At 65.8% G+C, this 56,236-nt stretch carries 54 protein-coding genes (1 of these 54 cut by a window edge); 18 read left to right on the forward strand and 36 right to left on the reverse strand.

Annotated features, from left to right (window positions below):
- Positions 1–179: 179 nt before the first annotated feature.
- Positions 180–1,202 carry an acetylxylan esterase gene (locus FNL14_RS05615; protein WP_142058360.1) on the reverse strand — a complete coding sequence of 341 codons (1,023 nt, stop codon included), beginning with the start codon at positions 1,200–1,202 and terminating at the stop codon, positions 180–182.
- 162 nt (positions 1,203–1,364) lie between these two features.
- Here FNL14_RS05615 and FNL14_RS05620 point away from each other — a divergent pair, with 162 nt between their 5' ends.
- The gene (locus FNL14_RS05620) at positions 1,365–2,096 is read left to right on the forward strand and encodes a FadR/GntR family transcriptional regulator (protein WP_255470715.1); all 732 of its coding nucleotides are present in this window, start codon (positions 1,365–1,367) and stop codon (positions 2,094–2,096) included.
- 135 nt (positions 2,097–2,231) lie between these two features.
- Positions 2,232–2,993: a glucosamine-6-phosphate deaminase gene (locus FNL14_RS05625; protein ID WP_142058515.1), complete on the forward strand. Its 762-nt coding sequence runs from the start codon at positions 2,232–2,234 to the stop codon at positions 2,991–2,993.
- A gap of 44 nt (positions 2,994–3,037) precedes the next feature.
- Here the strand turns inward: FNL14_RS05625 and FNL14_RS05630 are convergent, their stop codons facing one another.
- The 8 genes from FNL14_RS05630 to FNL14_RS05665 are packed head-to-tail and all read right to left on the reverse strand — an operon-like array spanning position 3,038 to position 12,452.
- Positions 3,038–4,294: an N-acetylglucosamine-6-phosphate deacetylase gene (locus FNL14_RS05630; protein ID WP_255470717.1), complete on the reverse strand. Its 1,257-nt coding sequence runs from the start codon at positions 4,292–4,294 to the stop codon at positions 3,038–3,040.
- Positions 4,291–4,974, reverse strand: coding sequence for an N-acetylmannosamine-6-phosphate 2-epimerase (locus FNL14_RS05635; RefSeq protein ID WP_142058364.1), 684 nt, complete (start codon positions 4,972–4,974; stop codon positions 4,291–4,293). Before FNL14_RS05635 ends, FNL14_RS05630 begins: the two co-directional genes overlap by 4 nt.
- Before the next feature lie 2 nt (positions 4,975–4,976).
- Positions 4,977–5,936, reverse strand: coding sequence for an ROK family protein (locus FNL14_RS05640; protein ID WP_181762548.1), 960 nt, complete (start codon positions 5,934–5,936; stop codon positions 4,977–4,979).
- A gap of 17 nt (positions 5,937–5,953) precedes the next feature.
- The gene (locus FNL14_RS05645) at positions 5,954–6,871 is read right to left on the reverse strand and encodes a dihydrodipicolinate synthase family protein (protein ID WP_142058368.1); all 918 of its coding nucleotides are present in this window, start codon (positions 6,869–6,871) and stop codon (positions 5,954–5,956) included.
- A 44-nt stretch (positions 6,872–6,915) separates the two neighbouring features.
- Entirely contained in the window at positions 6,916–7,722 is an 807-nt protein-coding gene (locus FNL14_RS05650) for an ATP-binding cassette domain-containing protein (RefSeq protein ID WP_142058370.1), read from the reverse strand.
- Positions 7,719–9,830, reverse strand: a complete 2,112-nt coding sequence (locus FNL14_RS05655) for a dipeptide/oligopeptide/nickel ABC transporter permease/ATP-binding protein (RefSeq protein WP_142058372.1) — start codon at positions 9,828–9,830, stop codon at positions 7,719–7,721. Before FNL14_RS05655 ends, FNL14_RS05650 begins: the two co-directional genes overlap by 4 nt.
- Before the next feature lie 3 nt (positions 9,831–9,833).
- Complete coding sequence (locus FNL14_RS05660) at positions 9,834–10,790, reverse strand: ABC transporter permease (RefSeq protein WP_142058374.1); 957 nt, start codon at positions 10,788–10,790, stop codon at positions 9,834–9,836.
- A gap of 18 nt (positions 10,791–10,808) precedes the next feature.
- Positions 10,809–12,452 (reverse strand): ABC transporter substrate-binding protein, encoded by a 1,644-nt coding sequence (locus tag FNL14_RS05665; RefSeq protein WP_091418595.1) that lies wholly within the window; start codon positions 12,450–12,452, stop codon positions 10,809–10,811.
- A gap of 199 nt (positions 12,453–12,651) precedes the next feature.
- Here FNL14_RS05665 and FNL14_RS05670 point away from each other — a divergent pair, with 199 nt between their 5' ends.
- Positions 12,652–13,545 carry a DUF4862 family protein gene (locus tag FNL14_RS05670; protein WP_142058376.1) on the forward strand — a complete coding sequence of 298 codons (894 nt, stop codon included), beginning with the start codon at positions 12,652–12,654 and terminating at the stop codon, positions 13,543–13,545.
- 73 nt (positions 13,546–13,618) lie between these two features.
- Here FNL14_RS05670 and FNL14_RS05675 read toward each other — a convergent pair whose 3' ends face one another.
- The gene (locus FNL14_RS05675) at positions 13,619–15,331 is read right to left on the reverse strand and encodes an exo-alpha-sialidase (RefSeq protein WP_142058378.1); all 1,713 of its coding nucleotides are present in this window, start codon (positions 15,329–15,331) and stop codon (positions 13,619–13,621) included.
- Between the two features lie 161 nt (positions 15,332–15,492).
- Here FNL14_RS05675 and FNL14_RS05680 point away from each other — a divergent pair, with 161 nt between their 5' ends.
- Positions 15,493–18,441: a sialidase family protein gene (locus tag FNL14_RS05680; protein WP_142058380.1), complete on the forward strand. Its 2,949-nt coding sequence runs from the start codon at positions 15,493–15,495 to the stop codon at positions 18,439–18,441.
- Positions 18,442–18,547: 106 nt separating this feature from the next.
- Here the strand turns inward: FNL14_RS05680 and FNL14_RS05685 are convergent, their stop codons facing one another.
- Positions 18,548–19,300 (reverse strand): TetR/AcrR family transcriptional regulator, encoded by a 753-nt coding sequence (locus FNL14_RS05685; RefSeq protein WP_181762549.1) that lies wholly within the window; start codon positions 19,298–19,300, stop codon positions 18,548–18,550.
- Positions 19,301–19,439: 139 nt separating this feature from the next.
- Between FNL14_RS05685 and FNL14_RS05690 the strand changes: the two genes are divergently transcribed.
- Positions 19,440–20,825 carry an NAD(P)/FAD-dependent oxidoreductase gene (locus FNL14_RS05690; protein ID WP_142058382.1) on the forward strand — a complete coding sequence of 462 codons (1,386 nt, stop codon included), beginning with the start codon at positions 19,440–19,442 and terminating at the stop codon, positions 20,823–20,825.
- A gap of 106 nt (positions 20,826–20,931) precedes the next feature.
- Positions 20,932–21,411 carry a pyridoxamine 5'-phosphate oxidase family protein gene (locus FNL14_RS05695; RefSeq protein ID WP_142058384.1) on the forward strand — a complete coding sequence of 160 codons (480 nt, stop codon included), beginning with the start codon at positions 20,932–20,934 and terminating at the stop codon, positions 21,409–21,411.
- Positions 21,412–21,416: 5 nt separating this feature from the next.
- On the opposite strand, the gene FNL14_RS05700 is transcribed toward FNL14_RS05695, so the two are convergent.
- Positions 21,417–22,016, reverse strand: a complete 600-nt coding sequence (locus FNL14_RS05700) for a hypothetical protein (RefSeq protein ID WP_142058386.1) — start codon at positions 22,014–22,016, stop codon at positions 21,417–21,419.
- Positions 22,017–22,088: 72 nt separating this feature from the next.
- Positions 22,089–22,688 carry a hypothetical protein gene (locus FNL14_RS05705; RefSeq protein ID WP_142058388.1) on the reverse strand — a complete coding sequence of 200 codons (600 nt, stop codon included), beginning with the start codon at positions 22,686–22,688 and terminating at the stop codon, positions 22,089–22,091.
- 157 nt (positions 22,689–22,845) lie between these two features.
- Here FNL14_RS05705 and FNL14_RS05710 point away from each other — a divergent pair, with 157 nt between their 5' ends.
- Positions 22,846–23,226, forward strand: coding sequence for a VOC family protein (locus FNL14_RS05710; protein ID WP_142058522.1), 381 nt, complete (start codon positions 22,846–22,848; stop codon positions 23,224–23,226).
- An 83-nt stretch (positions 23,227–23,309) separates the two neighbouring features.
- On the opposite strand, the gene FNL14_RS05715 is transcribed toward FNL14_RS05710, so the two are convergent.
- Positions 23,310–23,705 (reverse strand): DUF5997 family protein, encoded by a 396-nt coding sequence (locus tag FNL14_RS05715; protein ID WP_091424743.1) that lies wholly within the window; start codon positions 23,703–23,705, stop codon positions 23,310–23,312.
- Between FNL14_RS05715 and FNL14_RS05720 the strand changes: the two genes are divergently transcribed.
- Positions 23,668–24,504, forward strand: coding sequence for a LysR family substrate-binding domain-containing protein (locus FNL14_RS05720; RefSeq protein WP_255470718.1), 837 nt, complete (start codon positions 23,668–23,670; stop codon positions 24,502–24,504). The genes FNL14_RS05715 and FNL14_RS05720 overlap by 38 nt on opposite strands.
- Before the next feature lie 94 nt (positions 24,505–24,598).
- Here the strand turns inward: FNL14_RS05720 and FNL14_RS05725 are convergent, their stop codons facing one another.
- From FNL14_RS05725 to FNL14_RS05735, 3 genes are read right to left on the reverse strand one after another with little or no spacing between them, the layout of a single operon-like run.
- On the reverse strand, positions 24,599–25,261 hold the full coding sequence (locus FNL14_RS05725; RefSeq protein WP_142058390.1) for a DUF3618 domain-containing protein: 663 nt from the start codon (positions 25,259–25,261) through the stop codon (positions 24,599–24,601).
- Positions 25,258–25,689 carry a phage holin family protein gene (locus tag FNL14_RS05730; protein WP_181762550.1) on the reverse strand — a complete coding sequence of 144 codons (432 nt, stop codon included), beginning with the start codon at positions 25,687–25,689 and terminating at the stop codon, positions 25,258–25,260. Before FNL14_RS05730 ends, FNL14_RS05725 begins: the two co-directional genes overlap by 4 nt.
- The gene (locus tag FNL14_RS05735) at positions 25,686–26,543 is read right to left on the reverse strand and encodes a hypothetical protein (protein ID WP_142058392.1); all 858 of its coding nucleotides are present in this window, start codon (positions 26,541–26,543) and stop codon (positions 25,686–25,688) included. The genes FNL14_RS05730 and FNL14_RS05735 overlap by 4 nt, the downstream gene beginning before the upstream one ends.
- A gap of 273 nt (positions 26,544–26,816) precedes the next feature.
- Between FNL14_RS05735 and FNL14_RS05740 the strand changes: the two genes are divergently transcribed.
- Positions 26,817–27,350 (forward strand): MarR family winged helix-turn-helix transcriptional regulator, encoded by a 534-nt coding sequence (locus FNL14_RS05740; protein WP_091418955.1) that lies wholly within the window; start codon positions 26,817–26,819, stop codon positions 27,348–27,350.
- A 79-nt stretch (positions 27,351–27,429) separates the two neighbouring features.
- On the opposite strand, the gene FNL14_RS05745 is transcribed toward FNL14_RS05740, so the two are convergent.
- The 5 genes from FNL14_RS05745 to FNL14_RS05765 all read right to left on the reverse strand — a co-directional run bounded on the left by FNL14_RS05745 (position 27,430) and on the right by FNL14_RS05765 (position 30,905).
- Entirely contained in the window at positions 27,430–27,738 is a 309-nt protein-coding gene (locus FNL14_RS05745; protein ID WP_142058394.1) for a hypothetical protein, read from the reverse strand.
- Positions 27,739–27,781: 43 nt separating this feature from the next.
- The gene (locus FNL14_RS05750) at positions 27,782–28,918 is read right to left on the reverse strand and encodes a Vms1/Ankzf1 family peptidyl-tRNA hydrolase (RefSeq protein WP_142058396.1); all 1,137 of its coding nucleotides are present in this window, start codon (positions 28,916–28,918) and stop codon (positions 27,782–27,784) included.
- Positions 28,915–29,130, reverse strand: coding sequence for a hypothetical protein (locus FNL14_RS05755; protein WP_091418960.1), 216 nt, complete (start codon positions 29,128–29,130; stop codon positions 28,915–28,917). The genes FNL14_RS05750 and FNL14_RS05755 overlap by 4 nt, the downstream gene beginning before the upstream one ends.
- A gap of 129 nt (positions 29,131–29,259) precedes the next feature.
- Positions 29,260–29,595: a hypothetical protein gene (locus FNL14_RS05760; protein ID WP_142058398.1), complete on the reverse strand. Its 336-nt coding sequence runs from the start codon at positions 29,593–29,595 to the stop codon at positions 29,260–29,262.
- A 53-nt stretch (positions 29,596–29,648) separates the two neighbouring features.
- Positions 29,649–30,905 carry a D-arabinono-1,4-lactone oxidase gene (locus FNL14_RS05765; protein WP_142058400.1) on the reverse strand — a complete coding sequence of 419 codons (1,257 nt, stop codon included), beginning with the start codon at positions 30,903–30,905 and terminating at the stop codon, positions 29,649–29,651.
- Between the two features lie 359 nt (positions 30,906–31,264).
- Here FNL14_RS05765 and treS point away from each other — a divergent pair, with 359 nt between their 5' ends.
- Entirely contained in the window at positions 31,265–33,493 is a 2,229-nt protein-coding gene (treS, locus tag FNL14_RS05770; protein ID WP_370455799.1) for a maltose alpha-D-glucosyltransferase, read from the forward strand.
- A gap of 17 nt (positions 33,494–33,510) precedes the next feature.
- On the opposite strand, the gene FNL14_RS05775 is transcribed toward treS, so the two are convergent.
- The 5 genes from FNL14_RS05775 to FNL14_RS05795 form a co-directional block, all read right to left on the reverse strand.
- Entirely contained in the window at positions 33,511–34,791 is a 1,281-nt protein-coding gene (locus FNL14_RS05775; protein ID WP_181762552.1) for a Y-family DNA polymerase, read from the reverse strand.
- 24 nt (positions 34,792–34,815) lie between these two features.
- Complete coding sequence (locus FNL14_RS05780) at positions 34,816–35,247, reverse strand: LexA family transcriptional regulator (RefSeq protein ID WP_142058402.1); 432 nt, start codon at positions 35,245–35,247, stop codon at positions 34,816–34,818.
- A 72-nt stretch (positions 35,248–35,319) separates the two neighbouring features.
- Entirely contained in the window at positions 35,320–36,024 is a 705-nt protein-coding gene (locus FNL14_RS05785) for an alpha/beta fold hydrolase (RefSeq protein ID WP_142058404.1), read from the reverse strand.
- A 42-nt stretch (positions 36,025–36,066) separates the two neighbouring features.
- Positions 36,067–37,179 (reverse strand): ribosome small subunit-dependent GTPase A, encoded by a 1,113-nt coding sequence (gene rsgA / locus FNL14_RS05790; protein WP_255470719.1) that lies wholly within the window; start codon positions 37,177–37,179, stop codon positions 36,067–36,069.
- A 238-nt stretch (positions 37,180–37,417) separates the two neighbouring features.
- Positions 37,418–37,654 carry a zinc-ribbon domain-containing protein gene (locus FNL14_RS05795; protein WP_091418971.1) on the reverse strand — a complete coding sequence of 79 codons (237 nt, stop codon included), beginning with the start codon at positions 37,652–37,654 and terminating at the stop codon, positions 37,418–37,420.
- Positions 37,655–37,798: 144 nt separating this feature from the next.
- On the opposite strand from FNL14_RS05795, the gene FNL14_RS05800 reads away from it, so the two are divergent.
- Positions 37,799–38,950: a GGDEF domain-containing protein gene (locus FNL14_RS05800; protein ID WP_142058408.1), complete on the forward strand. Its 1,152-nt coding sequence runs from the start codon at positions 37,799–37,801 to the stop codon at positions 38,948–38,950.
- A 37-nt stretch (positions 38,951–38,987) separates the two neighbouring features.
- On the opposite strand, the gene FNL14_RS05805 is transcribed toward FNL14_RS05800, so the two are convergent.
- Positions 38,988–40,097 (reverse strand): LacI family DNA-binding transcriptional regulator, encoded by a 1,110-nt coding sequence (locus tag FNL14_RS05805; protein ID WP_142058410.1) that lies wholly within the window; start codon positions 40,095–40,097, stop codon positions 38,988–38,990.
- A 181-nt stretch (positions 40,098–40,278) separates the two neighbouring features.
- Between FNL14_RS05805 and FNL14_RS05810 the strand changes: the two genes are divergently transcribed.
- The 5 genes from FNL14_RS05810 to FNL14_RS05830 all read left to right on the forward strand — a co-directional run bounded on the left by FNL14_RS05810 (position 40,279) and on the right by FNL14_RS05830 (position 45,036).
- Entirely contained in the window at positions 40,279–41,127 is an 849-nt protein-coding gene (locus FNL14_RS05810; RefSeq protein ID WP_370455800.1) for an ABC transporter substrate-binding protein, read from the forward strand.
- A 91-nt stretch (positions 41,128–41,218) separates the two neighbouring features.
- Positions 41,219–42,007 (forward strand): amino acid ABC transporter permease, encoded by a 789-nt coding sequence (locus tag FNL14_RS05815; protein WP_142058414.1) that lies wholly within the window; start codon positions 41,219–41,221, stop codon positions 42,005–42,007.
- The gene (locus FNL14_RS05820; RefSeq protein WP_142058416.1) at positions 42,004–42,786 is read left to right on the forward strand and encodes an amino acid ABC transporter ATP-binding protein; all 783 of its coding nucleotides are present in this window, start codon (positions 42,004–42,006) and stop codon (positions 42,784–42,786) included. Before FNL14_RS05815 ends, FNL14_RS05820 begins: the two co-directional genes overlap by 4 nt.
- Positions 42,786–43,829 (forward strand): Gfo/Idh/MocA family oxidoreductase, encoded by a 1,044-nt coding sequence (locus FNL14_RS05825; RefSeq protein WP_142058418.1) that lies wholly within the window; start codon positions 42,786–42,788, stop codon positions 43,827–43,829. The genes FNL14_RS05820 and FNL14_RS05825 overlap by 1 nt, the downstream gene beginning before the upstream one ends.
- Positions 43,830–43,899: 70 nt before the next feature.
- Positions 43,900–45,036: an FAD-binding oxidoreductase gene (locus FNL14_RS05830; protein ID WP_142058420.1), complete on the forward strand. Its 1,137-nt coding sequence runs from the start codon at positions 43,900–43,902 to the stop codon at positions 45,034–45,036.
- 67 nt (positions 45,037–45,103) lie between these two features.
- On the opposite strand, the gene FNL14_RS05835 is transcribed toward FNL14_RS05830, so the two are convergent.
- Positions 45,104–46,603 carry a SulP family inorganic anion transporter gene (locus FNL14_RS05835; protein WP_142058422.1) on the reverse strand — a complete coding sequence of 500 codons (1,500 nt, stop codon included), beginning with the start codon at positions 46,601–46,603 and terminating at the stop codon, positions 45,104–45,106.
- Positions 46,604–46,876: 273 nt separating this feature from the next.
- Between FNL14_RS05835 and mptB the strand changes: the two genes are divergently transcribed.
- Entirely contained in the window at positions 46,877–48,472 is a 1,596-nt protein-coding gene (gene mptB, locus FNL14_RS05840) for a polyprenol phosphomannose-dependent alpha 1,6 mannosyltransferase MptB (RefSeq protein ID WP_142058424.1), read from the forward strand.
- Here mptB and FNL14_RS05845 read toward each other — a convergent pair.
- Together FNL14_RS05845 and FNL14_RS05850 are read right to left on the reverse strand one after the other, a co-directional pair.
- The gene (locus FNL14_RS05845; protein ID WP_142058426.1) at positions 48,469–49,722 is read right to left on the reverse strand and encodes a glycosyltransferase 87 family protein; all 1,254 of its coding nucleotides are present in this window, start codon (positions 49,720–49,722) and stop codon (positions 48,469–48,471) included. The two genes, mptB and FNL14_RS05845, sit on opposite strands and share 4 nt — an antisense overlap.
- 28 nt (positions 49,723–49,750) lie before the next feature.
- Positions 49,751–51,085, reverse strand: coding sequence for a glycosyltransferase family 87 protein (locus FNL14_RS05850; RefSeq protein WP_142058428.1), 1,335 nt, complete (start codon positions 51,083–51,085; stop codon positions 49,751–49,753).
- Positions 51,086–51,394: 309 nt separating this feature from the next.
- On the opposite strand from FNL14_RS05850, the gene FNL14_RS05855 reads away from it, so the two are divergent.
- A complete protein-coding gene (locus FNL14_RS05855) occupies positions 51,395–51,598 on the forward strand; it encodes a hypothetical protein (protein ID WP_091418988.1) in 204 nt (67 codons plus the stop codon).
- Positions 51,599–51,629: 31 nt separating this feature from the next.
- Here the strand turns inward: FNL14_RS05855 and FNL14_RS05860 are convergent, their stop codons facing one another.
- The 5 genes from FNL14_RS05860 to FNL14_RS05880 all read right to left on the reverse strand — a co-directional run.
- Positions 51,630–51,881 (reverse strand): DUF3072 domain-containing protein, encoded by a 252-nt coding sequence (locus FNL14_RS05860; protein WP_091418990.1) that lies wholly within the window; start codon positions 51,879–51,881, stop codon positions 51,630–51,632.
- A gap of 10 nt (positions 51,882–51,891) precedes the next feature.
- The gene (locus FNL14_RS05865; RefSeq protein ID WP_142058430.1) at positions 51,892–53,082 is read right to left on the reverse strand and encodes a glycerate kinase; all 1,191 of its coding nucleotides are present in this window, start codon (positions 53,080–53,082) and stop codon (positions 51,892–51,894) included.
- Position 53,083: 1 nt separating this feature from the next.
- A complete protein-coding gene (dctA, locus tag FNL14_RS05870) occupies positions 53,084–54,535 on the reverse strand; it encodes a C4-dicarboxylate transporter DctA (protein WP_142058432.1) in 1,452 nt (483 codons plus the stop codon).
- Between the two features lie 107 nt (positions 54,536–54,642).
- Positions 54,643–55,740 carry a tartrate dehydrogenase gene (locus FNL14_RS05875; protein WP_142058434.1) on the reverse strand — a complete coding sequence of 366 codons (1,098 nt, stop codon included), beginning with the start codon at positions 55,738–55,740 and terminating at the stop codon, positions 54,643–54,645.
- Between the two features lie 132 nt (positions 55,741–55,872).
- Positions 55,873–56,236: the final stretch of a LysR family transcriptional regulator gene (locus FNL14_RS05880; protein ID WP_142058436.1), read on the reverse strand. It continues 536 nt past the right edge of the window; 364 of the gene's 900 nt are visible here — the last part of the coding sequence; its start codon lies off the right edge, out of view; the stop codon is at positions 55,873–55,875.

The following is a 56,236-nucleotide window of genomic DNA, read 5'->3' on the forward strand; positions in this document are numbered from 1 at the left end:
ACTGATAGCCGACGGTCTGTCAGGTTGGCCCCGGGTCTAATCGGTGTAGTCACAGTTGAGTTCTGTCCCATCACCTCGCGCTACGAGCCAGGGCAAACGCACCCACGTTTCTACCATTAAGCATTTCGCCACCTCCACCCCCACCCCCGCCGCAGCTGCCGTGGCTGAGGCTTGAAGCGCTAACGGGCGAGGTGTCCTTGCAGGTACTCAAGCTGACGGACCCAGTGGTGCTCCTCTCCTCCCTCGTGGCCATTGAAATGGTAGATCTCAATGGACTTGGTGGGCCCTTGTCCCGGCTGCCCGTGGGCTCCGGTTCCGTAGCTGTTGTAGGACGCGAAGACGGTGGACGGCGGGCAGACGTCGTCGAGCAGTGCGACGGAAAACAGAGCCGGAATGGTTGCCCTTCGAGCCAGGTGGACTCCGTCGAAGTAGTTCAGGACCTCCAACGTGTGCTCATAGCGGTCCCGGTGCCGGGAGAGGAACCCGACGATTTCGGGATAAGGGCCCCGTTGTGCCAGATTGATGGCCCGGGGAAAGTCTTGAAGGAAGGGTACGTCCGCCAGGACACCTCGAATTCCGTCCAGTCTCCCGGCAGCAAGCCCAGCGGCTGCGAGGGCCAGGCCTCCACCCTGGCTTATCCCGGCAAGGACCACGTTGTCTGCGTCCACCTGAGGGAAGCTTTGGACGGTCTCGATCGCCCGGAACGCGTCCAAATACAGCCTGCGGTAGTAGTAGTCCTCCTTCGAGGCCAGGCCGCGTGTCATGAGCCCCGGGTGTGCCACGCCTCCCGCTGAGGGGTGCGGATCTGGAGTGTCGCCGGTGATCCCGCCGTAGCCTTGGCCTCGGGTGTCCATGATGAAATGGGCGTAGCCCGCCTGGGCCCACTTGGTGTCCTCTTGGACCAGGCCGCGGCCGCCGGAATATCCGATGTACTGCACCACGGCGGGCAGGCGATGGCCGGGGGACCGGTGTGCTGGAAGGTGGAGCCAGCCCCGGATCCGGGCTCCGCCGTAACCCGCAAAGGAAACGTCGTAGCTGTCAATGAGTGGCAGAAGGTTTTCGACGGGAGTGTAGGCCGGTGCAAGCGGGATGGAAGTGACTTCGGCCAAAGTTGCTTCCCAAAACGCATCAAAATCGTGAGGCTCTTTTGTCACCGACGTGTAGTTGCGCAACTCTTGCAGTGGCATGTCAACGCTAGGCATTCTCGTTCTCCATCATCTGGTGCTCGCGTGATCCCCCCACCCAGCCCTGCGGGTTGTAGGATTCTCGAAATTAGTGAACAGAAAGAAGACGGAGGACGTCCCATCTCCTGTATCATGAGTTTAGACGAATTGCCGCTCCCGAGTGCGGCTGAAGGAGATGACGTGACAGTAGCACCCGCCTCGGTGTCGCCGGCAAGGTTCAGCGCCCAAATCCGTTCCCAGGCCCTGCAGACACGGATCATGGAACTCATCCTGGAGCGGGGCCTGGATGTTGGTGATGCCCTTCCCACTGAGAGTGAGCTCTCCGCGGAGCTTGGCGTGGGGCGGAACACTGTCCGGGAATCCCTGAAGGTGCTCCAGGCCCTTGGCGTCATTGAGATCCGGCACGGGTTCGGCATGTTTGTCGCTCCGAACAACTTCAGCGCACTGGTGTCCGGGCTGACGTTCCGGGGCAGGCTTTCGCTCCGGCACAAAGGCGAGGAAGCGATGGAGCTTATCGACGTCCGGCAGGCTTTGGAATCGGGCCTTATTGGCTCGGCCATAGACCTCCTCACGGAGGAGCATTTGGCTGATCTGCGTGCCACGATGGAAGCGATGCAGGACGCCGCCGGTAAGGGTGAACTCCTTGTTCAACACGATGCGGAATTTCACCGCCGTCTCTATGCGCCCCTGAACAACGAACTGCTCATTAACCTGATGGACGTGTTCTGGCAGGTCTACCGGCAGATCCATGAGGCGTTGGGCTCCGGGCCGGTCAACCTCGACGAACAGGTCCAGATGCATTGGGACATTTACGATGCAGTGGCAAACCGGGACAAAGCTTTGGCTTCTGAACGCCTGCAACGTCACTTTGACGGTATCCGCCGCAAATTGAAGGACGTCGCGTCAGCCTAACGCGCGCAGCCGAGGATCGGGACGAGGCACCGTGCCTCGGCCGGATCGTCACTTAAAGCCCCCGCCTCCGTGCGTCCAGATGACCACCGGAGCACGCGGTGAGGCACCCATCTTATGAGAGAGCGCCCTTTTGCCATGGAGATTTTTGTTGTGCCCGATGCCTCGGGTACCGGAGCTGTTGCCGCCGGGATTCTTGCCGCCGTCATCCGAAGCAAGCCGGACGCTGTCCTTGGGGTCGCTACGGGCAGCTCCCCACTGCCCGTCTACGCGGCGCTGGCCGAGCACCAGCTGGACATGTCCCGCGTGCAGGCGTTCGCCCTCGATGAGTACGTGGGCCTGGCTGCCGGGCACCCGCAAAGCTACGCCGAAGTGGTCCGCAGTGAAGTGACCGAACGCCTGGGATTGGACCCGGCCCTTGTTTCAGTTCCCGACGGCGTCGCCGAAGATCCTCACCACGCAGCAGCCCTGTATGACGCCGCCATCCGCGCCGCCGGGGGCGTGGACGTGCAGATCCTGGGGATAGGCCACAACGGACACATCGCCTTCAATGAACCCGGCTCCGGGCTCGATTCCCGGACCCGGGTTGAATTCTTGGCCGAGCGGACCCGCCAGGCCAATGCGCGCTACTTCCGGTCCATTGACGACGTGCCGACCCAGTGCATCACCCAGGGCCTCGGTACCATTCGCGAGGCCAGGCACCTGCTGATGGTGGTCAACGGGGCGGATAAGGCTGAAATTCTAGCGGCAGCGCTGCACGGCCCGGTGTCACCTGAGTGTCCTGCTTCGGTCCTCCAGTTGCACCCGCACGTGACAGTAGTGGCAGATGAAGCCGCAGCGGGCCTCCTTGGTGCCAAGCTCGGGCAAGTGGCCGTCCGGGTCGCAACGCCGAGCGCCTGAACCACCGCCTGAACCGAGAGCCTCAAATAGCGGGAGCCGTGGTCCTAGGACGCGGCCGTGATGGTCGCAGCCGTGATGGTCGCGGCCGGCCGGAGTAGTGGCAGGCCGCGACGGAACACCCTGATCGGGCGGAAATCGGGGTCCACCGCCAGGATGTCCGCCCTTAACCCTGAGCGAAGGCTTCCTACCTCTTGCTGGAGGCCAAGGATCCCTGCCGGAACCGCCGTGGCTGACAAGACCGCGCTTGCCGCGTCCACCCCGGCCTCGACCGTCCGCCGTACAACGTCCAGCAGCGTCGCCGTTCCGCCTGCGAGGGCACCATCGCTGCGCAGCCTGGCCTCGCCGTCGCTAACGCGCACCCCTTGCGGGCCAAGGTCGTAGTCGCCGTCCGGCAGTCCCGTCGCGGCCATCGAGTCGGTCACCAGAATGACGTTGTCCCCGCCAACGAGCGCGAAGACCATCCGGACGGTGTCCGGGTGCAGGTGGACGCCGTCGGCAACAAGCTCCACCGCAATCGTGCCCGCTGCTGCAAGTCGCAGACAGGCCGCTACGGGCCCGGGATCGCGGTGATGCAGCGGCGGCATGCCGTTAAACAGGTGGGTGACCGTGGGCCGGGCAGTGCTGCCCTGCGCGGAGGCGAGCAGGGTCGCCGCTTGGGTGAGGGAGGCCGCCGTCGTTGGGGCATCGGCGTTGGTGTGTCCCAGGGATGGGGTCACGCCGAGATCAACCAACGCCTGCACCAAAGCTGCGGCTCCGGGCAGTTCGGGAGCATAGGTCATGGTGCGCAGGTGCCCGCCCGAGCTCTCCACGAGGTCTCTGAGCAGGTGCAGGTCAGGTTCCAGGAGAAACCGCGGATCCTGGGCTCCGCAGCGCGCGTGGGAAAGGAACGGTCCTTCGGCATGGATTCCCGCGATCAGCCCCTCCTCCGAAAGGGGGCCCAGGGCCTCGGCGCCGCGCAGCAGGTCCTTGCGGGAAGCCGTCACCAGGCTCGCCAGGAGTGTGGTGGTGCCGCTGGCGTGGAGGAAGTCCACCGCGGAGCGGGCTGACGGTAGATGCCCGCCGGGGAAGTCCCCGCCCGCCGCCCCATGGCAGTGCAGGTCCACCAGGCCGGGCAGGAGCAGGGTTCCTGGCGGCAATCCCACTTCCTCCAGCCCTGGAAGGGAGCGGGTATCGAAGCCTGTCCTGGGGCCGGCATACGTTATGCATTCACCGGAAACGGCAACCACCGCGTCCTCAACGACAGTTCCGTCGGTGACGATGGTGCCGGGCAGCAGGAAGGCGGGCGGCATCCGGGTGGTCATTTCAGGGCGTCCGCAAACCAGCCCGTGATGGTGGTCGGGTGCGTGATGGCAGTTCCCACCACCACGGCGAAGGCCCCGGCATCAAGTGCCTGCCTCGCCTGGGCAGGGGTGTGCAGCCGGCCCTCCGCGATAAGGGGCACTCCAAATCCGCCCGCCGCGATCTGTTCCAGCAGTTCAAGGTCGGGGCCCTGGGTTTTGGGGCGTTCGCCGGAGTAGCCGGCAAGTGTGGTGCCGATCAGGTCTGCGCCGGATTCGACGGCGGCCGCTGCGTCCTGGAGGGACCCGCAGTCGGCCATGACCAGCGCATGGGATCCGGTGTGGATTCCGGTAATTGTCTGCACGAGGGTCAGGTTGTCCGGCCGTGCGCGCCGGGTGCCGTCGACGGCCACGATGTGGGCGCCGGCGTTCGCTACCGCGAGGGCATGCCGAAGGGTGGGGGTGATGAAGACGCCGTCGCGCCCGTCCTTCCAGAGCCCGATGACTGGGACCTCCACGGCGGCCCGGGTGTGTTGGACGTCCGCCAGGCCCTGTACCCGGACTGCTGCGGCGCCGCCGGCGACTGCTGACGCGGCGAATTGGGCGGTGGTGCGGGGATCCCGCATGGGCTCACCGGGATAGGCCTGGCAGGAGACGATGAGCCTGCCCCGCAAGGATTCAAGCCGGTCGGGGGACAGGATCATGGTCAGTTCCTTTGGAAAGTGAGCGAATCGGTGAACACCAGCTTTGCTGCGCCAATGATGGCTGCAGCGTTGCCCAGCGAGGCGGGCAGCACGGGAATGTTTGCCAGGGCCGGGAGGAGTTCGGCCCGGACGGCCCGTTCCATCGGCCGCCACCACGGTGCTCCTGCATCCGAGAGCCCGCCTGAGACGACGACGACCTCCGGGTCCAGGATGTTGGCCAGCCCGCCCACGGCCTGCCCGGCCGCAGCGGCGGCGCCGCCGATGGTCTTGATGGCGATGGCATCACCATGCGCGGCGAGGGCGAAGACCCCGCGGGCATCCGGTGAACCTGCCTCTCCACCCAGCCGCCGGTAGGCTTCGGCGATGGCAGGTCCGGAGGCGATGGCTTCAACATGGCCTGCTCCGCCGCAGACGCAGGTCAGCGGCCGGCCGTCGTGCCATGCGTAGGGGGAGGCGAAGTGGCCGACGTGTCCGCCCACGTAGCGATGCCCCAGGGCCGGTGTGCCGTCAAGAACGTAACTGCCGCCGACGCCGGTGCCGAAGGCCACCAGGAGTGAACTGGCGGTCCCTGCGGCGGCACCGGTCCAGGCCTCGCCAAGGGCGTGGGCGTGGACATCGTTCACCACCCGGATGGAGGCTTGCGGCAGGTGCAGCCGCGCTGCCAGGCCGGCGCTGATGGCAGTACCGGCCCACCCGAGGATCGCATCGGTTGCTGAAACCACTTCGCCTTTACGGGCATCAATAGCACCGGCCGAACCGACGCCGACATGACCGACAATGATTCCAGCAGCAGCGGCGCGTCCAATGAGCCCCGCGACCAGGCTGGCAGTGGCGTCGAGGATTGCCTCACCGCCATCACGGTTAAGGGTGGGAATGGTCTCGGAAAACAGCACTTCACCCGTGCCTGAGACCACCCCGGCAGCAGTTTTAGTGCCGCCGAGGTCAACACCAACGGCGTACATCAGCTTCGGACCCGTCCCTAGACCAGGCTGTTGCGTTCGAGGACGACCTTGATCGCAGTGGTTTCCTCTTCGTTCAGCGCGGGCATCGGGTTGCTCATGGTGTTGGATTCGATGATGCCCATGATTTGCAGCGCCGTCTTGAAGGCGCCCAGGCCCGCTGCCCCGCCGGAGACGCGCCCGTTGGGGGTGTAGACGATCTCGAAGATGTCGGCCAGCCGGTCCTGCTCGGCGGCGGCTTTAGCCCAGTCCCCGGCAACGGCGGCGTCGACGAGGTTGCGGTAGCCGCGGGGATCCACGTTGCCAAGGCCCGGCACTACGCCCTGCGCGCCGCCCAGCAGGGCTCCGTCAACCACCACTTCGTGGCCGGTGAAGATGTCGAAGTTGTCGATCTCCCGGGCTGCGAGCAGGAGCTGGCGGAAGGAGACGTCGTCACCGGAGGAGTCCTTGACGCCGGCGATGACGCCGTCGCGGCCCAGCCGGACCAGCAGGTCCGTGGGGAGCTTGAAGTGGGTACGGACCGGGACGTCGTAGGCGAAGATCGGCGTGTCGACGGCGGCGTGGATGCTGCGGAAGTGGGTTTCTGTTTCTTCTGCGTTGCCGATGGCGTAGTACATGGAGGTAACCACGATGGCGTCGGCCCCGAGGTCGATGACGCGTTTGGCTTCCTCAATGACGCGGTTGGTCGTTTGTTCGTTGGCCCCCACGATCAGGGGCACGGACCCTGCGTTGGCCGCGGCGATGGTGCTGACCACGAGTTCGCGCTCGGCGTTGGTCATGTACGGCACCTCGGCGGAGGAGCCCAGCACGAAAAGTCCGGAGACGCCGCCGTCGAGCAGGTGCTTGGTGAGGTTCTGCAAAGAGGCGGTGTCGATGCTGCCGTCAGCATGGCGGGGAGTGACGACGGGCGGGATGACGCCGGAGAACTGGGAAGACACGGAAAAACTCCAATGGGTGGGTTGTGAAGGTGAGGTTTGGGAATCTAGGTGTGTAGCAGGCTGGGGGCTGCTCCGAGGAGCTTCTTGGTGTAGTCGTTCCGGGGGTTGTCGAAGACCTGGGCGGCAGGCCCTTCCTCGACGATTTCGCCGAAGTACATGACGCAGATCCGGTCGGAGACATAGCGGACGGTCTGGATGTCGTGGGAGATGAAGACCATGCCCAGGTTCAGCTGGGTCTTCAGGTCCGAGAGCAGGTTCAGGACCTGTGCCCGGACTGAGACGTCCAGGGCCGATGTTGGTTCGTCGGCGACGATGATGTCCGGGTCCAGTGCCAGGGCCCTGGCGATGGCCACGCGCTGGCGCTGTCCACCTGAAACCTGCGACGGCGTGACTTCAGCCGCGGAGGCAGGCAGGCCTACCAGCGCGAGGAGTTCTTTGACCTTGGCCGCCCGGGAGGCGGCGTTGCCGACTCCGTGTATTTGCAGGGGGTCGGTGAGGATGTCCTGGATGGTCATGCGCGGGTTCAGGGCCGTGGCGGGGTCCTGGAATACTACCGAGACGGCGCGGCCGAATTCCTTGCGCATGGCCGCGTTCCGTTTGATGGCGGGTTTGCCGTGGAAAAGGACCTGCCCGGATGTCGGCGTTTGGAGGCCCACCAGGACGGAGGCCAGGGTTGACTTGCCGCAGCCGGACTCTCCCACGATGCCCACGGTTTCGCCGCGGCTGATGCTGAAGTCCACGCCGTTAACGGCTTTGACGATGTTGGGGCGGAACAGGCCGCCGGTCCGTGCCCGGTGGTGGACCTTGACGTCCTTGAGTTCGATAACCGGTTTGCCGGTGGAAATGCTCACTTTGCATCCTCCTTTCGGTGGCTGGCCCAGTAGTGGTCAGAGTCTCCGCCGACGGCGGTGAGGACCAGCTGCTGGTTTGGATCGGCGTCCCGGCGCAGGGAGCGGGGGGCGAAGCGGTCGCCGGGGGCGAAATCTTGCGGCGAGGGCACGGTGCCGGGGATCTGGTGCAGGCGGGCGGCGTCGGCTTCGATGGAAAGCACGGCGCCCAGGAGCCCGCGGGTGTATTCGTGCCTGGGGTTCTGCAGCAGCTCGGACGCCTGGGCGGATTCGACCACCTGCCCGGCGTACATCACGGTGATGCGATGGGCCAGGGAAGCGACCAGGGCCAGGTCGTGGCTGACGAACACCATGGCGAAGCCCAGCTGTTCACGGAGCTCGTTGAGCAGGTCCACCACCTGTTTCTGGACGGTGACGTCCAGGGCGGTGGTGGGCTCATCGGCGACCACGATCTTGGGGGAGCGGGAGAGCGCCATGGCGATCAGGACGCGCTGGCGTTGCCCGCCGGATAGCTCGTGCGGGTAACTGGCCAGGGTGCGCACCGGGTCCAGTTTGACCATTTCCAGCAGTTCGGCAGGGGTTTTGCGGCCTCCGCGGCGGGTCAGCTGGCTCATCTGGTCTTTGATTTTCATGGACGGGTTCAGTGAGCTGAGCGCGTCCTGGTAGACCATGGCGATCTGTTCGCCGCGGAGCCCCTGGTAGGCCTTGGGAGCGCTGTGGCTGGTGTGCGGGTCCAGCAGTTCCTTGCCGTCGAACTTGATGGAGCCGCTGATCCGTGCCGTTTTGGGCAGGAGTCCCATGACGGCGAGGGAGGTGATGGACTTGCCGCAGCCGGATTCGCCCACCAGGCCCATGGTTTCGCCCTCGCGGACACTGAAGGAGACGTTATCCACGATGGCGGTGTCACCGAACCTGCCGGGGAACCGGATGGAAAGGTTTGTCACCTCCAGGACCGTACGGGCGTCTGCCGGGACCTGCGGCAGCCGGTCCGTCCGGGTGGCTTCGACGGCAGCCAGGAGTTCCAGTTCGCGGTCGAGCAGGAGGTGCGGGTTGGTGGCTGCCACCTTCACGTCGGTGAGTAGCCCTGACCTGTTGTAGATCTCCTCGTCGAGGATTCCTCCCGAAGCGGTACGGACGCCGTCGAGCTCATGCTCTTCCACGACGGACGGTTGGGCAACAGAGGTGGCAACCTCAGTGTCCACGGCCGCACCGGCAACAACGGCTGCCGAGCCGTCGTCGTCCTGCACCACTGGCGCCTTGCGCAGTTTGGGGTTCACCATGGCGTCGGTCAGGCCCTCGGCAAGGATGTTCAGTGCCAGCACGGTGAGCAGGATGGTGAGGCCGGCGAAGGTGGTGGCCCACCAGCCGCCGGACAGGACCAGGTTGCGGCCGTAGGAGATCACGTTGCCCCAGGACGGGGCGGGGTCCTGGACGCCTGCGCCCAGGAAAGACAGGGACGCTTCGAGGATGATGGCGTCAGCGACCATCACGGTGGCGAACACCAGCACCGGTGCGGCGGTGTTGCGGACGATGTGCTTGAGGAGGATGTAGAAGCGGCCGGCGCCGATGACGCGCTCCGCCCGGACGTAGTCCTCGCCGTACTGGGCCAGGACGTTGGCGCGGACAACCCGTGCGAGCTGGGGGGTGTAGATAATGGCGATGGCAATGATGATGGTGGGTACCGAGTTGCCGAACGCCGCGAGCAGGACCGCAGCCAGGGCGATGCCGGGGAATGCCATGAGGATGTCCATGATCCGCATGATCAGCTCGTTGACTGTTTTGCTGGAGGTGGCAGCGAGCGAACCCAGGAGCGCGCCGGCCAGCACGGCCAGTCCCACGGCGCCGAGTCCGATCAGCAGCGAGGACTGCGAACCGTAGAGCAGCCGGGAGAAGATGTCCCGGCCCAGGCGGTCGGTGCCAAAGAAGTGTTCGGCACCGGGGGCCGTGGCCGGAATGAAGGTCTCGAGCGGATCGTGCGGTGCCAGGACGGGGGCGAAGATGGCGGCGGCGGCGATCACCACGAGGAAGGCGAGGGCCAGGCGGGAACTCCAGGGCAGGGCCTTGAAGCGGAGTCCCGGGGCGCTCAGACGTTCAGCGAGTTTGCTGCGCATGGGTCACACGGTCCTGATTCGGGGGTTGATGAGCAGGTAGAGAAGGTCCACGGCGATATTCACCAGGACGAACGTGACGGAGATGGTGAGAACCACGCCCTGCACCAGGTTGACGTCCAGGTTGGTGATGCCGTTGAGGATCAGTTGGCCCATGCCGGGCAGGGCAAAGATCATTTCAATGACGACGGCGCCGCCCAGGAGGTAGCCGATCCGCAGTCCCAGCACGGTCACCGGGGTGACCAGTGCGTTGCGGAGCACGTTCTTGGAGACCACCTCGCGGTAGGGGACGCCGTTGCCGATGGCAGTGCGGACGTAGTCCCGGTCCAGCTCCTCCACCATGGAGGTGCGGACCACCCGGATGAGGGAAGCCGAGACCGGGATGCCCAGTGCCAGGGCGGGCAGCGCCATCGAGTTGAGCCAGCCGCCGAAGCCGGATTCGGGGGTGGCGATGCCGCCGGACGGGAAGAGCGGTGCCGGTCCCAGGGCGAACCACTGGATCAGCAGGATGCCCAGCCAGAACGACGGCGTTGCCACCGCGGCGATGGAGAATACACGGACCAGCTGGTCCTGCCACTTGTCCCGGTACAGGGCGCCGATGATGCCGAAGACCAGGGAGACCGCCACGGCGATGATGACGCCCAGGAAGGTCAGCTGCAGCGTTAGCGGAAAAGCCGAACCAATCATGCTCGCCACGGACTTGGCCGGGGGAGTGGTGACGCCGAGGTCGAACTGCAGGAGCCTGCCGAGGAAGCGGACGTACTGGAGCAGCAGTGGATCGTTCAGGCCGTTGGCCTGGCGGTACTGTTCCTTGGCTTCCTCGCTTGCCCCTTCGCCCAGGGCGCTGCTGGCCTGGTCGCCGGGCGCGGCCTGCAGGACGAGGAACACCAGCAGGGTGATGCCCAGGACCATCAGCGGCAGGGCCGCGAGCCTTCGGCCGAGCAGGCGCAATATCGTGGTCAATGTATTCTCCGGTTTGGGCTAGGCGGTGCGGCCCACACCAACGAAGGAAACTCCGGTGGTGGGAAGGGGCTTGAAGCCGCTGAGCTTTTTTGCATCCCAGGCGCTGGGAAGCTGGCGGTGGAACAGCGGGTAGAGCGGGACCTCATCGGAGACCAGGTCCACGATTTCGCCGGTGAGTTTCTTGGCGTCTTCCTTGGAGGCCTGGCCGGCCTTGGACATCAGGTTCACGAGCTGGGCGCGTTCGGGGGCATCGCCCCAGAAGGCACGGTTCTTCATCCAGGTATCGCCGGCGTAGAACCAGCTCAGCAGCAGGTCCGCGTCGTTGCCGAAAACTGAGGGGTCGCCGGGCGCTGCGACCACGGTGTAGTCACCCTTGGCAACGCGGTCCGTGTACAGGGCGCCGGACTGGAGGTTCTTCAGGGTGACCTTGACGCCCGGGATCTTGTTCCAGGATTCCAGCATCAGCGGTGCCACGTCCTTGACCCAGGCGGTGTCCGTGGTGAGCAGTTCGAATTCGAGGCTGGTGACGCCGGCTTCCTTGAGCAGTTCCTCGGCCTTCTTCGCGTCGTAGCCGTAGACGTTCTTGGCCTTGACGTAGTCCGGGTGGCCCTCCTGGAAGTAGGAACTGGCCGGTTTGGCGTTGCCGAAAAGTGCCTTCTTGATGATGGAGTCCTTGTCCAGGCCGTAGTGGAGGGCCTGGCGGACGAGCTTGTTGTTGAAGGGTGCTGCGTTGCAGTTGAACATCATGAAGAGCAGCCCGAAGGACTGGACGGATTCAACGGTGGCCTTGGACTTCAGGCCTTCCATGTCCAGGTAGGGGACGTCCTCGATGGCCTGGACGCGGCCGGACTGCATGGCGGTGACGCGGGCCGCGGCATCGGAGAGCAGCAGCCAGGTCATCCCCTTGGCCAGGGCGGGCATGGGGCCGTTGTAGGCCTGGTTGGCCTCGAAGACAATCTTGTCGTCCTTGGCCGCGGAGATGAGCTTGTAGGGTCCGGTGCCCACAGGCTTGGCGTCGAAGGACTTCAACTGCTCGGAGCCGGCGGGGAAGTTGGTGAGCGCCTTGGGGACGATCTTCACCACGGAAATACGGGGCCCAAAACCGGGGAACGCGTATTTGAGACTGAATTGCACGGTCTTGGCATCGAGTGCCTTGACCTCCTGGATGAACGGTATGAACTGCGAGAACAGCGACTTGTTGGCCGGATCCATCACGCGGGTGAAGGAGAACACCACGTCTTCGGCGGTTACCGGCGTGCCGTCGTGGAAGACCGCGCCGTCGCGGATGGCCACCTGGTAGGTGGTCTCGTTGACCATCTTGGGGTCGGCGGCGGCCAGGGCGTTGTACGGCTCCCGGGTTGCCGGATGGAGCTCGATCAGGCCCTCGAAGATGTGCAGGTTCGCTGCCATCGGAGTGGCCCCGGAGGAGGAGATGGGGTCGAAGCCGGTGGAGAGGGCGTAGGAGATTCCGGCCTCAATGGTGAGGTCCTTGTTGATCGGCGAGGTGTTGGTGGTGGCGCCCGTAGTTGTGGTGGCCGGCCCGCCGCAGGCAGCAAGGGTGGTGGTGAAGGCTGCGGCGACACCCATGGCGCCGGTCAGTTTAAGGAAGTTCCGGCGGCTGGCGTCTTTGACCAGCGGCAGGTTCTTGGAGGAGATGTTCATAAAAGCCTCGCCATTCCAGAAGGTTTATCGGATGTAGGACATCCGAGCTCGTGATAAAACTGTAAGTGCCATCACAGCCGGGGGTCAAGTGCCGGTGCATCACATGCCGCGGCTATTGACGAAAGCGCCCTCGCATTTCTTCCGGCGCCGCCTTCATGCGCCCGGTATCGCAGCCGGCCGTCTTCAAAGGAGTTCAACAATGTCCCTGATTGTGGGTGCGTATCCCGCCGTGCCGGAAGCGCCGCAGCAACAGCAGTTTTACGCAGGGCTCGGGCGCATCCCGTCCATCCGTGGCCTGGAACTCCCCTACGGGCAGTCCGGCGGCAGTCCCTGGCCCGCCGGCGCCCCCGAAGACTGGTCCGCGGTGGTGACCGCCATTCCCGGAACCATGCAGCGCCTCAACCAGGACAAGAGGTTCGGCCTTGCTTCCACCGACAGCCAGGGCCGGTGGAGGGCGCTGGACTTTGTGTCAGGACTGCGCGATTCCGTCCTTCAATTGGCGGGGGAGGGGCACCCTGTAGAGGCGGTGGAACTGCACTCCGCCCCGCACGGGAGCGCCTCCGCCAAGGCCCTCGAGGAGTCCTTCAAGGAACTGCTCGACTGGGATTGGGGCGGTACCCTTCTGCTGATCGAGCATTGCGATGCTCCCCGTCCGGGAAGCAAACCCGAGAAGGGATTCCTGACCTTCATGGAGGAAGTGGACGTTATCCGTTCCATCCGGGAGCAGGGGTGGGAACAAACCGGAATCGTTGTGAACTGGGCCCGGTCCGTCATTGAAACGCAGAACCCGGACACCGCGGTTGACCACCTGTGCCAGGCCCGGGAAGGCGGCGTCCTGGCCGGACTGATGTTCTCCGGCTGCTCACCCGCGGACACCGAGTTTGGGTACCCGTGGATCGACGCCCACCTTCCCGCCACTGAGGTGGCCGGAGCCCCGCCGAGCTCGCTGCTGAACGCCGGCGAAATCCAACGCTGCCTCCACGCCGCTGGCCCGGTTTCCCTGACCGGCTTCAAGATTGGGCTATCCCGGCACGGGCTCTCTGCCGAGGAGCGTGTCGCCCGGCTCCAGCAGATGTGCGGCCTGATCGAGTAGGAACTGGCGCCCGGCCTGCCAAGGCTCTGTCGCAGCAGCCGGTGGCAGCCCGTTTCGGCCATCCCTCGGCCATTTATGGTGAGGACGCGTCCTGGACGCTGACCGCTCCCGTGGCGACGTCGAAGCTGAAGACCCGGGACCATTGGTGGAAGGACCCGTTCTGCCTTGCCTCGACGGTGTAGGTGACGTCGAATAAGGTTCGCTCTGCGTCCTCTTCGGTAACTGTGTAGGCGGGCGTGAAGTAAAGGGTCTGCGCTCCCGGGGAAAGGTCGGTTTCGGGGAAGGCGTCGGAGCCTGGGCCGGTAAGCCTTACCCCGGAAGCAGGATTGGTCCCGTCGTTCCGTGCCCGTCCGGTGAAGGCAATGATGTCCCCGGCTTTGTATCCTGGCCGGACTGGGCCGTAATTCAGGTCCTGGGCCTCGCGGGTGCCAAGGACCTGGACTTTGTCCGCTGAGTAGCCCTGGCCAATCTCCTTCCAGGTCCCGGCGCCCCAGCCGCTTCCGTCCGCGGCCAGGACATGGGACTCGCCGGCGTCCTGCCACACTTCGGGCAGGCCCGGCGTTATCGACCGGATCTCCATGTCAAAGGCAAGACCGTGCCCCGCCGGAGCCACCGGATGCGCCCCACCGTCACCTGCCGCCGGTGTCCGCACGGCAAGCTGATCGCTCAGCTGGCCAGCAGGGACGGAGGCAAAAACGATCTCCCGGTATCCCTGCCGCTCGTAAAGGACGCCAATGTTGCCGTCCGGCAGGCGCGTGGCGGTCGAATACGCGGAACTGTCCGGGCACAGGACCAGCTTCGCCGGCCACGTCGCCCCATTGTCGGGGGAGAGGCTCAGCACCGTGTTCCGCCGAAGATTGGTGTCGTGGTTGTTCGTGGCGAGGAGCCAGGTATCTGTGGCAGGCGTGGCCAGCTGCGGGACGGAGGGCAGTCCGTCGAACCGGGCAAGGGAGCCGTTGTCGCTGGGGTCCGGCAGGTCCTCGACGGGAACCAGTGAGCTCCAGCTGTGCCCGCCGTCGTTCGAGAAGGCGGCGAGCCGCCGCGGAGTGGCGCGGCTGTGCAGGAGCAGGCGCCCGTCAGCCAGCGCGGCCACTTTGTTCTCGTTGGGCGCGGCGCCGCCGGGCGCCGCATCAATAAGTTCTCCCAGGGTCCAGTTGTCCCCGTGGTCATCGCTGTAGGCCGAGGCCGCCATGATCCTGCCGCCGCGGAGCACAACGAACTGCTGGACCAGGCGGCCCCGGTAGGGTCCCGTGTGGATCTGGATACCCTGCCCGGCGGCTGCGAAAATTCCGGTAATCTCCCGGGCGGCCGACCTGCTGCCCTTCAATTGGGCCGTGATCCGCCGGTGCTGCCAGGTCACGCCGTCGTCGTCGGAAAAGCTGAGGTCGCAGTGCTGGATGAAGTCGTCGTCCGGGTCCAGCCCGGTAGTTGATTCAAAGAAGCCGGCCCGTGTCCCCGCGGCGTGGAAGAGGAAGATCCGGTTGGTTTCGGCATCCACCAGCAGGCTTGGATCCCCGTAACCCTCCAACCCGGACCCAGTCCGCACCACTTTCTGCGCGCCCCAGGTCTTCCCGTTGTCGAGGCTCCGGCGCACCAGCAGATCGATGGGGCTGGGCAGGTCGTCGAGGTTCGGCCGGCCATCGTACGCCGCCAACAGCGTACCCCGACCCGTAACCGCCAGGGCCGGAATGCGGTACTGCCGGTACCCTGCATATCCCCGGACGGCCAGGACCTGCTCAATAGAAGGGTCGGCGGCTGCAATCGAAGCAGATACGTAGGATGTCACATCTTTAGTCTACTCATCTCTGGCTTTGTGACAGTCGACACCCTATGGTTTGTAGGACGTCGTATGTAGAAGGAGCAGCGCGCCTGTTCCTGTGAGCTGCATTGACGTCCCGATGAAGAGCCGCGCGGCGGCGTCCAGAAAGGGCAATGGATTTGCGAGATATGACAAGACGCACCAGAGAACGATCGATAGGCCGGGCAGCGGGAGCTGGTGCCCTTGCACTGGCACTGCTGGCGGGCAGCGGGGCAGCAGCACAGGCGGCCCCCATCCCGTCCAACACTCCAGCAGGCCCTCCAGGCTCCTTCCAGGAACTGAACCTGGCCGCGGACAGGACAGCGAACAACTTCTTTTACCGCATCCCCGCCCTGACGTACCTCGGCAACGGTGTGGTCCTGGCAGCGTGGGATGGCAGGCCTGGCAGCGCCGCTGACGCCCCCAACCCGAACTCCATCGTCCAGCGGCGCAGCACCGACGGTGGCCGGACCTGGGGCTCGGTGCAGGTCATCGCCGCCGGACACGTAGCCGACGCGAGCGACCCGAAGTACGGCTACAGCGACCCGTCCTACATCCACGATGCCGAGACCGGCAAGGTCTTCGCCTTCTTCGTCTACTCCAAGGACCAGGGCTTTGGCGGAAGCCAGTTCGGCAACAGCGACGCCGACCGTAACGTCATTTCCTCGGCCGTCATCGAATCCTCCGATGGCGGCATGACCTGGAGCCAGCCCCGGCTCATCACGGACGCCACCAAGCCCGGCACCAGCAAAACCACCCCGGTGGCCGGTGATGTCCGCTCCAACTTCGCATCCTCAGGTGAAGGCATTCAGCTCAAATACGGTCCGCACAAGGGCCGGCTGATCCAGCAGTACGCAGGAGACGTCCGCCAGCCGGACGGCACCAACAGGATTCAGGCCTACAGCGTCTACTCCGACGACCATGGTGCAACGTGGCACAAGGGCGCGAACGTGGGCGACCGCATGGACGAAAACAAGACCGTGGAACTTTCCGACGGGAGGGTGCTGCTGAACTCACGGGACAACGCCAACCAGGGCTACCGCAAGATCGCGTACTCCACCGACGGCGGAGCCACCTATGGGCCGGTCACCCAAGACACCGAGCTGCCGGACCCGGCCAACAACGGCGCCATCACTCGCATGTACCCCGCCGCCGCCCAGGGATCAGCCGAAGCAAAGAAGCTCATCTTCACCAACTCAAATTCCAGGACAGGCAGGGAAAACGTCTCGGCCCGCATCTCCTGCGACGACGGCGCCACCTGGCCCGGGGTGCGGACCATCCGCCCCGGCTTTTCCGCCTACTCCACGGTCACCCGGATGGAGGACGGCAAATTCGGTGTCCTGTACGAGGCCAACTACACGGACAACATGCAGTTCGCCACCTTCGACGACGCCTGGCTCAATTACGCCTGCGCCCCGCTGTCAGTACCGGCCGTCACCGCGGCGCCCGCCGCCAGCCAGCAAGTGCCGGTGACAGTAACAAACCAGGAAGCCGGCACACTCTCCGGCGCCATTGCAACCGTTTACACCCCCACGGGCTGGGCCGCCACCACCGTGCCAGTGCCTGACGTCGCACCGGGCGCCTCGGTCACGGTCAATGTCGCCCTGACCGCTCCGGCCAATGCCAGCGGTCCGCAAAGCCTTAATGCTGCCTTTACAACGGCGGACGGGCGGGTGTCGCAGCACACCTTCACGGCCACCGTCCCGGTCGCACCGCAGGTGGGCCTTACCATCACAGGCGCGGCCCCTGCCCGTGACGTAGCAGCCAGTCCCTACAAGACCGGTGACGTGCTGAACTACACGTTCAACGTCAAGAGCACCGCCAACGTCACCGCCAACTCCGTCCCGGTATCGGGCTCCTTCGACTCCGGATTCCTTCCGCCAACGGCCCCGAACTGCCGGTACAACAACCTCGTGGCCGGCGCAGCCTATACCTGCACCACCGCCAAGCACACCGTCACCGCGGAAGACATGGCCCGCGGCTACTTTGTCCCCGAAGCCGTCTTCTCCGTGACTGCCAGCGCAACACCAACCCTCACCAAAGCAGTGGCGTTCACCGGGGCTTCCCTGGCGCTGCGCGACGGCCTCCTCGCGGCGGACATCCAGGGCAGCCGCAACGACAGCGGCCGGGACCTGGCTACCCAGCCCTACGGGGTTGGTGAGGCCTTCCCCTACAAATTCGATGTAGCGAACACAGGCCCGCTGACCGAGAAGATCGTCCCCACGGCCGGTAACTTCAGCCCCTTCGTCCCCGAAGGGCCGGGCAACTGCCGCTACAGCGCGCTGCCCGCCGGCCAAAGCTACACCTGCGCCACCCCCCGCCATACCGTCACTGCCGAGGAGGCCGAGCGGGGATTCTTCGTTCCCAGCACCACTTGGGAAGTCAGTGCCTTCGGCCAGACCACCAGAAGCTATGGAGTGGATGGCGGCGAAGTGGACCTGAAGGTCCGTGACGCCAAACTCGAAGGCACCGTTGCCGCCGAATGGAAGGACGCCGACGGCGACAAGTACGCCTCCGCAGGGGACACCGTTACCTACACCTACACCCTCGGCAACGCCGGCAACGTCCCGCTGATCGGTGTCAGCGCCCCGTTGGTGGGCATCAGCCAGGAACGCTTAGCGGCCGGCGACAGCATCACAGCCACCCGCGACCACGTGCTGACCGCTGCGGACATCACCGCGGGCAGCCTTGGCCCCGTGACATTTGAAGCGACCGGAACCAATGGGTCCAAGGAAGCCTCAGCCACCGTGACCGGCGGCGAGACAAAGCTGAACCTCCAGCCCGCACAGCCTCAAACAGTTCCCGCCCTGACCATCCAGGACCTGGACGGTCAAACTGCACCGTCCGATCTGGGAACCAGCGACAAGTACCGCAACGGCCAAAAGGTGGTCCTCAAGGGGCTCGAATACGGGCAGTGGTACTACGTCTACCTCAACAAGCACAGTTACCGGATCGGTTGGATCTTCCCCACCACGGATGACGCCCTCGAGTTCATCCTGCCCGCAGACGTCCAGAATGGCCGCGACGACGTGATGGTCCTGGACAAGGACGGCAAGCAGGTCTCCTTCGACCGCCTGCAGGTAACGCCGAAAGGATAGCCAAGCAGCGCCTTAATGCTGCGGCACCAGTAGGAGTTGCAACAGAACAGAACCAGCCGGCGCTCCAGCCGGCTGGTTCTCTTCTGGTAAGGCCACCGGCGGACACTTACCCCCGCAGCGCGCCAAGCCCCGAGATCAGCGCCTCAAGCCCAAGCTCAAACGCCACGTCCGCCGGCCGCCCGGCCCCACTGGAAACGCTCCGCACAGCAGCCGTGAAGTGCGGCGTCGAGCCCGCCATCGACCCGGAATCGAAAATGTCCTCCGGCGCCGTGACGTCATAAGCGGAGCCGAAAATAAAGGACTCGAAGGCCACAATCGAGGAGACAACGCGCTCCTGCGGGAAGCCGGCGTCGAGGAACCCCTTGCTCACGGTCTCGTACATGGCCAGCGTCTGCGGCGCGTCCGTCACGGGGAGGACCGCAATAACGGGAATCAGCGGCGTGTGCGCGGCGAAAACATTCCGGTAGCTCCAGGCCCAGCTGCGCACCGCGTCCTCCCACGGCGCCGAGCCAAAATCGGATACGTCCACCAGCGACGTGAGATGGTCCTCCACCAGGAGCAGTACGTCCCGTTTCGACGCCACATGGTTGTAAAGGGCCGACGGCGCCACGTCCAGTTCCTTGGCCAGGCCCGCCATGGTGAGGCCGTCGTAGCCCTTGCGGTTAATCAGCTCCAGCGCCGCCGTCGTGATGCCAGCCTTGTCCAGCAGTGCGGCGGAAGGCCGCCCGGCCCGCCTGCGGGCAGTGCCCCGGTTGCCGGCACCGCCGTTGCCGGCAGCCGCTCCATCACCGGCGGCGGCCACACTGGTGGCGCTCCCGTTCCCCGCGGTGCGTCCCTCTACGGCTGGTACTGCCGGCATCACTGGCCTTTCTCTGGTGGTCACCTGCATTATTCCATCCGGCACTTCCGGTCCCGGCCCCAAGCAGCTATAGTTCTAATAAATGAATGGCATTCATTTAGTGCTCCCCGTCACAGGTGGGAGCTCAAGAGAGGACATCATGCTGAACCTGAACCGCGACGTCGTTGTCGTTGGAGCCGGGCCCTCCGGACTGACCGCAGCCCGTGAACTGAAAAAGGCCGGACTCACCGTCGCCGTGCTCGAGGCGCGTGACCGCGTGGGCGGCCGCACCTGGACCGATACCGTTGACGGCGCCATGCTGGAAATCGGCGGCCAGTGGGTCTCGCCGGACCAGACCGTACTCCTGGACCTCCTCCAGGAACTGAACTTGGAAACCTACCCGCGCTACCGCGAGGGTGAGTCCATGTACATCGGCAAGGACGGCATCCCGGTCCGCTACACCGGCGACACCTTCCCCGTTGACCCGGACACCGAAGCCGAGATGAACAAGCTCATCGCCCTGCTGGACGGACTCGCCGCAGAAATCGGCCCCACCGAACCCTGGGCGCATCCCAAGGCACGCGAGCTGGACACCATCTCCTTCCACCACTGGCTGCGGCAGCACTCCGCCAACGAGGAAGCCTGCAACAACATCGGCCTCTTCATCGCCGGCGGCATGCTCACCAAGCCCGCCCACGCCTTCTCCGCGCTGCAGGCAGTGCTGATGGCCGCGTCCGCCGGCTCCTTCACGCACCTCACAGACGAGGACTTCATCCTGGACCGCCGCGTGGTGGGCGGCATGCAGCAGGTCTCCCTGCTCATGGCACGGGAGCTGGGGGACGACGTCGTCCTTAACTCCCCGGTGCGCACCGTCAACTGGGAGCCGGACGCCGACGGCGGCCACCGCGTCACCGTCGTCTCCGAGCAGGCCACCGTCAACGCCCGCTTCGTGATCATGGCCGTGCCGCCCAACCTGTACTCCCGCGTCTCGTTCAATCCGCCGCTGCCGCGCCGCCAGCACCAGATGCACCAGCACCAGTCCCTGGGCCTGGTCATCAAGGTCCACGCCGTCTACAGCCGCCCGTTCTGGCGGAACTCGGGCCTCTCCGGCACCTGCTTCGGCGCCGGATCCCTGGTCCAGGAGGTCTACGACAACACCAACTTCGGCGACACCCGCGGCACCCTGGTGGGCTTCATCTCCGATGAAAAGGCTGACGCCGTCTTCGAGTTGGGTGCCGACGACCGCAAGCGCGCAGTCCTGGAATCCATCGCAGGCTTCCTTGGCGCCGAGGCGCTGGAGCCCGAGGTCTACTACGAGTCCGACTGGGGCTCGGAGGAATGGACCCGGGGCGCCTACGCTTCCAGCTACGACCTCGGCGGCCTCCACCGCTACGGCAAAGACCAGCACGCCCCCGTCGGGCCCATCTACTGGTCCTCCTCAGACCTCGCCGCAGAAGGCTACCAGCACGTGGACGGCGCCATCCGGATGGGCCAGCGCACGGCGGCCAGCATCCTCGAGGCAGCGAAGGTGGCAGTTCCCGCCTGACCGTCCGCGCCTAAGGCAGGGGAGTGCGTCGGGTGGATTCTAAGCATGCTTACCAATAGGCTGGCCGATGGGGAGCGTCCCCGCACGCAGACGAACGAGGTGAGACATGACTGACACCGGCATCAGCAAGGTAACGGACATCATCAACCATTCCCACATCGGAATGTTGACCACCATCAACGAGGACGGCGCGCTCGTCAGCCGGCCGCTGGCCGTCCAGGACGTGAAGGACGACGGCGACATGTGGTTCTTCACCGGGCTCGGCACCTCGCAGGTGGCCCATGTCCGGGCTGACCCGCGCGTGAATGTTTCCTTCGGGAAAAACACCGAGTGGGTCTCAGTGGCAGGCACCGCCGAAGTGGTGACCGACCGGGACAAAATCCGTCAGATGTGGAACCAAGCTGTGGAGGCGTGGTTCCCGGACGGCCCGGACACCCCTGAGGTGTGCCTGCTCCGCATCGACTCCGACTCAGCGGAGTACTGGACGAGCCCCGGCGGAACGGCCGCCACCGTGTTCCAGTGGGTCAAGTCCAAGGTCACCAACAGCCGGATGAGCGTGGGCGAAAGCGGCACCGTAGAGCTGTAAAAAACCTACAGACCGCTCAGGGCGCCGAGGACGGCGGGAAGCAGCACGTCGTCCCGGCCCCAGGCCGGGTCCAGGATTTCCACGTACCAGGAGTCGGCCAACAGCAGGGCCAGGGCATCGTTGGTTTCACCGGCCCAGTCCTGGATCTGTTCCTCGGTCACCGGGTTCTCGCTGGAGCCCAGGACGGTGACCACCTCGCCGCCATCCAGCGTCACCGGGATGGCCGCGTTGCTGGATTCCCCCGGCGCATGGGCCACAGTGACCAGCTCGGACCGGGTGGACAGGGCCAGCAGCTCCGCGGCGCTTTCGGCACTGCAAAAGCCCGTGACGTACTGGCGCTGCGCAAGATCACCGGTCCGCAACCCGGGCTGGGACTCCTTGGTGAACAGCCCGTTCCGGTTCAGTACGGCGAGCTCGACGGCGATAGGTGCCGTCTCGTCGTCGTACGTGGCAGTGAAGGTGGCCGGCTGGAACTCACTCTGGCCTTCCAGCCAGCGGGCCGTCAGTTCGCCGGCGGCCGCCAGGGTGGTGGCCTGGCGCCAGGCGCCCCGGTCCTCCAGCCGCCTGCCGAACTGGTCGCGGTCTTCCGTTTCTTGAAGGTCCATCCTCGGATGCTACGGCGCTCCGCCGCCGGACTCCAGCGGCGGCGACACAGCACTTAACGCGCGCAACAGGCGTTAGTGCCCCTGGGCGGGAATCCCGGCCGCCTGTTCAGCTGCGGCCAGGGCACGGCCAAAGCGTTCGACGGCGGGCGGGTACTCCTGGTGCCGGGCGGCCCGCAGCTGCTCCGCCTCCCGCATGGCCTTAATCACCGCTGCCGTGTGCGGCAGCCGCACATCGGTCATGGCGGGAAAATCGATGCAGTACGCCGGATCAAGCTCATAGCGGCGCCAGCGCTCCAGCAGCATGCTGTGTTCAGCCTGCGCAGCGGTATAGAGGGGCAGATACTCACGGCTCTGGCGCCGGGCAGAGAGCCGCGCGGCGATCCGGGGGCTGCCCCGGTAGGCCGCGACACCGGACGCCACAGCCGCCCCGGTAAGAAACAGCCCGGCCACCGGGGAAGACAGCGTGGGGATCAGCAGCGCGGGCAGCGCCACGGCGGAGCCCAGGAAAAGGTCCCAGAACAGCTGGTCCGAGCGCTCAGGCTCCCTACCGGCTCCAGCCAGCGACCGCCGTCGGACCTGGAACACGGTGGCGGCCACACTCACCACCAGCACGGACCCGCACAGCAGAAGTACCCACGCCCCCTGGAACAGGGATTCAGCGATGGCTGCCACCTTGCACCTCCACGTCCGCACGCCCGGGCGTTACGCCGGGCTGGTCCTTCCATTGGAGCGCCTTCCCAGGCCCTGGTCAATGGCCGCACCGGCAGCGGCACTACTGCGCGATGGGGAGTCTTCCCGGCCGCGCCACAAGCCACGTACGGTGGGAGCCATGCGACTGAAAATGTGCAGCATCCACGTCCAGGATCCCGCGGCCGCCCACACCTTCTATACGGAGACCCTTGGCTTCGAGACACTGATGGCCATGCCGGAGTACAACCTCTTCATCATCAAGGATCCCGGCGCGGACCAGGGCTCGGTGGGCCTGCTGCTGGAACCCAGCGACAACCCCATCGGCGCCACCTACATGAATGCCGTGCACGACGCCGGCCTGCCCGCCATCGTCTTCGGCGTCCCGGACGTGCGGGCGGAGTACGAGCGGCTGGTCAAGGCCGGTGTCACCTTCAAGAGTGAGCCTGCGGAGGACCCGTCCGGGATCAGTGCGGTGCTCGACGACGGCTGCGGGAACTACATCCAGCTGCACCAGGACTGACATCTCCGGACACAACAGAGGCTTGTTCGCAGATCCGTACCATCAAGGTTCTGATCCGCGAACAAGCCCGGTTTCGAAAGCGCTTAGGCGCGGGCGCGCTTGGCTTCCTTCTTGGCAGCTTCTTCCTTCACGCGCTGGGCCTCGGCCCGGACGGCAGCGTGCGTGGCGCGCTCGGTGACCAGCCACTGCGGGGGAGCCTGCAGCAGCGCGGTGATCTCCGCCGTCGTCAATGCTTCTTCAACGCCGCCGCGTGCCAGGCCGCTGATGGAGACGTTCAGCTTCTGCGCCACCACCGGGCGGGGGTGCGGGCCGTTGCGGCGCAATTCGGCGAGCCACTCCGGCGGGTTGGCCTGGAGTTCGGCGAACTCCTCGCGGGTGATGGTGGATTCCTGGAACTCCTGCGGTGTTGCGGGCAGGTAGATGCCAAGTTTCTTGGCAACGGTGGCCGGCTTCATGGACTGGGAGTTTGCAGAGGTCATGCTTCAAGGGTATCCGGGCGGACGGTACTGTGAAGACGTGCCCACCGACAACACCCCCCAGCCAGACGCCGCTCCGACGGGCCCTGCCGATCCCGCCGTCGAGAACGCTCCCCGCGTCCTCCGCATCGCCTATGTGGCCGGAGTGACGCCGGGCAAGTGGATCCGCCGCTGGGAGGAGCGGGTGCAGCACGTTCCGCTGGAGGCGTTTATGTCCGACGACGGCGCGCAGGTCAAGGTGCTGCGTGACGGCTCCGCGGACCTCAGCTTCGTCCGCCTCCCGGTGGAGCGCGAGGGCCTCAGTGTGATTCCGTTGTATGAGGAGCAGCCCGTGGTGGTGGCGCCGAAGGGTCACGAGATTTCGGTGTTCGAGGAAGTGGCGCTCGCCGACATGGAACAGGAGAGCTTCCTGGACGTCGCAGCCCTTGGCGGCCCGGAGGCCGCTTTGCAGGTGGTGGCTACGGGGGCGGGACTGGCGATCCTGCCCATGTCCGTGGCCCGGCACTTTAACGTCAAGGACACGGTTGCCAGGCGGCTGACCGGCGCGCCCACTACGGAGATTGCCGTTGCCTGGCCCACCGATTCCACGGATGAAGTGATCGAGGAATTCATCGGGATTGTGCGCGGCCGGACCGCCCAAAGCTCCCGGCAGCCGTCCGCCCAGCCCGTGCAGGTGAAGAAGGAGCCCAAGCCGGACCGGCGGGGCACCGGAACCAAGAAGGCGCCGAAGGTTGCGCAGCGCTACGCGCCTAACCCGGACAAGGGCCGCGGCAAGGGCTCGCGGAAAAAGGGCAAGCGCTAGCGGAGGTCCCGCCAAAGAGCCGTAGACGCCGGAAGGCCGGCCCCTTGCGGAGCCGGCCTTCCTGAACCTGAAACGGGCCTACGTTGGATGGACCCTACGTGTTCTGGACGTGGTCTTTGGCGTCGGTGGCGCGGTCTTTGACGTCGGTGACGGCGCCTTGGCCTTCGGCTTTGACGTTCTGGACGCCCTCGGTGGCGGTGGTTTTGACGTTTTCCATCGCTTCCTGGGCTGGTTCCTTGAGGTCCTGGACCATGTCCTTGGCGGCGTCGGTGACCTGGGTGGCCAGGGGTTCGGCGGCGGATTTGAGTTGCTGGGCCGCTTCGCGTTCTTTCTGGCTTGGCGGGATCAGGGACGAGACCAGCATCCCGGCGCCGAAGGCGATCAGGCCTGCGGCCAGGGGGTTGCCCTGGGTTTTGGTTTTGACCTGGTCCGGTGCGTGCGAGATCGCGGTGCCGGCGTCGCTGAGTTTGGCGGCGGCGGTGTCCTTGGCCCCGTGCAGGGTGTCGCCGGTGCTGTGCAGGGCATCGGTGGTGTGCCCGGTGCCGGAGTGGACCCGGTCCTGGACCGTGGATGTTGCTGAGTCTGCTGCTCCCATGATTCGCTCCTTGACTCCGGTGACGGCGTCTTTGACCTTGTCGGTCTGGCGGTGGACGATGTTGGACGGGGTGACTTTGTCCGCGACCGCGTCCACGTTGGTGCCGAGGCGGGCGCGGGTGGCTTCTATGTCTGAACGGATTGCGTCCGGGTTATCGCTCATCGGTTTACCTCACCTGGTTTTAGGGTTGGGGGAATTTCGGAGAGTGTTTCGCCTGTCTGGGGCAGGCCCTTGATCTGCTTGAGTTCCTTGCGCCCGATCGAGGCCAGGACCGCGGCGATGATGCCCCAGATCACGGCGACGATCACGGCGGCCCAGCCCAGCGGCATCAGGGCGCCCAGGGCGAACATCAGGGCCAGGGACAGGAAGATCAGGACGAAGTGGCCGGCCACGCCGGCCCCGCCGAGCATCCCGGCGCCCTTCCCGGCCTTCGTGGCGGACTGCTTGGCCTCGGCCTTCGCGAGTTCCACTTCCTGCCGCATCAGCGTGGACAGGTCCCTGGTCACCTCACCGAGCAACTCACCCAACGACGCGTTATCCGCTTTCTGATGCGCCTCACTCGGCGGCATCTCCGGAATCTGGCTACTCATAGCTGGCGTCCTTCCGTTGACCGGTAGGTGCCGTCGGCAGCGTGGTAGCTGCCGTCCTCGTCACGGTAGGGGTCATCCTCGAACCGGAGCGGGGTGTCCTCCGTGCTTCCCGTGGGAAGGGTGGAGGTGGAGACTGGCGCTCCCGTACCCACTACCGGCTCAGCAAAGAGGTCATCAGTTCCTGCCGCGTACACCGTCTCCTGGTGGATCGGAGCCACCGGGGCGGACTGCACCGGCCGCTGGGCCGGGCTGGAGTGCACGGCACCCTGGGAATCCGTTGCCCCTGCGGCGAGGCCGCGGGTGAGCCGGCCTGCCAGGACCCCGGCCCCTGCTGCCAGCAGGAGGAAGGTGCCGGGCCGGTTCCGGGCGAACCTCTGGACCTCGCCGAGGAGGTCGCCGGGCTGCTTGTTTTCAAGCCAGGACGCCACCGATTCACTGCGCTGGGCTGCCTGGCGGATGAGGTCGCTGGCCACACCCTGCTGGTCGGGGGCGCTTGCCATGCTGTGAAGCTGGCTGGAAATGGTCCGGATGCCTTCGGCGGCCTTCTGCTGCTGCGTTCCGGCTTGGCTGGTCAATCCGGACTTTGCCTGGGCCAGCAGATCCTGGGCGTTGCTCTTCGCCTCTGCGGCGACGTTGGCAGCTTCATCCTTGGCAGTGTGGGCTACGCCCTGGGCTGCAGTGGCGGCGTGGCCGGCCACATTCGAAGCCTCTTCCTTTGCCGCGTCCTTCTTGGAGGTGCCGCCGGTGCCCGGAGTGCCTGGGGTGGCATAAGTGTCTTCAACACCCACTTCGGAAGCACCGTACGGGTCCGAGATAGCGGGGTTGGGAGTCTGGGGCCATTGGTTCTCTGTCATCATGCTCTCTTTCGCAAAGGGTCAGCTGGCGATCAAGAACCAGCAATGCTGGCAATAAGTAGTAAGCAGGGTTACTAGTTAGATACTAAGCACACTTCCCATTTGGATTGCAAGGGGGTGTGTTGGGAGCTTCCCTTTTGAACGGCCCTGCGGCAGGGCGGATAGTAAGCGTACTTGCGAACAGGATGCTAAGCATGCTTATTGTAGGTAGGTAGCGACGCATGAAGGGGTAACTACACCTGCACTTCGCCACCTACAGGAAGGCCGCGGCCGATGACGAGCAACCTCGATCCGGATGCACGGAACAGCTACCGCCTTATTACGCTGGCGGCACGCCTGGTCCAGCGGCGTCAGGATGATGCTCTGGCGCCCCTTGGCCTGACCCGTGCAGCTGTTATAGCCCTGGAAGGGCTGGCAGCCGGACCCCTCAACCAGGAACAACTTGCCGAGGTGGTCCGGGTGCAGAGCCAGACCCTGGGCAGGGTGCTCACCCGGCTTGAAGGCTCAGGGCACATCACCCGGACCCGCCAGTCCACAGACCGCCGGCAGTTTAGGGTCGAACTCACCGATCTCGGCCGGGCGGCCCTCGAGGCAGCCCGGCAGGCGGAAATCGACGCCTATCCGGATGATCCGGAGATCTCCTGGAAGGTTCTGCAGGACGAGCTCACCAAGTTCATCCGTGCGGTGCCGCCCGGCAGGGACCCGGAGGTGGTTCCTTTTGTTGCGCCCGAACACCACCGCACTCCGCGCCGGTTTCCGGGTGCGCGCAGCCATGGTTTTCGTGGACTGGACCATCCGCAGCAATGAGCGCGGGAAGAATGAGCACGGGAAGATAGCGCAAAAGAGGGGCAGGGCCGGCAGCCCTGCCCCTCTCCCTGCGCTCTTGCTACTTGTTGTTCTCCTGCGTTCCGGTTCCGGTCGCGTCGTTGTCCTCCAGCAGCCCCCGCTGGGCCAGGTCGGCGGCTTCGGAAGCTTCGGCCGGCAGTGGATCCGTTGCCGGAGGAACGTCGCTTGGTGCGTAGTCGGCAAGGCCCGCAGCAACACGCTCCTGCTCGGCCGCAGCCTCATACGCGTCGTCGTCCACGTCCTCCGGCATTTTGCCGTGGCCCGTCCGCGTGGGATTCGGCAACGCGTCCTCTTCGGGGATGATCACGCCGCCAGGGGCAAGGTCCTCGTTGTCATTTCCATGTGCCATAGCTGCCTTCCTTCCTGTCAGTTCGCTTGCTGCTGGTGATGGCTTACGACGACGGCACGTCGGGTCCCGTGGACCAGCGCAGCAGGGCTGCCACACCGGCATCCTCCGGCAGGACCGGGCCGGGGACCAGCAGCACCTGCGCATCTGTCAGCGCGGCCGCCCGAAGCAGGGCTGCGGGAGCGGGGACCTTGCCCAGTACGCCGGCCCCCAGGGATTCCTCCTCCGCTAAGGCAATCCAGGGCTCGGCATCAAGTGCCAGCAGGGTCCGCTCCGAAAGTGCGGCGTCGTCAAAGATGAGCGCCTCCACTTGGGCCTGCTGCAGGGCGTGCACCACAGCCCCGATCCCGGTGGCGGACTCAGGATTGGCCTGGCCTTCCTGCATGGCCAGGCGGTCCATGATCTCCTGCTGTTCGGCGGCCCACTGTTCCGCGACGCGCTGGTTGACCTGGTCTTCGAGGAGGCCCTCATCCGCACCCGCTGTGTGCGTGTGGGAATCGATGGTGGACACCAATGCCTGGCTGGCCTTGGAGAGTTGCTCTTGTACCAGCCTCCGCGCGTGGATATCGCCGGCAAGGATCACCAGCCGTGCGCCGCTGCTGCCCACCACCCGGTCAATTTCCCCGGCCACCTGGTCCGCGTTGCGGCGCCAGACGTCCTCGGTGTGGTGCTGGAAGCGGAGATGGGCCCAGCCCCCGCCCTGGAACTTCTTGATGTGCTGGGTATCGCCTTGGACTTCCTCGGTGCTCGCCGGTGCCCCGGCTCCCGCGTAATGCAGCCGGATCTCGCCATGTTCGCGGCTGACTTCGGCAACAACGAAGGGGAATTCCTCCGGCCGGTGCTTGACCAGCGGCAGGAGGTCCGGGATGGAATCCACCGACATCCGCTCCGGCAGCACGAGCGCGCCGGGCAGTACCTCGTTGATCTCCACGTTTCCCTGGTGCACCAGGACGAACCTGGACACGGGGGAGGGGATGCCTGCTTCGGGCTGCAGGGCCTGCTCCACGGCATCAAGGTCCGCAGCAGAAGCACCCTGCGCTTCCAGGGCGGCGCGGACATTGCCGGGCCGGACATCGCTTGCTTCCAGGCTGTCCACGGTGCCCGTTCCCGCGTCCACGTAAGCGGTGCACCAGGGGCCGGGGAGCCGGTACCGGTCCGCGTGCTCCTTCAGGCTCCGGGTCACTGTTCCTCCTCCGCGTCGCTGATGGAATCGGGGGAAGCGACGGGATTCAGGGCCTCCTGGACTTCAGCAGGATCCGTATCGTCGGGGAAAGGTTCGGTCTCGCGCCACTCCTCCGCGTGGGGAGGCTGGTTTGCATGGACCGCGCCCTGGGTTTCGTGCTTCAGCTCCTCATCGAGGATGGGGCCGTGTTTGGTGTTGCCGCGTTCAGCCATGACGATCTCCTTCGCTCGTGAATTTAGTATCACAGGCTTACTAGTTCGTCATTTCACGGTAGCACCAGGAGGCGGCGGCCAAAAGGGGGAATTCAGGAGGTCCCTGCCGGCTCAATCCCCTGGGGGCACTCAGGCTGCGCAGGCATCCTTCAGGGCCTGGACGGACTCGGACGGCACCTGGTCTCCGGCCTCCGCAATCTGGCCCAACGGCGTCGTAATTTCAGCGGGTACACCGGCCGTGCGGGCGGCCGATACCAGCCCGCCGAGGGCCCGCTTGTCCTCCACGCTGACCAGGCCGTCCTGGACAACGGCGCAAATCTGCCGGTTCACTTCCTCCGCCGCAGCCGTGGCCACCTTCGACGCGGCGTCGCTTGCAGCATTCCCCGCGGCTTCCTCGACGGCGCCGCAGCCGGTGAGCAGCAGCATCAGGGGGACAGCGGACAGGGCGGCAAGGCGGCGGTTCATGGTTCCACCCTAACAACCGGCTAATAAACCGCCGGTGCCCGGGTTCGGGGCCGTTACCGGCCGCTCGCCGCGGGGACGCCGAGGAGGTGGTCCAGCAGTCCGTTGCGGAACTTGCCCTCGGGATCGTGCGAAGAGGCCAATGAGCGGAATCCGGCGAAGCGGGGGTACAGCGACTCCCAGTCGTGCCCGGCCGGGGAGAACAACTTGCCCCAGTGCGGCCGGGCGCCGAAGGGCCGGAGCGCGTCCTCGAGTTCGGGAAGGAGAGCTTCCACCTCGGGCTGCAGCGGCTTCCAGGTGAAATGCAGGGCCACGCTCTGCTGCTGGTAGAAGGGGCTCAGCCAGAACTCGTCTGCAGCACCTGTGCGGATTTCCGAGACAAAAAGCAGCGGCGCCAGCTTGTCCGCCAGGCCGCGGACCGCCTGAAGCGCCTCCGGCGCGTTCTCCAGCGGCAGGATGAACTCGCTCTGCAGCTCCTCGCCCTTGCTGGGCGTGAACTCGTGCCGGAAATGCGGCAGCCGGTCCAGCCAGTGTCCCGGCTCATCAAGCTGGATGGTGCAGTTTTCCGCGGACATGTCCGGCAGCGGGTGGCGGGGGAACGTGGCGGCGGTGGCACCGAACAGGTCAGCCAGCGGCGGCTCCTGGTCCAGGGCCTTGAGCCAGACCTGGCTGATGGTTTCGCCGGCGTAGTCCGTGAACAGGCTGACGCTGTACGCGCTGGACATGATGTCTTTGAAGTCCGTCAGCGCCCGGTCCCATGGCAGGTTTTCCAGGACGCGCTGGCGCATCCGGAAGCTGGGCCGGACCGTCAGCTCCAGGCCCGTCACGATGCCCAAGGCTCCCAGGCCCACCACGCTGGCCAGGAACTCGTCCCCGTCCGCGCGGGTCAGCGTAACGCATTCACCCGAGGGGCGGACCAGGTCGATCGACTCCACTGCCCCGGCGAGCGAGGGGTTGTTCACACCGGAGCCGTGGGTTCCGGTCTGGACGGCTCCGGCCACCGAAATGTGGGGGAGTGACGCCAGGTTGTGGATGGCCATGCCGGATTGCTCCAGCGTGCGGCACAGGGCTCCGTAACTGACTCCGCCGCTGACCTTGACGGTGCTGCGCTCCCGGTCAAGGAGCACCTCCTGCGGCAGGGCATCAAGCAGAACATGCACGCCGTCGGTGTCTCCCACCCGGTTGAAGGAGTGCCGGGATCCCAGCGCCTTGATCCGGCCCGCGCGCTTCACAATCCGGGCCAGTTCCGCTACCGATTCCGGCCGTTCAACATGCGCGGAGGAGTATTCGAGGTTGCCTGCCCAGTTCTTCAAAAGTCAGCTTTCCGGTGGGGGACGAGAATTCGCTTTCTCAACTGTCAGCGCTAACAAACGGCGGTGTCAAGGCGCTTCCACGGAGTGCACGCTTTCCCACGGGGAGTGCATTTCCACCCCGGCATCCGGGTACGGGCATCCTGAACAGCCGCACACCTGAAATTCATTTGGCCGGCGCCGTTCGGCGCGCGCGCGAATCGTGGCAGAGTGGGATGCAGTCGAGTTGAGGGAGGAACTCAGTGTCTGATCTGGGAGAAGCGACCACCAGCGTGTCTGGGGCCGATGCAGTAGAACAGGCCGGCGAAACCGGCAACACGACTGGGCCGGAGGCTGCAGCGGTGACAGAACCGGCAGAATCCATCGAGGAGACAGAGTCCTCGGAGGTGCCGGAAGCTCCGGAAATTACTTTCGACGAAAAGTTCTACCCGGCCCGGCCCAAGGCACTGCGCCCCGTGGCCCGACGTCGGCAGTATTTTGCCAACGCCCCGTCCCTGGAACTGGACGGCCTGAACAAAACCTACGTGGAGTGGCTGCGGAACCAGGCCATGCTCGGCGACGCCAACGTCCTGGCGAGGCAGCTCTCCGGGCAGGCCAGCATGTGGCAGCACTCCTACGCGCACCCCAACCCGCGCGCCGCCGTCGAACGCGCCTCCGTCTGGTTCACCGCCTATCCGCTGTCCTACATGACCACCCCGGGGCAGTCGTTCCTGGGGGCGCTGGGCGACCCGGAGCTGTGGAAAACGTTCCGGGAAATCGGCATCAGGGCCATCCACACGGGACCCGTCAAGAAGGCCGGCGGGCTGCAGGGGTGGCGGGAAACGCCAAGCGTGGACGGCCACTTTGACCGCATCAGCATGGCCATCGATCCGCTGTTCGGCGAAGAAGACGAGTTCCGCCGGATGTGCGAGGTGGCCGGCGAACACGACGGCACCATCATTGACGACATCGTCCCCGGACACACCGGCAAGGGTGCGGACTTCCGCCTCGCCGAGATGAACTACCGCGACTACCCCGGCATCTATCACATGATCGATATCCCGGAATCGGACTGGCATCTGCTGCCGGACGTCCCGCCGGGCGAAGACTCGGTCAACATCAGCCCCGACGCGGAGCTGGCGCTGCAGCAGGCCGGGTACATCATTGGCAGGCTTCAGCGGGTTATCTTCTACGAACCCGGCGTGAAGGAAACCAACTGGAGTGCCACCCGGGCCATCGTGGACACCACCGGCCAGAAGCGCCGCTGGGTGTACCTGCACTACTTCAAGGCCGGCCAGCCCTCCATCAACTGGCTGGATCCCACGTTCTCCGGCATGCGCCTGGTGGTGGGCGACGCCCTGCACTCGCTGCTCGACCTGGGCACCGGTGCCCTGCGGCTCGACGCCAACGGCTTCCTGGGGGTGGAAAAGAGCGCCGAGGAACAGCCCGGCTGGTCCGAGGGGCACCCGCTCTCCGAGGCAGCCAACCAGCTGATCGGCAGCATGGTCCGCAAGGTGGGCGGCTTCACGTTCCAGGAACTGAACCTCACGATTGACGACATCAAGGCCACGTCGGAAACCGGGCCGGACCTGTCCTACGACTTCATCACCCGCCCCGGCTACCACTACGCCCTGGTCACCCAGGACACCGAGTTCCTGCGCCTGACCCTGCGCCTGGCCATGGAGATCGGTGTGGATCAGGCGTCGCTGGTGCACGCGCTGCAGAACCACGATGAACTGACCTACGAACTGGTGCACTTTGCCACCCGGCACAAGGACGACGTTTTCGAGCTGGCCGGCACCGAAATGAACGGCGCGGAGCTGACGGAGCATGTCCAGGAAACGCTGCGGAATGCGCTGACGGGGGAGAACGGCCCCTACAACGCGGTGTTCACCACCAACGGCATCGCCTGCACCACGGTCAGCGTGATCACGGCGGCCCTGGGCATCAAGGATATTTCCGCGCTCACCGCCGAGCAGATCGATACTGTGCGGGAAGCGCACCTGCTGCTGGTCATGTACAACGCACTGCAGCCCGGCGTGTTCGCCCTGTCTGGCTGGGACATGGTGGGCACCACCACCCTGGACAGGGCACAGGTCCAGGAGCTCACCTCCCAGGGCGATACCCGCTGGATCAACCGGGGGGCTCACGACCTGATGGGTACCAACGCCGAAGCGACCGTCTCGGCCTCGGGAATGCCGCGGGCCCGCAGCCTGTACGGGCCGTTGCCCGAGCAGCTCAAGGATGAAGGGTCCTTCGCGCGGCGGCTCCAGAAGATCCTCAAGGTCCGCGAGGAGTGGGGCATTGCCACCGGCGTGCTCCTGGACGTTCCGCAGGTTTCCCAGCGGGGTCTGCTGGTGATGGTGCACCGGCTCGCGTCCGGCCAGATCCAGGTGACGGTCCTGAACTTCTCCGGTGAAAGCATCACCGGCAGCGTCAACTCCAGCCACCTGGAGGCCGGCGCCGGGGTGCGGGACCTGTTCACGGACGAGACGGTGGGCCAGGTGGATGACCTGCACAGCTTCTTCATTGAGCTTGGTGCGTACCAGGGGACGGCGCTGCTGATTGAAGAGCCGGCTCCCGAGGAGGAAGAGGCGCCGGAGGGCCTGTAGTTCCGCCGGGGTCGCGGTCATGCCGCCTTGACCAGGGGGAGTTCGTCCCAGTGCGTGGTGTACCGGGGTGAGCGCATCCCGCGTTTCATGGTCCAGTCCGGTCCGCCGCGGATCCCGGCATGGCCCAGGCCAATGGATCCGCGGCCGTAGCGTTTGGTGATGTCCTCCAGCAGCGGGCCGATGTGGCGTTCCTCGTGCGGGTTCTCGAACAGTTCCAGTGGCTTCTGGTTGCCGCTGGGCCGCAGGTCCGTGACCATAATGCCCGCCCGGGCGTACCTGGTGCCTTCGACGATGGCGGGCAGCAGCGCATGGGCTGCCTTGGTGAGGATGACTGGGTCCGCCGTCGGCATGGGAAGCGGAACGCAGACGGACGGAAACGCCGCCTGCCGGGCGTTGAAGTGCGATGTCCCGGCGAAGGCGGTGAGGAGTTTCGCCTGCAGGTTGTGCTTGGCCAGCCGCCCGCTGGCCATCTGGGCGTAGACACTGAGGACCTGCCGCACGTCCTGGGCCGTGGTGATTGGGGTGGAGAAGGAGCGGGAGAAGATCAGTTGGTCACGCCCGATCCGCGCCTCTTCCATGGGGATGCACGGTGTGCCCTGCAGCTCCAGGACCGTGCGCATCATCACCACGGAGAAGCGTTCGCGGATCCTGACGGGGTCCGCGCGCTTGAGGTCCAGGATGGACTGGATCCCCATGGCGTTCAGGCGTTTGGTGATCCGTGTTGCCACGCCCCAGATTTCGATGACCGGAAGCCGGGCCATCAGGGCCTCCTGCTGATCGGGCGGCACTGAGTCCCAGCGGCAGACGCCGCCGAACGCCGGGTTGTGCTTGGCCCACTTGTTGGCGAGCTTGGCCAGCGTCTTGGTGCGGGCGATGCCGACGCAGACGGGCACTCCCACGTTCCGCGCCACGACAGCCTTGATGGTCCGGCCCAGCTCCAGCAGGTGTTCCGGGCTCCCTTTGACGCCGAGGAATGCTTCGTCAATGCTGTACACCTCCAGCCAGGCGGAGTACCGGCCCAGCAGTTCCATGACGCGGGCACTGATATCCCCGTACAGCTCATAGTTGCTGGATTTCGCGATAAGCCCCCACTCCCTGGCCCGCGGGGCGAGCTTGAACCAGGGGTCGCCGGTCTGGATGCCCAAGGCCTTCGCCTCCGGCGAGCGGGTGACAGCGCACCCGTCATTGTTGGACAGCACGATCAGCGGCTTTCCCTCCAGCGAAGGGTCAAAGGCGCGCTCGGCGCTGGCATAGAAGCAGTTCACATCCACATGGGCGATCTCGGGCATCTGCCGCATGATGGCCGGCTTCATGGCAACTTCTCACACATGATGCAGGCACCTGGTGGCCACACCCCAGATGGTCAGCTCGCTCAGCGCGGAGACCCTGATGTCCGGGTACTTCGGGTTTTCGGCCTGCAGCAGCACGCCCCCCGCCGTGATCCGCAGCCGCTTAATGGTCAGCTCTCCGTCCAGCACTGCGACTACCACCGAGCCGTCCCGGGGCTCGAGGGCCCGGTTGACGATCAGTTCGTCCCCGTCGCTGATCCCCGCGCGCTCCATGGAGTCCCCGGTCACCCGGACCACGAAGGTGCTGGTGATGTCCTTGATCAGGTGTGCATTCAGGTCTATCCGGCCATCGAAATAGTCCTGGGCGGGGGACGGATACCCTGCTGCCACCGGCACCGGGGACAGCCAGGCCAGGTGCAAAGAGAGTCCCGCATCTATCACACGGGGACCGATAATAACGCCCACAACACACCCTTATTCGAATATATGTTCGATACTTTGAGTGTACAGCCGCGGGCGGACAATGACGACGGCGGGTTACGCCGTCCGCTCCACGGACGCGAGGATGGCGCGCCCCAGTTCAGCGGGTTTGGTGAACTGGGGCCAGTGCCCGGTGGGGAGGTCCACGTATTCCACGTCGCGCATCCGGCCCAGCTCGGCCACAAAGGGGTGGCCGGCGTCGATCCACTCCTTCAGCATGGCGGACGGAAACTCGCAGGCGATGATGGTGGCCGGAACGTCGTAGCGGCGCTCGTCGTGAAGGTGCTGCTGCTCGTAGGCCACCCCCTTCGGCTGCGGGATGGCCCGGGCCCGGAAGGCCTCGCGGAGCCCGGTGCCGAGGTCCACCAGGTCCGCGTCCTTGAACTCCTCCCACGGCGGCAGCGGAACGTCGTCGCCGTCGGCTGCCAGCTCGTCGTTGATGACGCCCCCTTCGCCCAGGGGTCCGCTGTCCACATAGATGGCGCGCTCCACCCGGTTCGGCCGGGCATCCAGGGCGCCATGGATGATGGCGCCTCCACCCGAATGCCCAACGAGCACAACCCTGCCTTCCAGGGAGTCGATGGCGGCAACCACGGCGTCGATATGATCCCGCAGCCCGATCCCGGCCCGGTCGGCGTCAACCGACTCCAGGCCGGGAAGGGTGAGCGGATGCGTCCTATGGCCGGCGGCGTCCAGCGCGGGCGTCACCTCCGCCCAGGATGAGGCGTCCAACCAGAAACCGGGAACCAGGATGATGTCCATGACGGCACCCTACTAGCCGGGACGGACAAACTGAATGCGCGCTCAGCGCCGCTTCCGCGCCCGTCCATTGGTTCCGGAGCTTTCCCTCTTTTCCGCCGTCTCGCGCTCCGCCCACCGCTGGGACTTCCCGGCGGACACCACCTTCTGGTGCCACTCCCGTTGGTAAGCCCGCTGGGCGGCGGCATCGCTCCGTCGGGCCAGGGCGGCCAGTTCGCGCTGCAGTTTCAGGTAATTGTGCCAGCGTCGTTCCTCCAGCACACCGCCGGCAATGGCTTCCTGCACGGCGCAGCCGGGCTCGCCCTGGTGGGCGCAGTCCGAGAACCTGCACTCAGCTGCGAGCACCTCCACGTCGCCGAACATCTCACCAATGCCGTCCTCGGCGTCGAACAGTCCAAAGCCGCGCACGCCGGGGGTGTCCATCAGGACTGTTCCGTTGGGAAGCGGCACCAATTCACGCGACGTGGTGGTGTGCTTGCCCTTGAAGTCACCGGCCCGCACCTCCCCGGTGTCCTGGACGTCCCGCCCCACCAGGGCATTGATCAGCGTTGACTTGCCGGCGCCGGACGGGCCCAGCAGGACGATGGTGCCGCCCGCCGGAATGTGCGCCAGGAGTTCGTCGATGCCGTCACCGTTCTCCGCGGAGGTGGTGACCACGTCCACGCCCGCCGCCTGCAGGATGACTTTGCCGACGACGTCGTCCGCCACCGCGGCGAGGTCCGCCTTGGTGATGATCACCAGCGGAGTGGCCCCCGAGTCCCAGGCGGCAACAAGGGTGCGCTCCAGCCGGTTGTGCGTGAGGGGCCGGTCCACCGGCACCACCACGCCCACCATGTCCATGTTGGCGGCCAGGACCTGCGCGGCGGAGGAGTCCTCGAAGGCGCGCTTGCGGCTGAGTTCCGAGCGGCGGGGAAGGACGCCAAGGATCTGGCGCTCGCCGCCCCGGTTGGGGCCTATCCATACCCAGTCGCCGGTGACTGCGGTTTCACCGGTCAGGGGGTAGGGTAGGTGCAGGAGGTCTGCGCCCACTGCCACGAGCAGCAGGTTGCGGTCCACGCGGACCACCCGGCCGCGCTCGCTGGCATGTGCGAGGGGATGGTTGTCGAAATGTTGGGCGACGGCGGGGGTGTAGCCGTAGAGGAACGGGCTGTTGTTCACTGTGATACCTCGGGGTATGCCCCCTGCGCACCGGCCGCTGACGGCCTTGGCGTTCGGCGCTCCGCTGGTCAGGCGGCGAAGGTGCGGTGCAGGGGAAGGGTTTGGATGAAGGGTGCGGAGCGCTCGGGGCGAGCGACAGTGACAGTCATCAAAAACACCTCCCTCTCCAGCAGTAGGGACCGGTATCCAGTCCGGCTCTTACTGTAGCTGCGGCTGGCTGGATCCGCCACAGGGGTGGTTACCGCTGCAGCTCCAGCGCCCGCCGCTGCCGCGCCGAGATGCTCGAGACGAAGCCGCAGTTGGTGCACGTGATCCGGTAGGAGCGTGAGGTGGTGAACACCGGGATGAAGAACAGCGTGAACTTGGTGGCCCGTTCCTCCAGGTGATGGTGCACAAAGGATCCGCAGTTCCGGCACGTTGCGGGCTTGCCGGGCAGGGCTTTCAGTACTGTCTTGAAACCGAAGAGAAGGAGCACGGTTCTGCCTTTCGGGATGGTCCTGCGGGCTATTAGACAACTTTAGGCCCGGCGCGTGCGCCAGGGGTTGTCCTGACAGGTTCGCGGGCCGATGCCATACTTGGGGTCGGCACGCTTTTCCGCACTCGGGGGGACTTCGGATACATGGTTCTGGATACCGCGACCCTGAGAATCGCGTTTGGCCTGATGGCCCTGGTTCTGGTGTTCCTCTTCTACTTCTCCGCGTACCGGATCACGCGCTCGCCGTACAGCGGCTGGTGGTGCCTTGCCCTGATCTTCTTCCTCACCGGATCCGCATGCTTCCTGCTGGACGGTACCCCGCACCAGGTCTGGGCCAACCCGGCGGGAAACGTCCTGCTGGTCCACGGCGGCGTGGCGGTCTGGGCAGGCGCACGCTCGCTGCGCACGGTCCCGCCCATCAAATGGGCTTTCACCGGCATTCCGCTGGTCACGCTGGTTGCCTCCGTCCTGGACAATCCCGCCACCAACACCTGGTCCGGCGGCCCCGTGTTCCTGGGCGCCATGTGCCTCACCATCGGGCTTGCGTCCCGCGAGCTGTGGCGCCTGGAGCCGGGATATTCGCGCGTCCGGATTCCCATGGCCGTGGCGGCAGGCGGCCTCGCGGTTTTCTATTTCCTGCGCTGGCTGGCTTTCCTGGTGGAGGGGCAGAACGGCCCGACTTTCGTTACGGTCTTCGGTTCCGCCGTTACCACCATGGTGACCATGGTGCTGCTGGTGGTGGTCTCCTTCAGCATGGCCGCGCTCAGCAGCGAACAGCAGACCAGGGCTCTGCGCGTGGTGGCCACCCGTGACGACCTCACCGGGCTCCTCAACCGGAAGGCCTTCCTGGACCTGGCGGCCGAGCAGTTGGCGGACCGCAGCACCACCCGCGGCTCCGGCACCCTGATCCTGGCCGACCTGGACCATTTCAAGTCCGTCAACGACACCTACGGCCATGCCGCCGGGGACCTGGCCCTGCAGTCCTTTGCCAACGCCTGCACCGACACCGTGCGGTCCACCGACCTGGTGGGGCGGTACGGGGGCGAAGAGTTTGTCCTGTTCCTTCCCGGAACCAATGCGGAGCGGGCCGAAAACATTGCCGAGGAGATCAGCCGGCGCCTGGCCGCGGCCCCGGCAGCGGACGGGATGGACATGCCCACCGCGAGTTACGGGATTTCCACGTACGACGCCGGCACCAGGGACGTGGAGGGCCTGATCGCCGCCGCGGATGCTGCCTTGTACATGGCCAAGTCACTGGGCAGGAACCGAACGGCCCGCAGCGACAGGATGCGCTAGTACTGCGGACCGGCGGCGATGCCTTGGAAGGCCGGAGTCAGGCCGGTTCCCCCGCGAGTTGTCCGAGTTTTGGTGCTGCCGCGGCCGCACGGACCGTACCTACCGACCCGCGCCGGACCAGCGTTGCCGTGAACTGTGCCGGTGCGGCCCGGGGGAGCCCTTCCATCTGCCGGATGAGGGCCTTCGCGGCGGCTGCCCCCATGTTGTACACCGGTTGGGCGATCACGGTCAGAGGCGGGCTGGTGAGCCGTGTCCACGGAAAGTCGTCATACATGAGGAACGAAACATCGGCCGGAATGGACAGTCCCAGCTCCTGGATCGCTTCCACGACGCTCAGGGCGATCAAACCATCGGACGCCACCACCGCAGTTGCCTGCTCCGGACCCCGGAGAACCTCCCGGGTGATGCTGCGGATGGAGTCGGCGTCGCCGGCATTCAACCGGACCAGATCCTCCGGGAAGGGCAGCCCGGCCGCCACGTATGCCTGCCGCATGCCCTCAAGGCGGTCCGCGATCTGCGACGAATCCAGTACCATGTCCGCCCGATAGGGAGCGTCGGTCCTCAGCGTTGAAATGAACGCGATCCTCCGGTGGCCGGCACCGAGCAGATATTGCGTGGCCTGCAGGGAAATCTTCGCCATGTCCACGGCAACCGTCTCAACGTCCAGGGTGCCGCCGCTGCGGTCAAGGAAGACCAGGGGGCGGCCGGATTGGTGGACCTGCCGGAGGTGTTCGGTGTCCACTGACGATGCCGGCGCGACGATCAGGCCATCCACCCGCTTGTCCAGCAGGACCCGCACCGCCTCCACTTCGGCTGCCCGGTCCTCATCGGTATTCACCAGGATGACGTTGTAGCCCGCCTTCTTCGCCGCATCCGTAATGCCCCGGGTAGCCAGGCCGAAGTGCGGGTTTTCAATGTCACCCACCACCACGCCAATAGTGTGCGATTTGCCCGTATTCATGCTGCGGGCGAGTTCGTTGGGGCGGTAGGAAAGAGCCTCCGCCGCGGCGAGGACCCGTTCCCGGACATCATCACTGACGGCTCCGTAATTTCCCAAAGCGCGTGCGGCCTGCGCTTTGGAGACCTGGGCCGCCTTGGCGACGTCGGCAACTGTTACGTCCCGCCGTCGTGCTCCTTCACCGTTCATCTTCACCTTTCGAAGGGCTGTTGACTGCCCTTGTGACTTCGGCTACATTTCTATCCATCGATGTGAGTCCGGTCTCAATCCTAAGCGGTGAGACCGGACTCAACAAGAACATCGGCGACTTTCTTCGGCGGCCCTGACAGCACCGCCTTCCCACCAACGATTGGACAACGCTGTGAAGAAAATGACATTCCGCCCGGTCGGCATTGCCGCGGCAGCACTGGCCGCCGTCCTGGCGCTCTCCGGCTGCGGCTCGACGTCGGCGGCCTCTACCACGGAAAACAATCCGTATGGACTCATCCAGCCGGGCACTATCAGGGTGGCGAGCCTGGGCGATTCAAAGCCGTACACCTTCGCTGACGGCTCGGGCAATTTCACCGGCTTCGACGTTGAGCTTTTCAAGGACGTGGCCCACCGCGCCGGCGTGGACAACGTGGTCTTCACCGGCCAGGACTTCTCCGGCCTCCTTGCAGCAGTCGCCAACGGGCAGTTCGACGCCGGCGTGGCCGCGATCGGCATCACGGACAAGCGCAAGGAAACGGTGGACTTCTCCGACGGTTACCTTGCCGGCTACCTGACGGTTATCACCACCAAGACGTCAGGCATCACCAGCGCTGACGGCCTGGCCGGGAAACGCCTCGGCGTAGTCCAGGGCACCCTCCAGGAGGCATTTGCGGTGAAGAACTTCACCTCGGCCAGCCTGGTGCGCTTCCCGGACAACAACACTGCTGTTGCAGCCCTGAACAGCGGAACGGTGGACGCCCACTTCCTGGATTACGAGGCTGCCAAGGCCTACCAGGAGCAGCACGGCCTGGTCAGCGCCGCGGACATCCCGTCCTTCGACGCGCCCGCCGGCTTCGCCGTCGCGAAGGGCAAGCCGGCATTCAAGGAGGCCCTGAACAAGGGCCTGGCCGCGGCTATGGAAGACGGCACCTGGAAAAAGCTCTACCAGAAGTGGTTCCCGGGCTCCCCGATGCCCGAACAGTACCTGCCCAAGGCTGAACAGGCCGCTTCGCCGACGCCGGGCAAGTAGGCCCGCAAGCGGGCCTCCATCCACCTGACCGGGCGGGCCGCCGCACGCGGCCTGTCCGGCACCTCCCCAACATCTACGTCTGAGAGCAACCATGGACTGGTTCAACACCATCATCCGTACCTTCTTCGACTTCGGCGCTATGGCCGAGGTCCTGCCCCAACTCCTGACGGTCGGCCTGCTGAACACGCTGATCATTTCCATTGCCGCCACCGTCCTTGGCACAGTGCTGGGCATGGTGGTGGCCGTCATGGGCATCTCACCGTCCAAATGGCTGCGGGTTCCGGCCAGGATCTACACAGACCTGTTCCGCGGCCTGCCCGCCATCCTCACCATCCTGCTGATCGGACAGGGCTTCGCCCGGCTCAGCCAGTCGGTCTTTGGGCCTTCGCCCTACCCGCTGGGCATCATCGCGCTGAGCCTGATCGCCAGCGCCTACATCGGCGAGATCTTCCGCGCCGGCATCCTCAGCGTGGACAAGGGCCAGGGAGAGGCCTGCCGCGCCCTGGGCATGAGCTACGCCAAGTCCATGGCACTGGTGGTGGTGCCCCAGGGCGTCCGCCGGGTGCTTCCGGCCCTGGTGAACCAGTTCATCGCCATCGTCAAGGACTCCTCCCTGGTGTACTTCCTGGGCCTGCTGGTCAGTGAACGCGAACTCTTCCGGGTGGGACAGGATGCCGCTGTCCTGTCCGGCAACCTTTCGCCCCTGGTGGCAGCCGGGATCTGCTACCTGGTGATCACTGTTCCACTGACCCACCTCGTGAACCACTTCGACAACAAGTTCCGGACAGGACGCCGCCGCCCCGCACCGCCCACCAGCGGCCTGAAGGAAGTCAAGGAACTCGACGCGGCATCGCCGCTCACCACCGGGAGCAACACATGAACATGCCATCCACCACCACTGCCGGACCCGGCGCCGCCGGCCCGGAGACCTTCCACGGATCCAGCCTGGAACTGCGCAACCTCACCATGGCCTACGGCGACATCGAGGTGCTGCGCAACGTCAGCCTCACCGTGGCCCCGGGCACCACCACCTGCATCATCGGGCCTTCCGGGTCCGGTAAATCCACCCTGCTGCGCGGCGTCAACCGGCTCCACGAACCCAAAAGCGGGAACGTGCTGCTGGCCGGGGAAAGCACCCTGGCCGCCAACCCGGACACGCTGCGGGCCCGTATCGGCATGGTGTTCCAGCACTTCAACCTCTTCCCGGACCACACCGCCGAAGAGAATGTTGCCCTTGCTCTCTGGAGCGTCAAAGGCATGCCGAAGGCCCAGGCCATGGAACGCGCCCGCCAGCGGCTTGCCGAGGTTGGGCTGGCCGAACGCGCCGACCACCGCCCCCGTGACCTCTCCGGCGGCCAGCAGCAACGCGTTGCCATCGCCCGTGCCCTGGCGATGGAACCCGAAGTGATGCTCTTCGACGAGGCCACCAGCGCCCTGGACCCCGAACTCGTCAAAGGCGTCCTGAACCTCATGGCCGGCCTGGGCCGGCGCGGCATGACCATGCTCGTTGTCACCCACGAGATGGGCTTCGCCCGCAAAGTGGCCGACCAGGTGGTTTTTATGGACGAAGGCGAAGTGGTGGAAGCCGGAACACCCGCCCAGCTCTTCGACAACCCCCGCAGCGAACGCCTGCAGCGCTTCCTTTCCGAGGTGCTCTGATGCGCACGGTTGCCAAGGCACCCATCAGGACCGCCGTCGTCGGCTTCGGAATCTCCGGCAAGGTCTTCCACGCGCCCCTCCTCGCGGCCAACCCGGACTTCTCGCTGGACGTCATCGTCACGGCGCAGACGGAACGCGCCGGGGAGGCGGCACGCCTCTACCCCCGGGCGCGGATTGTTGCCACCCCGGAGGAACTGTTCGCCCTGGCCGCGGACCTGGACCTGGTCATCCTGGGCACCCCGCCGCACACACATTTCGGGCTGGCCGCAACAGCTATCGCCCACGGCCTGAACGTGGTGGTGGACAAGCCTTTCGTGCCCACGTCCGCGCTTGGCGAGGAACTGATCAGCAGGGCGTCCGACGGCGGGGTGCAGCTGACGGTGTTCCAGAACCGCCGGTGGGATGCCGACTTCCTCACCTTGCAGAAAGTGCTGGCCTCCGGAGGCGTGGGCGAGGTCACCAGCTTTGAGTCGCGGTTCGAATGGTGGCGGCCCGAAGGCTTTGGCAACTGGCGGGACACGGTGTCCCTGGCGGAGGGCGGCGGCATCCTGCATGACCTCGGGGCCCACCTGATCGACCAGGCCATCCAGCTGTTCGGCCCGGTGGAAACGAGCTACGGCGAGACGGCCAACCGCGGTCCGCATTCGGACGCGGCTGACACGGAAGCCTTCGTGTCGTTGCTGCACGCCTCCGGCACCCGCACGCGGCTGTGGATGAACGGCATGGCCGCCCAGGCCGGGCCCCGCTTCCACGTCCTCGGCACCCGGGCGGGCTACACCAAGTGGGGCCTGGACGGACAGGAACCCGCGCTCGCCGCCGGGATGCCGCCGTCGGACCCTGCCTACGGCGTGGACCCCCAGGAGCATTGGGGGCTCCTGGGGGTGGACGGGGCAACCGCTCGCGTACCTGCCGAACGCGGCGCGTACCCGCAGTTCTATGTCCAGCTGGCCGCCGCCCTGCGCGGAAACGGGCCTCTTCCCGTCGATCCAGCCGAACCTCTTGAGGTCCTGAAGGTCATCGAAGGCATCCACGCCCTGGCCTGAAGTCCCGAACTCTTCCCAGCGACGCAGGTAAGCGTCTTCCGCACCCATAAATTCCACAGAAAGGGACACCATGTCCTCTGTTCCAGCCTCCCCGCGCACTGCCACCAAGCGCGTCGCCGTCATCGGCGGCGGCATCCTCGGCGTCTCCACGGCAGTCCACCTGCTCCGCGAAGGAGCCTCCGTGATCCTGTTGACTGAGCGCGGCCTCGCCAGCGAAGCCAGCGGGCGCTCACTTTCCTGGCTGAACTCCGCCGGCGAACGGTCCACCCCCTACCACCAGCTGCGCGTGGCCGGCGTGGACCGCTACCGCACGCTTTTCGCCGCGGACCCCAGCCGGGAATGGCTGCAGTTCGGCGGCGGCCTGATGTGGAACGCCGCGGGGCAGCGCGAAGCCACCGAGGCCAGGCACGCCTTCGAAAAATCCATCGGCTATGACTCCAAGCTGGTTGCTCCGGGCGAAATCTCGTCCGTTACCCCGGGAATCGATCCGGACGCCGTGCCGGAGAACGCCATCTTCAATCCCGGCGAAGGCTGGGTCAGCCTGCCGGACCTGATCGACTTCCTGATGGAGGAGTTCCACGCCAGGGGCGGGGAATTGGTCCTCAACGCCGGCAAGGCTTCCGTTATGGTGGAGGGCGGCCGCACCTCGGGCGTGGAAACCTCGTCGGGCGGGACGTACCCGGCCGACGCCGTACTGGTGGCCTGCGGCGCAGCGACGCCCGCCGTCGTCGGACCCCTGGGAGTGCACATCCCGAACGGCTCTCCAGTGTCCATGCTGGTGGTGACCAAGCAGGTGCAGCACAGCGTGGGAGCGGTGATGAACACCCCGCGCGCAGCCGTGCGGCCCAACCCGGGCGGCACCTTCGCGCTGGACCACGACTGGTATGAGGAACACATCACTGAGCACGCCGACGGTTCCTTCAGCATCCCGGACGGTGTAGTGCAGGAACTGGCCGACGAAGCTTCAAAGCTCATTGCCGGCAATCCCGAGCTCAAGCCTGCGTCCTGGAAGATGGGCTACAAGCCGATTCCCGGCGATGGCGAACCGGTCCTGGGCGAGCTGGGACAGGTACCCGGATGCTTCGTTGCCTTTACGCACTCCGGGGCCACACTGGGGCTTATTGCCGGCGAACTGCTGGCCGGCGAAATCCTGACCGGCAAAAAGCACCCCATGCTGGCCACCTTCCGGCCCGGGCGCTTCTCCTGAGGCTGTGCCGGCAAGGGGCGGGGCTGCACCTTGCGGCCCCGCCCCGGTGGCGGGCACAGGCGGCCGGTCAGGCCCCCAAGTGCCCCGTGAGGCGGCGGTGGAAGCCGGTGCTGCGCTCATCAAGCCCCTGGATGGCCACGGTGGCCCCGTGGGCGCTGTATTTCGTTTCGATGGAGTCGAGGGCGGCCACCGTTGAGGCGTCCCAGATTTGGGCACGGCTCAGGTCGATAGTGACCCGGGCGGGATCGTCGGCATAGGCGAACTGCTCCACGAGGTCATTGCTGCTTCCGAAGAACAGCGGCCCCACCACGTTGTAGTGGACGCTTCCGCTGTCTCCGGCCACGGTCCGTTCCACGCTGATGACGTGGGCCACCCGGCGGGCGAACAGGACCATCGCCAGGACGACGCCGACAAGGACGCCGTAAGCCAGGTTTCCGGTGAGGACCACAACGGCGACCGTGACCACCATGACCAGGGTCTCCGGGATGGGCATCCGCTTCAGCGTGGAGGGTTTGACGCTGTGCCAGTCCACCGTGGTGACAGCTACCACCATCATGACCGCTGCGAGGGCGACCATGGGGATCTGGCCCATGACGGAGCTGAGTCCAGTTACGAGCGCCAGCAGGAACAGCCCCGCCACGAAGGTCGAGATCCGGGTACGGGCCTGGCCGGTCTTTACGTTGAGCACGGTCTGGCCGATCATCGCGCACCCGGCAATGCCGCCGTAGAAGCCGGCAAGGATGTTCGAAACGCCCAAGGCCCACGACTCACGGCTTTTGTGCGAGGGCGTTTCGGTGATGTCATCGACGAGTTTCGCCGTGAGGAGGGTTTCCATGAGGCCGACGAACGCCACACTCAGCGCAGTGGGCAAGACCAGTTGGAAGGTCTCAAGGGTCAGCGGAACCTGGAATGGGGTGATGCCGGGCATCCGGCCGGTCAGCGGGCCCTCGTCCGAAACGTTTGGTACGGCGAGGCCGGCGACGATGACAATCGCAGTGACGACGACGATGGCCACCAGCGGCGACGGGACCACCTTGGTGAACCGCGGAAGGATGAAGATGATCGCGAACGTCAGGGCGAACAGGGCGTAGGCCGGCCAGGCGACGTTGAGTACGTGGGGCACCTGTGCCATGAAGATCAGCACACCCAGGGCGTTGACGAACCCGATCATCACCGATCGCGGGATGAACCGCATCAGGCGCGCAAGCCCGGCCAAGCCAAAGACCACCTGGATCACACCGCCCAGGAGCACAGCCGGCAAAACATACTGGACACCGTGCTCATGCACGAGCGGTGCGATCACGAGGGCGACAGAGCCCGCTGCGGCTGTAACCATCCCTGGACGCCCGCCAAGGATGGACATGGCCAGGGCCAGCACGATGGAGGCCACAAGACTCACCATGGGATCAACCCCGGCAACGATCGAGAATGAAATCACTTCCGGGACCAAGGCCAGGGTGGTGACCATCCCGGCAAGGACTTCGCGGGACAGTTGCCGCGGTGAGCGGAGGGCCGTGCGAACCGTGATCGGTTGCCGCAGAGGGCGGGGGCGGTCGGCGACAGCCAAGGAGCGGCTCCAGGGGCTTGGCTCTTATGGAAAAGAGCGGTTGGGGGGATCGCTGCACGCCACGTTGCGCGCGGTCCAGCCCCGTCATGGGAGGGAGCCGGAGTGCAAAGGGGTGCGCCGGTGACTTTTGGCTGCAGGTTCAAGATTACCCGGACGTGAGAGGGGGACGTCATCCGGGAGCAGGCGGAACCGTGGCTGATAAAATGGCCAGGTTGCAGGGCGGCCTTTTCGCTGGTGCAGCCAGCGCCGTAACGAAGTAGGGGACCAACACACATGACGGCAGGCGGTGCACACCTCGGGACGTCGGAAAGCCAGCCTGGCCCGCCGGCCACTGCCGCGGCCGCGCCCGTGAAGCGCCGGGTCTATGTAGCAACCATTGAAGGATTCCTCGGCGCCCTGATGATGTTCGTGGGCTCGATCGGCACCGGCTGGATCGCCAACGGCTCGCCCATGATCCGGCAGCCCGTCGTCATCGCGCTGCGCACCGAGGGCTGGGGCGTGACAGTGTCCACGGTGCTGCTCACGGTGGGTGCCATGGTGCTGATGCGTTCGTGGCTCCGGCTGGGCCAGCGCCTTGCCGAGTGGGGCGCTTCCTCGTTGCGGTCCGTGGTCATTGCCATCTCCGCCTGGTCCCTGCCGCTGCTCTTCTGCGTGCCGGTCTTCTCCCGTGACGTCTACGCCTACACCGGCCAAGGCAGGCTGGTGATGGAAGGCCAGAACCCGTACCAGGTGGGCATTTCCACCCTCAACAACTGGTTTGCGCTCGGCGCCGATCCGGCCTGGGCCGAAAACAGGACCCCTTACGGCCCCTACTTCCTGTGGCTGGCGCGCGCCGTCGTCGGACTGACCGGAGCCCAGCCCGACGCATCAGTGCTGCTCTTCCGCCTCCTGGCCGGCGTGGGCGTCCTGCTCTGCGTGATCTACGTGCCCAAACTTGCGGAACTGCACGGCATCAACGGGGCCCGGGCGCTGTGGATCGCCGTAGCCAACCCCCTGTTCCTGATCAGCTTCATCGCCAGCGCCCACAACGACGCCCTGATGGTGGGACTCGCCGTCGCCGGCGTCTACTTCGCGGCCACGCGCCGCTACCTGCTGGGCATTCTCCTGGTCACCGCGTCCATAGGCATCAAGCCCATCACCGTGCTCCTGCTGCCGTTCATCGGCGTGATGTGGGCCGGCCCCTCCGCGTCCTGGCCGCGGAAGTTCCTGATCTGGGGCGCGACGGCGGGCATCAGCCTCGGCATTCTGGCCGTCAGCGGGATTCCGTACAACCTTGGACTGGGCTGGACCTGGGCCATCATGGACCCCACCCCCGGCTACACCGGCTACTCTCCGTCGGGCTTCCTGGGCCAGCAGGTGGAGTTCCTGGCCAACGTGCTGGGGTTGCCGGGCGGCACGTTCGCCACCCTGCTGCGGACGGGCATGAAGTATGCCGCGGTCGGGCTGGTCCTGCTGCTGATGTTCCGCGGGGACTACTCGCGCGCGGTGCGGCGGATGGCCCTGGCATTCACCGCCGTGGTGATGCTCTCACCCATCATCCAGCCCTGGTACATCCTCTGGTTCATCCCGTTCCTCGCCGTCACCGGGATCCGGGACGACTGGCAGATCAGGTCCTTCTACGTGGCCGTCACGTTCTTTGTGGTGTTCGGGGCGCAGGACCAGCTCTCGGTGTGGTCCTTTGTGGAACTGCCCATCGACGCGTCGTCGCTGGCATTCATTACCGCCCTGGCATTTACGTTCTACCTTCTATTCCTCGACGTGCATACACGCAAACTGCTCATCGAGGCCAAGCCCTGGGACCTTGCCAAACGGGGCTGGACCTGGAGCCTGGACCGGTGGGAAAGGTACCAGGCCTCGCGGAGCGGCTAAGCGCCCGCAGGCACCGCGGCAGGCTTCCGGCCCAGTTCCGCCGTCCGCTTTACGGACCACCACAGCAGTACCACCAGGAGCACGTTGCGCGCAGTGAGGATCGCGGCCATCACCGGGTGGGCGTGGATGAGCGGGGTGTAGAAGAGCGGGTAGATCACGAAGGTGGTCATCGCGATCCCCATCAGCAGGGCAGCCGGGACCTTCCACCTGTTCCAGTCGTGCGCCAGGCCGGCAATGATCACCGGCGCCAGCCAGATGATGAACTGCGGGGAGCCCACCTTGTTGAACACGATGAAGGCGGTGACCATCATGAGCGAACCCTCAAGGAACAGTTCCTCCCGCTCCGCCCCGCGGTTCAGTGCACGGACCAGCAGGACGGCGGCTCCCACCGCGGCGAGGATCAGCAGGGGCTGCATCAGGAATGCCGCCGTGCCGGCCCCCGGGCCGTAGACCTCGGTGGAGTTGATGGCGGTGTTGTCCGCCATCTTCGAACCCGCGATCTTGAAGACGCTCAGCCACACCCATGGTGTGGAGAAGGTGGCCTCCAGCTGCATGCCCCGCTCGCCCTGGTTCAGGAGGAAATCCAGGATGTGCCGCAGACCGCCGGACAGCCAGGTTCCCAGCGCCACCACGGCGGTCACCGCGGCCCCGGCCAGGACCACCTGAATACGCTTCCGGCTCGCGATCACGATGGGCACCAGCACGGCGGCAGGCCACACCTTGATCCACGTGGCGATGCTGAGCAGGATGCCTGCCACCACCGGCCGCTGGGCGGCATAGAGCAGCGCGATCAGCACGATGGGGGCGGTGATGCCTTCCACCCGCGCGAAGCTGAGGTAGCCCATAAACACGGTGAAGAACAGCCACCACCAGGCCGGCGCGATGCCGCTGACCTTCCGCGGTCCGCGCGTGAGGAAGGCAAGTCCGACGGCGTTGAGAGCCGTGATGATCAGGAACCAGACGAGCAGGTACAGGCCGGGCCCTGCGATGTTCGCGAGGAAGATGGGGAGCTGTGCCAGCACCGGGTACACCCACGGGCTGATCTTTCCGTCCAGGTCCTGCGGGTTGTAGCCGTCCTGGGCCCACTGGCGGTACTGCTCGGTGTCGCTGAAGGTATCGCCGTTGAGGAAAAAGGACGCCATCCAGCCCAGGAAGTAGAGATGGACGACGGCGAAGCCCCACCACACGCTGGACGGGCGGGCGAACCAGTCCACCACCGTGGCGGGGATGACTTTGGTGCGGACGGTCACCAGCCGGTCAAAGAACTTCGTGGAAATCTTAGGACTCCTTGAGCGCGGGAGCGGCTGCGGGCGTCTTCTTGCCCAGCAGGTAGAGGCGCCGGACGCTCCAGATGAACAACACCACCAGCAGGACGTTGCGGATGGTCAGCACCAGCGCCATCCACGGGTTGTTGTGGCTGAGGGCGTCGTAGAACAGCGGGTAGATGAAGTACGTGGCCACGGCGATGACAATCAGCATGGCAGCCGGCACCCGCCATTCCCGCCAGCTGTGGGCCAGCCCGACGGCGACCGCAGGGGCCAGCCACACCATGAACTGCGGGGAGCCCACCTTGTTGAAGACCACAAACGCGGTGGCGAGGGTCAGGGCGCCGGCCAGGAGAAGCTCTGTGCGGTCCACGCCGCCGCTGGTTTTTCCGTTGTGCAGCGCCCAGAATGTCAGGCCCGCCACCAGCAGCGCGGCCAGGACCAGGAGGGGCTGCATCAGGACGGACATCAGCGCAGTACCGGGACCGTCCACCTGCATGGAGTTGATGTCCGTGTTCATGTACATCCGCGAGCCGCCCACGTTAAGGACGGACAGCCAGAGCCAGGGCGTGGTGAAGGTGGCCTCGAGCTGCATGCCCCGGTCGCCCTGCTGGGTGAGGAAATTCAACAGCTTGGGCACGCTGCCCACTGCTGCTGCCAGCGCAATGACGCCCGCCGTCGTCGTGATTCCGGCAAGCACCACCAGGATCCGGTTCCGCACCACGGCGAACAGGGCCAGCATGATGGCCGCCGGCCAGACCTTCACCCAGGTGCCGATGGCCAGCAGGATGGAGGCGATGAAGGGCCGGCCCACACCGTAGGCGAGGGCCACCAGGACCAGCGGTGCGGTGAGGCCGTCCACGCGGGCGAAGCCGAGCCAGCCCATGAGGAAGGTGAACGCGAGCCACCACCAGCCGGCGGGGATGGCGTTCTGGTCACGGCCGCGGTTGGTCAGCTTCAGCAGTGCCCAGCCGTTGAGCAGGGTGGTCATCAGGACCCAGAGGAAGAAGAACGGTCCGGGTCCCGCGATGCCGGCGATGGCCATGGGGATCAGCGCGAGGATGGGGTACACCCAGGGGCTGGGGCCGCCGGTGAGGTTGGCGTCGTCGAAGCCTGCCATGGCCCAGTCCCGGTAGATGAACGTATCGCTGAAGGCTTCGCCGCGCAGCGACAGGGAAGCGGCGAAGACCAGGAAAACCAGGTGCATCACGATGAAGCCGCCCAGCAGTCCGCGGCCGGTGTTCAGCCGGTTCCGGGCGGGTGCGGGAAGGATGACGTTGCGGATCCGGGTGAGATTGCCGAAGAAAGCGTCCGTGGAAATGGCGGGATCCTTGTCAGGTCGTGGCACAGGTATGGTGTTGTGCTGGTGGCTTGGGTTCTGCCGCATGGCTGGTTCAGGGGCATCGGAGCCGTCCGGAAACAGCTTCCACTCCTGTCCAACTCTAATTCACGGTGCTTTGGCCCCGTAATTTGCTGGAGCGGGCCCCGGCCGTCAAGCGTTTGACCTGCGACGACTTATTACTTGATTTTTCAAGTTGCTGGTGATCCATTACTCGGGCATCATGAACTGGGCACAAAGGTGCCCAACTTCGTCTGCAGCCTTGGGGAGCGCAGGTGTTAGATATGAACCCCTACCCCCAAACACTAAGGCTAGACCATGAACTTCCCACTGACCCTCACCGTTGCCGACCGCCAGAGCATGGACAGCGAGCTTGACGCCGCCGTCACCGCTGCCAAAGCCCACGCGCTGGCCGAGAAGCGGCACGGCATCCTGGTCACCCGGCACGGCGTGGACAAGTTCACGGTGGCGCTGAGCGAATCTGTTCCCTTCGGCCTCACCCAGGAACACCAGGCCTGGTAGGCCGCCCCGCGCGCCTTCGTCCGTAGCGGCGTTATTTCTCTTCGGCGCCGCCGCCTGACACTCTTCCGCTGCGCTGCTGCAGGCGGTCAATGTGCTTGGACGCTTCAGCCTTGCTGAGATCAGCGGGCAATTCTTCCCCTGCCTCGCGCGCCAGCGTATCGAGGTAGCTGCGCTGTGCCGCTGTCATGGGCTCATCTCCTGTGACCCAATCCTCAGGGTCCCGGTTCAAGCCTGCATCCGGCTCGGGTGTGGAGCTTCCGATGGTTTCCTGGTTTTCACTCATGCCGAAAAGTCTAGGCTCCGGGACTGACAGCGTGAACCTGCAGGCTTTCGCCGATGTCCCGCCCTATCCGGTGCAACAGCGCGGCCGAGAGTTCGGCATCCTTGGACGAGTCCCGGTCCGTGTACTCCGCCAGCGTATAAACGCGGGCAAGCGACATTTCGGACCAGCGCTCCCGTGGAAGGAGTGAGCGGCCGGCGACGGCAATGATCGGCCGGTCCCCGGACCGGCGGGCGACGGCGGCGGGCAGTTTCCCGGCCAGCGTCTGGTCGTCGATGCTTCCCTCCCCCGTGATGACCACGTCGCAGCCGTCCTTGCGGGTGTCGAAGTCCAGCAGGTCCAGGAAGTAGTCCGCGCCCGACACCTGCCGCGCCCCCAGCAGCAGGCATGCATAGCCGATGCCGCCCGCGCTGCCGGCACCCTCGTTTTCGGCCAGGGCCGCGGCGTCCCCGAACCCTGCCTCGGACATCTTCGCCACGAAATTCGCCAGGCCGGAATCGAGCGCGGCAACGTCCGCAGCGGTGGCGCCCTTCTGCGGCCCGAACACCGCGGGTGCGCCGTGCGGTCCGCCGAGCGGATTGTGGACGTCGCTCGCAACGATCAGTTCGGTTTCGCGGAGTTCCGGAAGCGCCGTCGGCTCTACGGTGTGGATCTGGCCCAAGTCCCGTCCGCTGCCCTGCAGCTGACGCCCGGCGGCATCACGGAAGCGGAAGCCGAGGGCGGTAAGCATTCCCATCCCGCCGTCGGTGCTGGCGCTGCCGCCCAGGGCAAGGATGATCCGGGCGGGGTTGAGGCTGAGGGCAACCAGGACCGCATCGCCGAAACCGCGGCTTGACGCTTCCATCGGTTCGAGCTTTCCGCCGGGCAGCAGCCCCAGCCCGCAGGTGTTCGCCACCTCAACAACCGCCGTGACGCCGTCGAACGCGATGCCCGCCTGGACAGGCCGGCCCGTTGGCCCGGACACCGTGCAGCTGTGGCGGCCGAAGCCGGAGGCGACGGCCGCGTCAACACTGCCGTCACCTCCGTCTGCCAGCGGAAGGAGCTCGCAGCGTACCGTCCCGGCCGTGGAACCGGCGCCGGGGAAAGCGGCCGAACGGAGGCCGGCGGCCAGGGCGTCGGCGACTTCGGCGGCGGTAAGGCTGCCTTTGAACTTGTCCGGCGCAATGAGGGCGCGGACGCTGTGCGGGGCGGTTGCTGCGGACATGTCAGATGGTTTCCGAGTAGGCGGGGCGGCGGTCAGCGGAGGTGGCGTGGTGCTTCGGTGCGTGGTGCCCGTACTCGTTGAGGTCGTCATCGATCTCGGCGGCGTCCGCACCGTGGATGGGGTCCTCGGCGGGCATGGGCTCCACCGTTTCGCCAGCGAAGACGCGGCGGGCGCGGTCCACGTCCAGGGTGCGGTCCCACCAGGCGATGAAGAGGGTGGCTACGGCGTTGCCGGTGAAGTTCACCAGTGCACGGCACTCGGACATGAACTTGTCGATGCCGAAGATGAGCATGATGCCGGCGGCGGGGATGGTGCCCATGGTGGTCAGCGTGGCGGTCAGGGCGATGAAGCCGCCGCCGGCCACACCTGCTGCACCCTTGGAGGTCAGCAGCATCACGGCGAGCAGGCCCAGTTGCTGGCCGATGGTCAGGTCCGTGTTGGTGGCCTGGGCGATGTAGAGGGCAGCGAGGGAGAGGTAGATCGCTGCGCCGTCGAGATTGAAGCTGTACCCGGTGGGAACCACCAGGCCCACGGTTTCCTTCTTCACGCCGGCGTGCTCCAGCTTGCGCATCAGGCCGGGCAGGGCGGGTTCGGCGGTGGAGGTGCCCAGGATGAGCATGTACTCCTCCTTCAGGTGCCGGATCATCCGGAAGATGTTCAGCTTCAGGAAGGCCATCACGGAACCGAGGACCACCACCACAAAGAGGATGGACGTGACGTAGAACAGGGCGATGAGTCCGCCCATGCTGGTCAGTGATGAGACGCCGTACTTGCCAACAGCGAAGGCCATGGCGCCGAAGGCACCCAGCGGGGCTGCCTTCATGATGAAGCCCAGGATCTTGAACATCACGCCGGTGAGGCGCTGCACGCCGTCGAGCACCGGTGCGCCCACCTTGCCCATGGCGTTAAGGGCGATGCCGAACACCACGGCGATGAAGATGATCTGCAGGATGTCCCCCTCAACGAAGGGGCCCACGATGCTGTTCGGGATAATGTGCGTGAGGAACTGCCACCATTCCTGGTGCTGGCCGGCGTCGATCAGCTTCGCGGCGGAGTCGGAGGTCTTGATGGTGCCGGCGTCCGCGTTGACGCCGTCACCCAGGCGGAAGATGTTGATGGCCACCAGCCCGAACACCATGGCGCAGATAGTGCCGATCTGGAAGTACGTCAGGGCCTTCAGGCCCGTCATGCCGACCTTTTTCAGGTCCGCCACGCTGGCGATGCCGCCTACGATGGTCAGGAACACGATGGGGCCGATGAGCATCTTCATTGAGTTCACGAATGTGGTGCCGATGGGCTCCATCGCGATGCCGGCGCTCGGTGCCAGCCAGCCGACCAGGATGCCGATAACAATCGCTGTCAGTACCCAGAAGTAAAGCTGCCGGTACCAACGTGTTTTCCGGGCCGCGTTTTGTGTTGTTCGCGCGCTGCCGGCTGAGCTGATGTGATCCATGATTCCTACCTCATTGTGGAACGTCGCTGGAAGTTGTGAAGACTTGGGGGAGCGTCCGACGGCGGCCCGCAAGCCGCCGTCGGACGTTTGAGTTGGGAGAAGCTGGGTTAGACCGCGGCGGGTGCCCGGGTCAGGGCCTTGATGATCGCCTCGGTGACGTCGTCCGTGGTGGCGTCGCCGCCGACGTCGCGGGTCAGGTGCCCGGAGCCGGTGGCTGCCTCGATGGCTGCTTCCACCCGGCGGGCTTCCTGGTGCAGGCCGAAGTGGTCCAGCATGAGGGCTGCGGACGCGATGGCGCCGATGGGGTTGCTGATGCCCTGGCCGGCGATGTCCGGGGCGGAGCCGTGGACCGGTTCGAACATGGACGGGAAGCGGCGCTCCGGGTTCAGGTTGGCGCTGGCGGCCAGGCCCAGGCTGCCGGCAAGCGCGGAACCGAGGTCGGAGAGGATGTCGGCGTTCAGGTTGGAGGCCACCACCACGGACAGGTCCTCGGGCTTGAGGATGAACTTGGCGCTCATGGCGTCCACCAGCACGCTTTCGGTCTGCACATCCGGGTAGTCCAGGGCCACGCGCTGGAAGGTTTCGTCCCACAGGACCATGCCGTACTGCTGGGCGTTGGACTTGGTGACCGAGGAGACCTTCTTTACTGTGCGGGTCCGGGCTAGGTCGAACGCGAAGCGCATGATCCGCTCGCAGCCCTTTTCGGTGAACAGCGCGGTCTGCAGTGCCACCTCGTTGCCGGGGCCGCGGCCGCTCAGGTTGCGGCCGCCCAGGCCGGCGTATTCGCCTTCGCTGTTCTCGCGGACCACAACCCAGTCGAGCTCGGTGTTGTCCGCCTTGCGGAGCGGGGACTGGATGCCGGGCAGGAACTTCACCGGGCGGATGTTGGCCCACTGGTCGAAGTTCTGGGTGATGTTCAGGCGCAGGCCCCAGAGGCTGATGTGGTCCGGGACGTTCTCCCAGCCGACGGCGCCGAAGTAGATGGCGTCGAAGTCCTTGAGGGCTTCCAGGCCCCTGGGGTCCATCATCTGGCCGGTCTTTTCGTAGTAGCCGCAGCCCCAGGGGAACTCGGTCCAGTCGAAGGCGAACCTGCCGTTGGAGTCCTGTGCCAGGGCGTCCAGTACGCGGCGGCCTGCGGAAACAACTTCCTTGCCCACGCCGTCGGCGGGGATGGATGCGATGCTGAATTTCTGGGTGGCGCTCATGCCAGCCTCCTCGTTGAGTGTTTGCAGTGAGCCTGTTAGCGCGGTCACACTGTCCTTCCTCTTCAAGTAGACGGCCCCCGGGCAGGCAGCGTCCAAGACTTAGTTTCGATACGCCTGATAGGAACGGCCTATCTATTGCTGCTGGTTTTCCGTGTGCCGGGCCGCGACGCCGAGGAAGGCTTTGGCCGCCGGCGTGAGGTTTTCCTTGCGGCTGAGGACGGCGACGTCGAGGTGGTGCACGGGTTCGATGAGCAGCGTGCGGAGGCCCGCCTTGTGGGCCGTGGGCGCCCACGACGACGGCATTACCGCATGGCCCACACCCGCGAGTACCAGCGGCAGGATGGAGGTCCGGTGGGCCACCTCGACGACGATTTCGACCTTGACGCCGTGCGCCAGGGCATCGTCCACCAACCAGCGCATCAACGAACCGCGCTGGCTGGCGATGATGCGGTGGCCGCCGAGGTCCTCCCGCTGGATGGCTTTGCCGCCGGCCGGG

It is taken from the genome of Pseudarthrobacter sp. B4EP4b (assembly GCF_006680095.1).
Lineage (GTDB): Bacteria > Actinomycetota > Actinomycetes > Actinomycetales > Micrococcaceae > Arthrobacter.

What these genes read in the sequence shown, in the direction of transcription:
- FNL14_RS05615 (WP_142058360.1), bottom strand. Translation starts at nt 1,202, where the DNA reads ATGCCTAGCGTTGACATGCCACTGCAAGAGTTGCGCAACTACACGTCG.
- FNL14_RS05625 (WP_142058515.1), top strand. Translation starts at nt 2,232, where the DNA reads ATGGAGATTTTTGTTGTGCCCGATGCCTCGGGTACCGGAGCTGTTGCC.
- FNL14_RS05630 (WP_255470717.1), bottom strand. Translation starts at nt 4,294, where the DNA reads ATGACCACCCGGATGCCGCCCGCCTTCCTGCTGCCCGGCACCATCGTC.
- FNL14_RS05635 (WP_142058364.1), bottom strand. Translation starts at nt 4,974, where the DNA reads ATGATCCTGTCCCCCGACCGGCTTGAATCCTTGCGGGGCAGGCTCATC.
- FNL14_RS05640 (WP_181762548.1), bottom strand. Translation starts at nt 5,936, where the DNA reads ATGTACGCCGTTGGTGTTGACCTCGGCGGCACTAAAACTGCTGCCGGG.
- FNL14_RS05655 (WP_142058372.1), bottom strand. Translation starts at nt 9,830, where the DNA reads ATGCGCAGCAAACTCGCTGAACGTCTGAGCGCCCCGGGACTCCGCTTC.
- FNL14_RS05665 (WP_091418595.1), bottom strand. Translation starts at nt 12,452, where the DNA reads ATGAACATCTCCTCCAAGAACCTGCCGCTGGTCAAAGACGCCAGCCGC.
- FNL14_RS05670 (WP_142058376.1), top strand. Translation starts at nt 12,652, where the DNA reads ATGTCCCTGATTGTGGGTGCGTATCCCGCCGTGCCGGAAGCGCCGCAG.
- FNL14_RS05680 (WP_142058380.1), top strand. Translation starts at nt 15,493, where the DNA reads ATGACAAGACGCACCAGAGAACGATCGATAGGCCGGGCAGCGGGAGCT.
- FNL14_RS05685 (WP_181762549.1), bottom strand. Translation starts at nt 19,300, where the DNA reads ATGCCGGCAGTACCAGCCGTAGAGGGACGCACCGCGGGGAACGGGAGC.
- FNL14_RS05690 (WP_142058382.1), top strand. Translation starts at nt 19,440, where the DNA reads ATGCTGAACCTGAACCGCGACGTCGTTGTCGTTGGAGCCGGGCCCTCC.
- FNL14_RS05695 (WP_142058384.1), top strand. Translation starts at nt 20,932, where the DNA reads ATGACTGACACCGGCATCAGCAAGGTAACGGACATCATCAACCATTCC.
- FNL14_RS05700 (WP_142058386.1), bottom strand. Translation starts at nt 22,016, where the DNA reads ATGGACCTTCAAGAAACGGAAGACCGCGACCAGTTCGGCAGGCGGCTG.
- FNL14_RS05710 (WP_142058522.1), top strand. Translation starts at nt 22,846, where the DNA reads ATGCGACTGAAAATGTGCAGCATCCACGTCCAGGATCCCGCGGCCGCC.
- FNL14_RS05715 (WP_091424743.1), bottom strand. Translation starts at nt 23,705, where the DNA reads ATGACCTCTGCAAACTCCCAGTCCATGAAGCCGGCCACCGTTGCCAAG.
- FNL14_RS05725 (WP_142058390.1), bottom strand. Translation starts at nt 25,261, where the DNA reads ATGAGCGATAACCCGGACGCAATCCGTTCAGACATAGAAGCCACCCGC.
- FNL14_RS05730 (WP_181762550.1), bottom strand. Translation starts at nt 25,689, where the DNA reads ATGAGTAGCCAGATTCCGGAGATGCCGCCGAGTGAGGCGCATCAGAAA.
- FNL14_RS05735 (WP_142058392.1), bottom strand. Translation starts at nt 26,543, where the DNA reads ATGACAGAGAACCAATGGCCCCAGACTCCCAACCCCGCTATCTCGGAC.
- FNL14_RS05740 (WP_091418955.1), top strand. Translation starts at nt 26,817, where the DNA reads ATGACGAGCAACCTCGATCCGGATGCACGGAACAGCTACCGCCTTATT.
- FNL14_RS05745 (WP_142058394.1), bottom strand. Translation starts at nt 27,738, where the DNA reads ATGGCACATGGAAATGACAACGAGGACCTTGCCCCTGGCGGCGTGATC.
- FNL14_RS05755 (WP_091418960.1), bottom strand. Translation starts at nt 29,130, where the DNA reads ATGGCTGAACGCGGCAACACCAAACACGGCCCCATCCTCGATGAGGAG.
- FNL14_RS05760 (WP_142058398.1), bottom strand. Translation starts at nt 29,595, where the DNA reads ATGAACCGCCGCCTTGCCGCCCTGTCCGCTGTCCCCCTGATGCTGCTG.
- FNL14_RS05775 (WP_181762552.1), bottom strand. Translation starts at nt 34,791, where the DNA reads ATGCGGCAGATGCCCGAGATCGCCCATGTGGATGTGAACTGCTTCTAT.
- FNL14_RS05785 (WP_142058404.1), bottom strand. Translation starts at nt 36,024, where the DNA reads ATGGACATCATCCTGGTTCCCGGTTTCTGGTTGGACGCCTCATCCTGG.
- FNL14_RS05800 (WP_142058408.1), top strand. Translation starts at nt 37,799, where the DNA reads ATGGTTCTGGATACCGCGACCCTGAGAATCGCGTTTGGCCTGATGGCC.
- FNL14_RS05805 (WP_142058410.1), bottom strand. Translation starts at nt 40,097, where the DNA reads ATGAACGGTGAAGGAGCACGACGGCGGGACGTAACAGTTGCCGACGTC.
- FNL14_RS05810 (WP_370455800.1), top strand. Translation starts at nt 40,279, where the DNA reads ATGACATTCCGCCCGGTCGGCATTGCCGCGGCAGCACTGGCCGCCGTC.
- FNL14_RS05815 (WP_142058414.1), top strand. Translation starts at nt 41,219, where the DNA reads ATGGACTGGTTCAACACCATCATCCGTACCTTCTTCGACTTCGGCGCT.
- FNL14_RS05820 (WP_142058416.1), top strand. Translation starts at nt 42,004, where the DNA reads ATGAACATGCCATCCACCACCACTGCCGGACCCGGCGCCGCCGGCCCG.
- FNL14_RS05825 (WP_142058418.1), top strand. Translation starts at nt 42,786, where the DNA reads ATGCGCACGGTTGCCAAGGCACCCATCAGGACCGCCGTCGTCGGCTTC.
- FNL14_RS05830 (WP_142058420.1), top strand. Translation starts at nt 43,900, where the DNA reads ATGTCCTCTGTTCCAGCCTCCCCGCGCACTGCCACCAAGCGCGTCGCC.
- mptB (WP_142058424.1), top strand. Translation starts at nt 46,877, where the DNA reads ATGACGGCAGGCGGTGCACACCTCGGGACGTCGGAAAGCCAGCCTGGC.
- FNL14_RS05855 (WP_091418988.1), top strand. Translation starts at nt 51,395, where the DNA reads ATGAACTTCCCACTGACCCTCACCGTTGCCGACCGCCAGAGCATGGAC.
- FNL14_RS05860 (WP_091418990.1), bottom strand. Translation starts at nt 51,881, where the DNA reads ATGAGTGAAAACCAGGAAACCATCGGAAGCTCCACACCCGAGCCGGAT.
- FNL14_RS05865 (WP_142058430.1), bottom strand. Translation starts at nt 53,082, where the DNA reads ATGTCCGCAGCAACCGCCCCGCACAGCGTCCGCGCCCTCATTGCGCCG.
- dctA (WP_142058432.1), bottom strand. Translation starts at nt 54,535, where the DNA reads ATGGATCACATCAGCTCAGCCGGCAGCGCGCGAACAACACAAAACGCG.
- FNL14_RS05875 (WP_142058434.1), bottom strand. Translation starts at nt 55,740, where the DNA reads ATGAGCGCCACCCAGAAATTCAGCATCGCATCCATCCCCGCCGACGGC.